The 41,437-nt window shown below is 58.7% G+C and carries 44 protein-coding genes and 1 pseudogene (1 of these 45 cut by a window edge); 30 read left to right on the top strand and 15 right to left on the bottom strand.

Annotated features, from left to right (window positions below; all coding sequences use genetic code 11):
* A pseudogene (locus tag ACYVB2_RS14300) lies at positions 1–205 on the bottom strand (RNA-guided endonuclease InsQ/TnpB family protein); the annotation flags it as partial.
* A 245-nt stretch (positions 206–450) separates the two neighbouring features.
* Between ACYVB2_RS14300 and ACYVB2_RS14295 the strand changes: the two are divergent.
* The gene (locus ACYVB2_RS14295; protein WP_382434381.1) at positions 451–1,290 is read left to right on the top strand and encodes an SPFH domain-containing protein; all 840 of its coding nucleotides are present in this window, start codon (positions 451–453) and stop codon (positions 1,288–1,290) included.
* Between the two features lie 31 nt (positions 1,291–1,321).
* On the opposite strand, the gene ACYVB2_RS14290 is transcribed toward ACYVB2_RS14295, so the two are convergent.
* On the bottom strand, positions 1,322–2,107 hold the full coding sequence (locus tag ACYVB2_RS14290) for a GntR family transcriptional regulator (protein ID WP_382434378.1): 786 nt from the start codon (positions 2,105–2,107) through the stop codon (positions 1,322–1,324).
* Between the two features lie 17 nt (positions 2,108–2,124).
* Positions 2,125–3,822, bottom strand: a complete 1,698-nt coding sequence (locus ACYVB2_RS14285; protein WP_460537074.1) for a sigma 54-interacting transcriptional regulator — start codon at positions 3,820–3,822, stop codon at positions 2,125–2,127.
* A 296-nt stretch (positions 3,823–4,118) separates the two neighbouring features.
* On the opposite strand from ACYVB2_RS14285, the gene ACYVB2_RS14280 reads away from it, so the two are divergent.
* The 10 genes from ACYVB2_RS14280 to ACYVB2_RS14235 all read left to right on the top strand — a co-directional run bounded on the left by ACYVB2_RS14280 (position 4,119) and on the right by ACYVB2_RS14235 (position 12,064).
* Entirely contained in the window at positions 4,119–4,355 is a 237-nt protein-coding gene (locus tag ACYVB2_RS14280) for a phenol hydroxylase subunit (RefSeq protein ID WP_382434374.1), read from the top strand.
* 14 nt (positions 4,356–4,369) lie between these two features.
* The gene (locus tag ACYVB2_RS14275) at positions 4,370–5,365 is read left to right on the top strand and encodes a ferritin family protein (protein WP_382434372.1); all 996 of its coding nucleotides are present in this window, start codon (positions 4,370–4,372) and stop codon (positions 5,363–5,365) included.
* 11 nt (positions 5,366–5,376) lie between these two features.
* Positions 5,377–5,658 (top strand): MmoB/DmpM family protein, encoded by a 282-nt coding sequence (locus ACYVB2_RS14270; RefSeq protein ID WP_382434370.1) that lies wholly within the window; start codon positions 5,377–5,379, stop codon positions 5,656–5,658.
* Between the two features lie 45 nt (positions 5,659–5,703).
* Positions 5,704–7,275 (top strand): aromatic/alkene/methane monooxygenase hydroxylase/oxygenase subunit alpha, encoded by a 1,572-nt coding sequence (locus tag ACYVB2_RS14265; RefSeq protein WP_382434368.1) that lies wholly within the window; start codon positions 5,704–5,706, stop codon positions 7,273–7,275.
* Positions 7,276–7,632 (top strand): phenol hydroxylase subunit P4, encoded by a 357-nt coding sequence (locus ACYVB2_RS14260; protein ID WP_382434366.1) that lies wholly within the window; start codon positions 7,276–7,278, stop codon positions 7,630–7,632. It abuts the gene before it with no gap.
* 59 nt (positions 7,633–7,691) lie between these two features.
* Positions 7,692–8,756 carry an NADH:ubiquinone reductase (Na(+)-transporting) subunit F gene (locus tag ACYVB2_RS14255; RefSeq protein WP_382434364.1) on the top strand — a complete coding sequence of 355 codons (1,065 nt, stop codon included), beginning with the start codon at positions 7,692–7,694 and terminating at the stop codon, positions 8,754–8,756.
* 15 nt (positions 8,757–8,771) lie between these two features.
* Entirely contained in the window at positions 8,772–9,125 is a 354-nt protein-coding gene (locus tag ACYVB2_RS14250; RefSeq protein ID WP_382434362.1) for a 2Fe-2S iron-sulfur cluster binding domain-containing protein, read from the top strand.
* Positions 9,126–9,194: 69 nt separating this feature from the next.
* Positions 9,195–10,139, top strand: coding sequence for a catechol 2,3-dioxygenase (locus tag ACYVB2_RS14245; RefSeq protein WP_382434359.1), 945 nt, complete (start codon positions 9,195–9,197; stop codon positions 10,137–10,139).
* Positions 10,140–10,230: 91 nt separating this feature from the next.
* Positions 10,231–11,121, top strand: coding sequence for a SphA family protein (locus tag ACYVB2_RS14240; protein ID WP_382434357.1), 891 nt, complete (start codon positions 10,231–10,233; stop codon positions 11,119–11,121).
* 91 nt (positions 11,122–11,212) lie between these two features.
* Positions 11,213–12,064, top strand: a complete 852-nt coding sequence (locus ACYVB2_RS14235) for an HpcH/HpaI aldolase family protein (RefSeq protein ID WP_382434356.1) — start codon at positions 11,213–11,215, stop codon at positions 12,062–12,064.
* 45 nt (positions 12,065–12,109) lie between these two features.
* Here ACYVB2_RS14235 and ACYVB2_RS14230 read toward each other — a convergent pair whose 3' ends face one another.
* On the bottom strand, positions 12,110–12,871 hold the full coding sequence (locus ACYVB2_RS14230; RefSeq protein WP_382434354.1) for a GntR family transcriptional regulator: 762 nt from the start codon (positions 12,869–12,871) through the stop codon (positions 12,110–12,112).
* 285 nt (positions 12,872–13,156) lie between these two features.
* Here ACYVB2_RS14230 and ACYVB2_RS14225 point away from each other — a divergent pair, with 285 nt between their 5' ends.
* The 11 genes from ACYVB2_RS14225 to ACYVB2_RS14175 all read left to right on the top strand — a co-directional run bounded on the left by ACYVB2_RS14225 (position 13,157) and on the right by ACYVB2_RS14175 (position 22,142).
* Positions 13,157–13,501: a 2Fe-2S iron-sulfur cluster binding domain-containing protein gene (locus tag ACYVB2_RS14225; protein ID WP_382434352.1), complete on the top strand. Its 345-nt coding sequence runs from the start codon at positions 13,157–13,159 to the stop codon at positions 13,499–13,501.
* Positions 13,502–13,519: 18 nt separating this feature from the next.
* The gene (locus ACYVB2_RS14220) at positions 13,520–14,446 is read left to right on the top strand and encodes a catechol 2,3-dioxygenase (RefSeq protein WP_382434350.1); all 927 of its coding nucleotides are present in this window, start codon (positions 13,520–13,522) and stop codon (positions 14,444–14,446) included.
* Positions 14,447–14,456: 10 nt separating this feature from the next.
* Complete coding sequence (locus tag ACYVB2_RS14215; RefSeq protein ID WP_382434348.1) at positions 14,457–14,897, top strand: GlcG/HbpS family heme-binding protein; 441 nt, start codon at positions 14,457–14,459, stop codon at positions 14,895–14,897.
* A gap of 27 nt (positions 14,898–14,924) precedes the next feature.
* Positions 14,925–16,379: a 2-hydroxymuconic semialdehyde dehydrogenase gene (locus ACYVB2_RS14210; RefSeq protein WP_382434346.1), complete on the top strand. Its 1,455-nt coding sequence runs from the start codon at positions 14,925–14,927 to the stop codon at positions 16,377–16,379.
* 11 nt (positions 16,380–16,390) lie between these two features.
* Entirely contained in the window at positions 16,391–17,242 is an 852-nt protein-coding gene (locus tag ACYVB2_RS14205) for an alpha/beta fold hydrolase (protein WP_382434344.1), read from the top strand.
* A 7-nt stretch (positions 17,243–17,249) separates the two neighbouring features.
* On the top strand, positions 17,250–18,032 hold the full coding sequence (gene dmpE / locus ACYVB2_RS14200) for a 2-oxopent-4-enoate hydratase (RefSeq protein ID WP_382434340.1): 783 nt from the start codon (positions 17,250–17,252) through the stop codon (positions 18,030–18,032).
* A 19-nt stretch (positions 18,033–18,051) separates the two neighbouring features.
* Positions 18,052–18,963, top strand: coding sequence for an acetaldehyde dehydrogenase (acetylating) (locus ACYVB2_RS14195; RefSeq protein WP_382434338.1), 912 nt, complete (start codon positions 18,052–18,054; stop codon positions 18,961–18,963).
* A 12-nt stretch (positions 18,964–18,975) separates the two neighbouring features.
* A complete protein-coding gene (gene dmpG / locus ACYVB2_RS14190) occupies positions 18,976–20,016 on the top strand; it encodes a 4-hydroxy-2-oxovalerate aldolase (RefSeq protein ID WP_382434336.1) in 1,041 nt (346 codons plus the stop codon).
* 9 nt (positions 20,017–20,025) lie between these two features.
* Entirely contained in the window at positions 20,026–20,814 is a 789-nt protein-coding gene (gene dmpH / locus ACYVB2_RS14185) for a 2-oxo-3-hexenedioate decarboxylase (protein WP_382434334.1), read from the top strand.
* A gap of 97 nt (positions 20,815–20,911) precedes the next feature.
* Positions 20,912–21,910 (top strand): Bug family tripartite tricarboxylate transporter substrate binding protein, encoded by a 999-nt coding sequence (locus tag ACYVB2_RS14180; RefSeq protein ID WP_382434332.1) that lies wholly within the window; start codon positions 20,912–20,914, stop codon positions 21,908–21,910.
* 40 nt (positions 21,911–21,950) lie between these two features.
* Positions 21,951–22,142, top strand: coding sequence for a 2-hydroxymuconate tautomerase (locus tag ACYVB2_RS14175; protein WP_382434330.1), 192 nt, complete (start codon positions 21,951–21,953; stop codon positions 22,140–22,142).
* A gap of 30 nt (positions 22,143–22,172) precedes the next feature.
* Here the strand turns inward: ACYVB2_RS14175 and ACYVB2_RS14170 are convergent, their stop codons facing one another.
* Both ACYVB2_RS14170 and ACYVB2_RS14165 read right to left on the bottom strand, forming a co-directional pair.
* The gene (locus ACYVB2_RS14170; protein ID WP_382434329.1) at positions 22,173–24,119 is read right to left on the bottom strand and encodes a GspE/PulE family protein; all 1,947 of its coding nucleotides are present in this window, start codon (positions 24,117–24,119) and stop codon (positions 22,173–22,175) included.
* A gap of 89 nt (positions 24,120–24,208) precedes the next feature.
* A complete protein-coding gene (locus ACYVB2_RS14165) occupies positions 24,209–24,481 on the bottom strand; it encodes a DUF2917 domain-containing protein (protein WP_382434328.1) in 273 nt (90 codons plus the stop codon).
* 186 nt (positions 24,482–24,667) lie between these two features.
* Here ACYVB2_RS14165 and ACYVB2_RS14160 point away from each other — a divergent pair, with 186 nt between their 5' ends.
* Positions 24,668–26,137, top strand: a complete 1,470-nt coding sequence (locus ACYVB2_RS14160; RefSeq protein WP_382434326.1) for an aminotransferase-like domain-containing protein — start codon at positions 24,668–24,670, stop codon at positions 26,135–26,137.
* 45 nt (positions 26,138–26,182) lie between these two features.
* Here the strand turns inward: ACYVB2_RS14160 and ACYVB2_RS14155 are convergent, their stop codons facing one another.
* The 5 genes from ACYVB2_RS14155 to ACYVB2_RS14135 form a co-directional block, all read right to left on the bottom strand.
* Complete coding sequence (locus ACYVB2_RS14155) at positions 26,183–27,088, bottom strand: AEC family transporter (protein WP_382434324.1); 906 nt, start codon at positions 27,086–27,088, stop codon at positions 26,183–26,185.
* Between the two features lie 95 nt (positions 27,089–27,183).
* Positions 27,184–27,762, bottom strand: a complete 579-nt coding sequence (locus tag ACYVB2_RS14150) for a peroxidase-related enzyme (RefSeq protein WP_382434322.1) — start codon at positions 27,760–27,762, stop codon at positions 27,184–27,186.
* A gap of 47 nt (positions 27,763–27,809) precedes the next feature.
* Positions 27,810–28,793: an acrylyl-CoA reductase (NADPH) gene (gene acuI / locus ACYVB2_RS14145; protein ID WP_382434320.1), complete on the bottom strand. Its 984-nt coding sequence runs from the start codon at positions 28,791–28,793 to the stop codon at positions 27,810–27,812.
* 49 nt (positions 28,794–28,842) lie between these two features.
* Entirely contained in the window at positions 28,843–29,481 is a 639-nt protein-coding gene (gene acuR / locus ACYVB2_RS14140; protein ID WP_382434318.1) for an acrylate utilization transcriptional regulator AcuR, read from the bottom strand.
* Between the two features lie 64 nt (positions 29,482–29,545).
* Complete coding sequence (locus ACYVB2_RS14135) at positions 29,546–30,337, bottom strand: exodeoxyribonuclease III (protein ID WP_460537054.1); 792 nt, start codon at positions 30,335–30,337, stop codon at positions 29,546–29,548.
* Between the two features lie 10 nt (positions 30,338–30,347).
* On the opposite strand from ACYVB2_RS14135, the gene pyrE reads away from it, so the two are divergent.
* On the top strand, positions 30,348–31,055 hold the full coding sequence (gene pyrE, locus ACYVB2_RS14130) for an orotate phosphoribosyltransferase (RefSeq protein WP_382434312.1): 708 nt from the start codon (positions 30,348–30,350) through the stop codon (positions 31,053–31,055).
* A gap of 56 nt (positions 31,056–31,111) precedes the next feature.
* Positions 31,112–31,825 carry a DUF4124 domain-containing protein gene (locus ACYVB2_RS14125; RefSeq protein WP_382434387.1) on the top strand — a complete coding sequence of 238 codons (714 nt, stop codon included), beginning with the start codon at positions 31,112–31,114 and terminating at the stop codon, positions 31,823–31,825.
* Positions 31,826–31,855: 30 nt separating this feature from the next.
* Here the strand turns inward: ACYVB2_RS14125 and gatB are convergent, their stop codons facing one another.
* The 3 genes from gatB to gatC are packed head-to-tail and all read right to left on the bottom strand — an operon-like array spanning position 31,856 to position 35,107.
* Positions 31,856–33,301: an Asp-tRNA(Asn)/Glu-tRNA(Gln) amidotransferase subunit GatB gene (gene gatB / locus ACYVB2_RS14120; RefSeq protein ID WP_382434310.1), complete on the bottom strand. Its 1,446-nt coding sequence runs from the start codon at positions 33,299–33,301 to the stop codon at positions 31,856–31,858.
* A 2-nt stretch (positions 33,302–33,303) separates the two neighbouring features.
* Positions 33,304–34,803: an Asp-tRNA(Asn)/Glu-tRNA(Gln) amidotransferase subunit GatA gene (gatA, locus tag ACYVB2_RS14115; protein ID WP_382434308.1), complete on the bottom strand. Its 1,500-nt coding sequence runs from the start codon at positions 34,801–34,803 to the stop codon at positions 33,304–33,306.
* Positions 34,804–34,807: 4 nt separating this feature from the next.
* Positions 34,808–35,107: an Asp-tRNA(Asn)/Glu-tRNA(Gln) amidotransferase subunit GatC gene (gene gatC, locus ACYVB2_RS14110; protein ID WP_382434306.1), complete on the bottom strand. Its 300-nt coding sequence runs from the start codon at positions 35,105–35,107 to the stop codon at positions 34,808–34,810.
* A gap of 218 nt (positions 35,108–35,325) precedes the next feature.
* Between gatC and ACYVB2_RS14105 the strand changes: the two genes are divergently transcribed.
* From ACYVB2_RS14105 to mrdA, 4 genes are all read left to right on the top strand, one after another.
* Positions 35,326–36,369 carry a rod shape-determining protein gene (locus ACYVB2_RS14105; protein ID WP_460537049.1) on the top strand — a complete coding sequence of 348 codons (1,044 nt, stop codon included), beginning with the start codon at positions 35,326–35,328 and terminating at the stop codon, positions 36,367–36,369.
* Positions 36,370–36,487: 118 nt separating this feature from the next.
* Complete coding sequence (gene mreC / locus ACYVB2_RS14100) at positions 36,488–37,405, top strand: rod shape-determining protein MreC (RefSeq protein WP_382434302.1); 918 nt, start codon at positions 36,488–36,490, stop codon at positions 37,403–37,405.
* The gene (gene mreD, locus ACYVB2_RS14095; RefSeq protein ID WP_382434300.1) at positions 37,402–37,920 is read left to right on the top strand and encodes a rod shape-determining protein MreD; all 519 of its coding nucleotides are present in this window, start codon (positions 37,402–37,404) and stop codon (positions 37,918–37,920) included. Before mreC ends, mreD begins: the two co-directional genes overlap by 4 nt.
* A 36-nt stretch (positions 37,921–37,956) precedes the next feature.
* Positions 37,957–39,900 carry a penicillin-binding protein 2 gene (gene mrdA, locus ACYVB2_RS14090; protein ID WP_382434298.1) on the top strand — a complete coding sequence of 648 codons (1,944 nt, stop codon included), beginning with the start codon at positions 37,957–37,959 and terminating at the stop codon, positions 39,898–39,900.
* Between the two features lie 15 nt (positions 39,901–39,915).
* Here mrdA and ACYVB2_RS14085 read toward each other — a convergent pair whose 3' ends face one another.
* On the bottom strand, positions 39,916–40,674 hold the full coding sequence (locus ACYVB2_RS14085) for a sulfite exporter TauE/SafE family protein (protein ID WP_382434296.1): 759 nt from the start codon (positions 40,672–40,674) through the stop codon (positions 39,916–39,918).
* Between the two features lie 375 nt (positions 40,675–41,049).
* Between ACYVB2_RS14085 and ACYVB2_RS14080 the strand changes: the two genes are divergently transcribed.
* Positions 41,050–41,437, top strand: the 5' portion of a protein-coding gene (locus tag ACYVB2_RS14080) for an ammonium transporter (protein WP_382434385.1). Its footprint extends 905 nt past the window's final position; 388 of the gene's 1,293 nt are visible here — the first part of the coding sequence; it begins with the start codon at positions 41,050–41,052; its stop codon lies beyond the right edge, outside the window.

The following is a 41,437-nucleotide window of genomic DNA, read 5'->3' as shown; positions in this document are numbered from 1 at the left end:
CGATGTGTATGCCATCGCACTGGCTGAAACCGTTGGTCAGCTTTTGCAGGTCGTAGCCCGAGAGCCATTGGTGGCGCTCGCGGATGGCGCGGTGGCTGGTTTCGTTGCAAAAATTCCAGACCTGATTGACCTCACGCGCCATCAACACCAGCACTTTGGCGTGCTTGTCTTTGATGCGCAGACGCAGGGTTTTGGTGCAGTCCATGACGTAGATTATGGATTGCTCTCAACCCCGGACTGAACTCCGGGGCTTCCCGCGCACCGGGTGATGAATGTTTTGCAGTGCGGACGTGTTTTTTCTCTAGGGTGAGGACACGGGGCGCGCTAAAGTCTCCAGACCCCAGCGCATAGTGAGCCCACCGGGGTGCGCAGCCACAAGCACCATGCTTGTGGCTGGTGCGCTAGGGGTTTTCTGCCTTGAGGCGGGTGAAAATTTGAAGGAGATCAAACATGCAGCCTACGCAAGCCATCAAATCCATGCGCAACAAAATCATCCCTATTTTGCTTCTGGTTCCTGTGGCGATCTTCGGGTTCAACAGTTTTACGCGCATTAAAACGGGCGAGGTGGGAGTCAGGGTTAATTTTTCTAGAGAGGTGCAACCCGGAGAATTGCTGCCGGGTAGTTGGAATCAAAATCTGATTGGTACGATTTTGACATTTCCGGTGCGTGATATTACGATTTCACTCGACAATAAAACCCCTCTCACGGCAGATAACAGTGCTTTGGCAGATTTTGATATGTCGGTGGTTTATGAGATTAACCCCGGTTCGGTGGCAGAGCTTTATTCAAAAAAAGCCAAATCATTTCACCAAATTAGCGATGGTGATTGGTTGCTGATGTATAACTATGTGGGTACGCTGGTAAATAATGCAGCCTACAAAGCCATACGCCAATACAAAGCGTTAGAAGTGGCTGACAATCGATCTAAGTTGGAACAAGAAATACGCCAGCATGTGGCAGAACAGTTGGCTTCTGAAAAGTTAGAAAACGCTATTCATATTACTGTGGTGCAGATTCGTAATGTGCAGCCCAATGCTGATATTTTGCGATCGGCCACGGAGTATGTACGGGCTCAAAACGAATTGCGTGTCAAAGAGACAGAAGTAGAAATTGCAAAGAAGGAGTCTGAGCGCATGGCTGCGTTGGCTGTGAATAGTGCGCAAAGCATTGCTTATATGCAGGCACAGGCCCAATTGAAAATTGCCGAGGGTATCGCCGCAGGCAAAGTCAACACCATTGTGGTGCCGATGGATTTCCGTGGCATGGTCAATGTGGGGGCTAAAAATTAAGGGGATTGAGGGGCTGGCCCCACGCAGTTGTTCATTCTGCCAGTGGCGGGTGTAGCGGTTCTGGCATAAGAGCCACTTCATCGTGCGCGTTGGGCAGCACCAATCGGCCATCGCGCAAGGCTTGCAGGAGCAGGTGGGGGGTGGTGCAAATATGCGCTTCCAGTGCCAGCGCCGCTCGGGCTTCCTGCCCAGCCAAGGCGAGCTCGTAGATTTCGCGGTGTTCGGCATGAACATCGCGCAGCAAGCCCGGCAGGCCCATCGCGTAGCGTCGGTAGCGTTCGCTGTGGCGTGAGAGCAGGCGCAATACCTTTTGCGTCCAGGCCGATGGGCGGCCATTGAGCAGTGCTTCATGAAAACGCACATTCAGTGCCTCCCAGTGGGGGCGCTGCTCGGCGCGAATGGGGTAATCAACGGCACTCAGGGCGGCATAGCTGCTGTGCAAGGCTTGCCGCCAAGCCTCACCACCATAGCGCATGGACTGGCGCAAGCCCTCGGTTTCAATCAACACGCGCAGGCGTGTCAGTTCTTCCAAGTCTTCCATCGCAATGGGGGTGACGCGAAACCCGCGTTGCCCTTCGGCAGTGACCAAGGCATCGCTGACCAAGCGGGTGACGGCTTCGCGCAGCGTGCCTGCGCCCACGCCATACTGCTGGCGCAGGTGTTCGATGCGCAGTTTGCTGCCGGGGGGCAGTTGGCCCTCGATGATGGCTTGGCGCAGTCGGTTGTAGGTTTGCTCGGTCAGGGTGCGCGAAGGGTCGCTGCCATCGTCGGGCAGTTCGTGGGAGATATCGGGAAGGAAAAATGCACGTTTGGCCATCAGCACATCCAGAAGTATCAGGACGGGGCGCGTTCGTTCAGGCGCGACAGCCGGTAGCTCAGTTGGGGCCGTGTCAGGCCCAAGGTGCGTGCAGCGGCAGACAGGTTGCCCCCGGCGCGGGCCACGGCCTCGCGGATCAGGGTGTCTTCTAGCACTTCTAAAGACAGGCCGCTGTGCAGCAGGGTATCGTAAAGTTGGGCCGATTGGGCCGCTGGTGCTGCCACAGTGCGCTCCAAAGCGCCGCGTGCATTCACGGTGGCCCCGGCTTGCACGGTAATGTGTGGAAACAGCACGTCGGCATCTACGCTTTCGTCTGAGGGCGTGAGAATCACGCCGCGCTCGATCAGGTTTTCGAGCTCGCGTACATTGCCCGGCCAGCGGTGGGCGCGCATAGCCAGTAGCGCCCGGTCGGTAAAACCGGCCAAGCGTTTGCCGTGGCGCACCGCGTATTTTTGCAGCAGGTACAGGGCAATGAGTTCGATGTCGTCGCCCCGTTCACGCAACGATGGGATGCGAATCGGATAGACATTGAGCCGGTAGAGCAAGTCGCGCCGAAAGCGGCCTTCTTCTACCGCTTTTTCCAAATCCACATTGGTCGCGGCCACCACGCGCACATCCACGCGCCGGGCCTCATGGCCGCCCAGGCGTTCTATCTCGCCGGTTTGTAACACGCGCAGCAGTTTGGCTTGCACAGGCAGGGGTATTTCGCCCAGTTCGTCCAGCAGCAGCGTGCCGCCGTGGGCACGTTCAAAGCGGCCAATGCGCAAGGCCGAAGCGCCGGTGTAAGCGCCTTTTTCTGCACCAAACAGTTCGCTCTCTATCAGTTCGGCGGGCAAGGCGGCGCAGTTGACAGCCACAAACGGTTTATCGGCCCGTGCCCCCATCGCGTGCAACGCGCGCGCAAAGCGTTCTTTGCCCACGCCCGTCTCGCCCGTGAGCAGCACCGTCACATCGGTGGCGGCGGCTTTGCGCAGCAGGGCCACGGTTTGCTCAAAAGCGCGCGAACGCCCAATGATGCGCCCCAAGTCGTCGGCGGGTTGCTCTAGTTGTGTGCGCAGGTTGTGGACTTGGGATTGCAATTCGTCCAGTTGCAACAGCACTGAGTCGGGGTTGTAATCGCGCGCCATCACTTCGGCATCGGGCCACTCTTCGGCAAAACGGCCTTCGATGCGGCAATGCGGGTGGCCGCAGGCGGCGCATTGCACCTCTTTGAACAGCACCGAACGCTTAAAAAACGCGCTGGTATAGCCCGAAGCGTAGCCGAGCAGCATCCAACAGGTGGGTTCTTCTTGTGGGCCGAAGTCGCGCAATTGGGCCTCGACCTCCCAACTGTGTTCCCAACGGAATTGACCCAGAAAATGCCCACCGGCCTCGTCGATTTCAAAGGTTTCGGTGGTGACTTGCACCGCCCCTTCCAGCATGTGCAGTTGCAGGCCCACGGCAAACATCTCAAACACACTGGCACCGGTGCGCACTTGATGGGCCAACAGGGCATCGCGCTCGCCCGAGGCGTAACCAGCCCGCAACAGTAGGCGACGGGTTTGCGCTGGCCCCAAGGTGTTGATCAATTCGCGCCGTAGGGCGTGCAGCGCAGCGGCATGCACCAGCACCATGCGTTGGCCCGACAGCCAAATGCGGCCATCCCCCGCCGAAAAATGCACCAACCGACGCAGGTCGGCATCCGAGGGAAGAGCAAGGTTTTGGGGGGCGGGCATGGACAAACTATCGATAAATTGGCAACGAAGCAGAACCGGGTAAACCCTGAAAGAAATGCCAATTCATCAAATAAGCAACCGGAATAAGCTTATTTTCACCAAATCATCATACTGCAGCGCAACATTTTTCATGTGGTGAATAGGGGGCTCGCACCGCCCCCCAACCGTGCCAGAAAACTATCGATTTTTCTAAGGACAAACCCTCGTTTTATCGAGATTTTTTGGTTTTTGGCATGGCGTGGCATGGCTTCTGCAATAGCAAGAGCAGACAGCCCAACACCCCAAGGAGTCCGTACATGACCACCCCCGAGCCAGCCACCTCCGATGCCATCGCTTGCGATGTCTCGCGCCGGTTTGTGCGTGTGCTGCAAACCCGTAGCAACGGTTTGGTGGAGTTTGAGTTTTCTATCGGTTGGCCCGAATTGGCGGTTGAGCTGATGCTGCCCCGGCCGGCCTTTGAGGCTTTTTGCCGTGCCAACCAAGTGCATCGCTTGGACGATGGCGCGGCCACCCCGGTTTCCACCCCTGTTTGAGGAGACAAAGCAAGATGAACATCGACCTGCAAGCGCGAGAGATCAAGCCGCTGCGTAACACCTTTGCCCGCGTGGCCGCCTACACCGGCGACAACAAGCCAGCCTCGCGCTACCAAGAGGCGACGCTGGGGGTGCAACCCACGGCCAACTTCCACTACCGTCCTACGTGGGAGCCAGAGTTTGAGTTGTTTGACAAAGGCCGCACTGCGGTGCAAATGGCTGATTGGGATGCCCTGCGCGACCCGCGCCAGTATTACTACGCCAACTGGACGATGGCCCGCGCACGCCAGCAAGAGGCGATGGAATCGAACTACCAGTTTGTCGAATCGCGCAACCTGATCGCCAAAACGAGCGATGCCCTGCGGGCCAAAACGGTAGAAGTGCTGATGCCCCTGCGCCATGTGGCTTGGGGGGCCAACATGAACAACTGCACCATCTGCTCGCGGGGTTATGGCACGGCCTTTACTGCTCCGGCCATGTTCCAAGCCATGGATCAGTTGGGTGTGGCCCAGTACCTGACCCGCTTGGGGTTGGCGCTGGGCGAGCCCGGTGCGCTAGAGGCAGGCAAAAACGCCTGGCTGCAAGACCCACGCTGGCAAGTGCTGCGCCGCTTGGTCGAAGACACCTTGGTAATTAACGACCCGTTTGAGCTGTTTGTGGCACAAAACTTGGCCCTCGATGGCATGGTGTTCCCGCTGATTTACAGCCATTTTGTCGATGACCACTTGGCCGTGCAAGGTGGCACCGCCGTGGCCATGCTCACTGCCTTTATGCCCGAGTGGCATGCCGAAGCCAACCGTTGGGTGGATGCCGTGGTCAAGGTGGCTGCCGCCGAAAACGCCGACAACCAATCGCTGATCAGTGGCTGGTTCCAACGCTACGCCGACCAAGCCCAAGCCGCACTGGCCCCGGTGGCCGAGATGGCCTTGGGTGCTGCCGGGGCCGAGGCCTTGTTGGCTGTGCGCGAAACCCTCAATGCCCGTGCCCGCAAGGCTGGTCTGACTCTGTAAGAAAGTTTGCGATGACCGAAACCGTTTCTAAAGTCTTTATTGCCTTCCAAGACAACGAAGAGTCGCGCCCGATTGTCGATGCCATCTTGGCCGACAACCCCGAAGCCACCGCCGTGCATTCGCCCGGCTTGGTCAAGATCGATGCTCCCGGCCGCTTGGTGGTGCGCCGCGAGACCATTGAAGAGCAAACTGGCCAGCGTTTTGACCTGCAACAGATTCACGTCAATCTGGTGACGCTGTCGGGCCACATCAACGAAGACGACGATGAGCTGTCGCTGAGCTGGCTGCGCTAAAGCAGCTGCCATCCCCCTATTGCCGCACCCCCAGGAGACAACACCGTGGACGCACCCGTTACCAAAAAGAAACTCGGCCTGAAAGAACGCTATATCGCCATGACGCGCGATTTGGCTTGGGACACCAGCTACCAGCCGATGGACAAAGTGTTCCCCTTCGACAAGTACGAAGGCATCAAAATCCATGATTGGGACAAGTGGGAAGACCCCTTCCGCCTGACCATGGATGCCTACTGGAAGTACCAAGGCGAAAAAGAGAAAAAGCTCTATGCCGTGATTGAGGCTTTTGCCCAAAACAACGGCCAGTTGAGCATCTCGGATGCCCGCTATGTGAACGCGCTCAAGCTGTTCATTCAAGGCGTGGTGCCGCTGGAGTATTACGCGCACCGGGGCTTTGCCCATGTGGGCCGCCACTTTACCGGCGCAGGGGCCCGGGTGGCCTCGCAAATGCAGGCGGTGGACGAGCTGCGCCACTTCCAAACCGAAACCCATGCCCTGTCGCACTACAACAAGTACTTCAACGGCATGCACAAGTCGAACCACTGGTTTGACCGCGTCTGGTACCTGTCAGTGCCCAAGTCGTTCTTTGAAGATGCCCTGAGCGGCGGCCCGTTCGAGTTCCTCACCGCTGTGAGCTTCTCGTTTGAGTATGTGCTGACCAACCTGCTGTTTGTGCCCTTCATGAGCGGTGCAGCGCACAACGGCGATATGTCCACCGTGACTTTTGGTTTCTCGGCCCAGTCGGACGAATCGCGCCACATGACCTTGGGCATTGAGTGCATCAAGTTCATGCTGGAGCAAGACCCCGACAACGTGCCGATTGTGCAGCGTTGGATTGATAAATGGTTCTGGCGCGGCTACCGCGTGCTGACGCTGGTGGCGATGATGCAAGACTACATGCTGCCCAAGCGCGTGATGAGCTGGAAAGAAGCCTGGGAGATGTACGCCGAGCAAAACGGCGGCGCACTGTTCCGCGACTTGGCCCGCTATGGCATCCGTCCACCCAAGGGTTGGGAACAAGCCTGCGAAGGCAAAGACCATATCAGCCACCAAGCGTGGAACACCTTCTACAACTACTGCGCTGCCGCACCCTTCCACACTTGGATTCCCAAGGAAGAGGAAATGCAGTGGCTGTCGGAGAAGTACCCCGACACCTTCGACAAATACTACCGTCCCCGTCTGGAGCACCTGCGCGAGCAGCAAGAGCAAGGCAACCGCTTCTACAACAAGACGCTGCCCATGCTGTGTACCACTTGCCAAATCCCGATGGTGTTTACCGAGCCGGGCGACCCGACCAAGATTTGCTACCGCGAGACCGAGTACCAAGGCGACAAGTACCACTTCTGTAGCGATGGCTGTAAGGATGTGTTTGAGCACGAGCCAGAAAAGTACATCCAGTCGTGGCTGCCAGTACACCAAATCTACCAAGGCAACTGCTTCCCTGAAGGCACCGACCCGACTGCCGAAGGCTTTGACCCGCTGATGGCCGTGTTGCAGTGGTACCAACTGAATGTGGGCCGGGATAACTTCGATTTTGAAGGGTCGGAAGACCAGAAGAACTTTGCAGCGTGGCGCGGTGAAGAACTGCCCGGTGCAGCAGACCAAGGAGCCAAATAAATGAGCGTCGTTGCGGTTAAACCCTACAACTTTCCAGCCAAGGACGTGCGCGAGAACTTTCCTGCGCCCCTGCTCTATATCGGTTGGGAAGACCACCTGTTGATTTGTGCCCCCGTGGCCCTGCCCCTGCCGCCCGAGACCCCGTTTGGTGCGCTGGCCCAAGCGGTGCTGCCCGGTGTTTATGGCTACCACCCTGACTTTGCCAAGATCGACTGGACGCAAGTGCAGTGGTTCAAGTCGGGCCAGCCTTGGACACCCGACCCGGCCAAGTCCTTGCAAGAGAACGGACTGAAACACAAAGACGTGATTCGTTTCCGTACCCCCGGTCTGACCGGTATTGCAGGCACTTGCAGCTGACCTTTGACCCCTGAATGGCTGCCGGGCGCGTTGCTGCGCCCGGCAGCGGAGATACTGTTATGAGCTACCAACTCACCATCGAACCCTTGGGCACCACCATTGAGGTGGAAGAAGGCCAAACCTTGCTCGATGCCGCCCTGCGCCAAGGCATCTACATTCCCCATGCCTGTGGGCATGGCCTGTGTGGCACCTGCAAGGTGCAAGTGACCGATGGCGAGGTAGACCACGGTGCAGCCAACCCCTTTGCACTGATGGAGATGGAGCGCGATGATGGCAAAACGTTGGCCTGTTGCGCCACTTTGCAGTCCGATGCCACCATCGAGGCCGATATTGAAGATGAACCCGATGCCCAAGTGATTCCGGTGCGCGACTTTACCGCCACTGTGGCCCGGATTGAGCAGCTCACCCCCACCATCAAGGCACTGCATTTGCGCCTGAACCAGCCGATTCGCTTTCAGGCCGGGCAGTATGTGCAGGTGCAAATTCCGGGTGTGGAAGGCGGACGCGCCTTCTCGATTGCCAACGCCCCTGATGCGAATGGCCAAAGCAGCGAGATTGAACTCAATGTGCGCTTGGTGCCCGGCGGTGCGGGTACGACGTGGTTGCATCAATCGCTGCACGAAGGCGACAAGGTGCAAATCACCGGCCCCTATGGTCGCTTCTTTGTGCGCCAGTCGGCCCAATTGCCGATGGTGTTTATGGCTGGTGGCTCTGGCTTGTCCAGCCCGCGCTCCATGATTTTGGAATTGCTGGCCCAAGGCTGCACCCAACCCATCACGCTGGTGTATGGACAACGCTCGTTAGAAGAACTCTATTACGACGCAGAGTTTCGGGCGCTGGCGGCACAACACCCCCACTTTACCTATGTGCCCGTGCTGTCGGAAGTGCCCGAAGGCACAGAATGGCCCGGCGCACGCGGCTACGTACACGATGCCGCCAAAGCGCATTTCAATGGCAACTTCTCTGGGCTCAAAGCCTACCTGTGTGGCCCGCCGCCCATGATTGAAGCCTGCATTGGCACGCTGATGCAAGGGCGCTTGTTTGAGCGCGACATTTATACCGAGAAGTTCCTCTCGGCGGCGGATGCGCAAAAAACGCGCAGTCCGCTGTTTCGCAGCATCTAAACAGGCGATGTATCCATGACTGCGCCAGCTTCCCCCTTGCGTATCACGGTCGCGCAAACCGAAGACAGCTTTGACTGTTTTCCACACGAGAACCTGCTCACGGGCATGTTGCGCCTAGGGCGCAAGGGTATTCCGGTGGGTTGTGTCAATGGCGGCTGTGGTGTCTGCAAAGTCCGCATTCTGGAGGGGGCGGTGCGGCCACTGGGGCCGATCAGCCGCGCCCATGTCAGCCAAGCCGAAGAGGCCCAAGGCTACACCTTGGCCTGCCGTGTGGCCCCCCTAGAGCCGGTGCGCCTAGAAGTGACACCGCTACTGCGCAAGCCCTTTTTGCGCCGCGCACTGGGTGCGCCTGCGGCAGCAGCAGCCTGAGTGCCACCGTCTTGATTTCCCCACGATAGATAAGCAACGATTTCATCACTAACCACAAGGAGACATGCAATGGGTGTTCTACGAATTGGGCATATCAGTATTCGCGTCATGGACGTGGATGCCGCCGTCAAGCATTACGAAGAAGTGTTGGGCCTGAAAACCATGATGAAGGACAACGCGGGCAACGTCTATTTGAAGTGCTGGGACGAGTGGGACAAATACTCCCTGATCCTGACCCCGAGCGACCGCGCCGGTATCAACCATGTGGCCTTCAAAGTGCAAGACGATGCCGATCTGGACGCGTTGAAAACCCGCATTGAGGCTTGGGGCACTAAAACCCAATGGCTGGAAGAAGGTGCGTTGCCTTCTACCGGGCGCATGTTGCAGTTCAACCTGCCCAGCGGCCACGAGATGCGCCTGTATGCCATGAAAGAATACGTCGGCACGGATGTGGGTACGCTCAACCCCGACCCGTGGCCCGATGGCATCCGCGGTGCTGGCGCACACTGGCTAGACCACTGCCTGCTGATGTGTGAGATGAACCCCGAAGCGGGCATCAACAAGGTAGAAGAAAACACCCGTTTCATGAAGGAGTGCTTGGACTTCTTCCTGACCGAGCAAATTCTGGTCGGCCCCGAAGGCAATATGCAGGCAGCCACTTGGATGGCGCGCACCAGCACGCCGCACGACATCGCCTTTGTGGGTGGCCCGGTCAATGGCCTGCACCACATCGCCTTCTTCTTGGATTCTTGGCACGATGTGCTCAAGGCGGCGGATGTGATGGCGAAGAAGAAAGTGAAAATTGACGTGGCCCCAACCCGCCACGGCATTACACGCGGCGAGACCATCTACTTCTTTGACCCCAGCGGCAACCGCAACGAAACCTTTGCCGGTTTGGGCTACTTGGCCCAGCCCGACCGCCCCGTGACAACGTGGAGCGAAGACCGCCTTGGGAGCGGGATTTTTTACCACACGGGCGAGTTGGTGGCTTCGTTCACCGACGTCTACACCTGAGCTCTACCGTTCCCCTGCACTTGCCTTGGTGGGGGACGTTTCCTGCGATGCGGGTCGTCCCCCGCATGACTGCTCCAAAGAAAGACAAAGAATGAAGAAGAATGCAATTGCCAGCGCCGCGCTGGTGCTGTTGGCTGGTTTATCGTCTTTGGCCGCACAGGCTGAAGGCCACTATGTGCCTGGCGTGGAAGGCACCCAAGCAGCCAGCGTGCCGCCCCCCGGTTTTTATTATTTGGGCTATCTGGTCAACTACAACATCAATAGCTTTCGCGCTCCTGGCAGCAGCGACAACCTGCCGGGCCACAACGGTGGCACCGTCACGGCGCTGGCCAACCGCTTTGTCTGGATGACCGGCCATAAAGTGCTGGGGGCCGACTATGGCGTAGAAGCCATCGTGCCACTGATGCGCACCTCCCTGACCATCAACGCCGCTGGCATCTCCGACAGCCGTTCGGGTGTGGGTGATATTTATGTGGGGCCGTTGGTGTTGGGCTGGCATGGTGCGCAATGGGATGCCGTGGCCGCTGCTGGGGTTTGGATGGATTCGGCCAGCACAACCTTCCCAGCCTCTCCGGGCAAAGGCTTCAAGAGCACCATGCTCACAGGTGGCCTGACCTACTATTTTGATGCTGCCAAGACGATTTCTGGTGCTGCACTGATGCGTTTTGAGCGCAATGGCAAGAACGATGCGGGCTTCCGCAACGGCAATCAGGTGACGGTGGAGTGGGCACTGGCCAAGGCTTTTGGCCCCATGCAAGCCGGTCTGGTGGGCTATAGCCAGTGGCAAACCAGCAATGACAGTGGCGTGGGGGCCAGCCTGAATAAGTCTTCGCGCCATGCCTTGGGGGGAGAACTGGTATACCCCGTGGCACCGGGGCTGGCGCTCAAAGGGGCCGTGTACAAAGAGTTGAGTGCTGAAGCAGGCAGCACTCCTTTGCCCAAGGGTTCTTTGGTACGTCTGAGCTTGGTCAAGGCGTTCTGAGGCCCATCGGGCGGCGGAATGTGTTCACAGAGTGCACATTCCGCCACTTGGTGTTGGTGTGTGTGTGTGCTTCGTGGATGATGGGCGTGATATGAGCTTACCCGACCTGACTTCTCCCCTTCCCCGCAATGCTTTCAAGCATGCCATTGCGGCAGGTCAGCAGCAGATTGGTCTTTGGCTGGCTACGGCAGACGGTTATTTGGCTGAAATGCTGGCGGGTACCGGCTTTGATTGGCTGCTGATCGATGGCGAACATGCTCCCAATGACCTGCGGGCCGTGCTGGCGCAGTTGCAGGCTATTGCCAGTGCCGCTAGCACGTTACCGGTGGGGGTGGCTTTGCCACACCCGGTGGTGCGTTTGCCCTCGGGCGATCCGGTATTGGTCAAGCAATTCATGGAGTTGGGTGCGCAAACCTTGCTCGTACCAATGGTCGATACGCCCGAGCAAGCCCTGACGCTGGCCCGTGCTATGCGTTACCCGCCCAGCGGTACAAGGGGCATGGGCAGTGGTTTGGCCCGCTCCTCGCGCTGGAACCGTTACCGCGATTACATCCACGAGGCCAACGACCAAGCCTGCTTGCTGGTGCAGGTAGAAACCGTAGAGGGCTTGGGCCATATCGATGCCATTGCGGCCACGCCGGGTGTGGATGGTGTGTTTATCGGCCCGGTGGATTTGTCTACCTCTATGGGTTATCCCGGCCAAGTAGACCACCCCGAAGTGGTGGCCGCCATTGCACATGGTATTGCCCGTGTTCGGCATGCAGGCAAGGCCGCTGGCATTTTGTCCACCCAAGAAGACCAGGCCCAACATTGGCTCGATGCGGGGGCGCTGTTTGTGGCAGTGGGGGTTGATATCAATTTGTTGGCGCTGGCCGCACAGTCTTTGGCAGCGCGTTTTCGGCAGGGCATGGCGGCACCGCGGCCCTCCAGCGGCGGTTACTGAGCCGCGATGGAGTGGGGTGCTGTTCGGACGCTGCTGCCGTGGTGCTCATTCGGGTGCCATGTGGGCATGGTGGCCCGCATCGGTGCCGCTGGGCAGGGTGATTTGGCCGCTGCGCAGTGCCTGAGCCAACAAGTCGGGCGTGGCTCTGATATGGGCTTCCAGCGCCAAGGCGGCACGGGCTTCGTGCCCGGCCATCGCCGACTCAAAAATAGCCGTGTGCTCGCTGTGCACATCGCGCGCAGCACCGGGCAGGCCCATCGTATAGCGGCGGTAGCGTTCGCTGTGGCGCGACAGCAAGCGCAACACCTTTTGCGTCCACGGCGATTGCTGGCCCGACAGCAGTGCCTCATGAAAACGCATGTTCAGGGCTTCCCACTGGGGCCGGTGTTCACGCCGAATGGGCTGCTCCAGGGCCGACATGGCTTCATAACTGTGGCGCAGCGCCTCGCGCCATGCAGCACCACCGTGGCGAATCGATTGGCGCAGCGCCTCCAGCTCAATGTGCAGGCGCAGCCGGGTAATGTCTTCCAGCTCCTCCAGCGTGATGGGCGTGACGCGAAAGCCTCGCTGGCCCTCGGCCGTGACCAGCGCATCGCTCACCAGTCGGGTAATGGCTTCGCGCAGCGTGCCCGCACCCACGCCGTAATGCAGCTTCAGGTGCTCGACGCGCAATTTGTCGCCGGGCAGGTGCCGCCCTTCAATGATGTCATTGCGCAACTGGGCATAGGCACGCTCGATCAAGGTGCGCGACGCACCGGCATCGCTATCGGTAGCGACAGGGCTATCCATCTCTAAGGATGATTTCATGATAATTCTCGATATTTTTGCTGTGAACATACCCCAAAAGAAAGAAAGTCATACCTTGCAAGATGGTACAGACAAGCAAAGCCTCTCTCATTGATGATTTTTAGGGGTATTTCTGGGTTGGTGCAGGGTCATATTATGAAAAATGGCATGAAATTCTTGCTGTTGCCATACTAGGTGTTTTCCCTTAAATCTCGAGATTTTTTCTCCATCCACGCCAGAATCTGGCATATTTCAGGCCTTACCGCTGCATCTTGCATCAAAACCTGTACCCGAAAGCCTGCGCTCATGGCCAGTTACACCATCACCATCGAAGAAACCGGGCAAAGCTACCGCTGCTCCGACGAGTTGTCGTTGCTGGTCGGCATGGAAGCCTTGGGTAAGAAGGGGATTCCGGTGGGCTGCCGCAATGGGGGCTGTGGGGTCTGCAAGGTGCAAATCGTTCAGGGGCAGTATGTGTCGCGTGTCATGAGCCGTGACCATGTGAGCGCCGAAGACGAAGCGCAGGGCCGGGTGTTGTCGTGCCGGGTGCGCCCGGCCAGTGACATCACCTTGCGCGTGCTTGGAACCATGAAAAAGAACGTCTGCCGTCTGGTTGGGGCCGCAGACGCCTCTGTTGTTCCCTCAACCTGAAAAATCTGGAGAAACCCCATGGCAATCACTGGTGTTTTGCGCCCTGGTCACGCTGTTTTGCGTGTGTTGGACTTGGACGAATCGGTTCACTTTTATACCGAAGTGTTGGGTCTGAAAGAAACGGGCCGCGACAAATCGGGCCGTGTCTATTTCAAGTGCTGGGACGAGCGCGACCACAACAGCTTTGTCATTCGTAAGGCCGACCGTGCCGGTATGGACTGCTTTGGCTTCAAGGTGCAAAACGCCGCCGTGCTCAACACCTTGGAAGGCCGTCTGCGTGAGTATGGTGTCGTGACCGAGCGTGTGCTTGCCGGTGAAATGCTGGAAACGGGCGAGCGCGTGCGCTTCCACCTGCCCACCGGCCACCTGATTGAACTGTATGCCGAGAAAACCTCGGTGGGCAATGGCTTGGGCGATATGAACCCCGAAGCCTGGCTGCCCGACCAAAAAGGTATTTCGCCCATCCGCATGGACCACGCCCTGATTTACGGTGGCGATATCGATGGCAACCGCAAGCTGTTTGAAGAGGTGCTGGACTTCACCTTGGTCGAGCGCGTCAAACTCGAAGACGGCGTGACCGATTTGGCCACTTGGCTGACCTGCTCCAACAAGGCGCACGACATTGCCATGGTGCGCCACTCTGAAGACAACAAACTGCACCATGTTTCCTTCTTGCTGGAAACATGGGAGCAAGTGCTGCGCGCCGCTGACATCATGTCGATGAACCGGGTCTCGATTGACATTGGCCCGACCCGCCACGGCATTACCCGCGGCACCACGATTTACTTCTTTGACCCCTCGGGCAACCGCTTGGAAACCTTCAGCGGTGGCTACCAGTGGTATCCCGACCACACCCCCATCACTTGGACATGGGACCAAGTGGGTCGTGGCATTTTCTACCATGACCGCAAACTGAACGAAGCCTTCTTGAGCGTATTGACCTGAGATGAGCAGCATGGCACCCGAACTTGTTGTCAGCGTGGTGCAGCACAACCTGTCTTGGCAAGCAGCGCACGCTGCTGCCGGGGCAGCCGCCGAGGCGGCTGCCGAAATGGGGGTGCTGGTCAACATCGCGGTAGTCGATTGCAGCGGCTTGCCCGCTGCTTTTGTGCGTCTGCCCGGCGCACCTTTGCACTCCATTGATATTGCCAAAGACAAGGCTTACACCGCCGTGGGTTTTGGTCTGCCCACCAGCCGCTGGCATAAGGCGCTGGAGTCGCACTCCGAGGCGGTGCGCCAAGGCATCCCACTGCGTCCGCGCTTTGTGGGTTTTGGCGGCGGTTTGCCCATTGTCATCAACGGCCACCGGGTCGGTGGCATTGGTGTCTCGGGCGGCAGTGAGGAAGAAGACGAAATGATTGCCCGGGCCGGTTTGCGCGCGCTGGGCTTGGCGTAATTGGCCATCAAGACAAAAGGATTTTCTATGAAACAGGTACTGAACTTCATCAATGGCCAGCACGAGGCCAGCGACAAAACTTTTCCTAAGCACTCGCCGTTGAACAACACGGTGATTGCCGATGTGCATGAAGCCAGCCGCACCCAAGTGGACGCTGCGGTGGCTGCTGCCCGTGCTGCTTTGGATGGCCCTTGGGGCAAGATGAGCGTGGCCGAGCGTGTTGAGCGCCTGTACGCTGTGGCCGATGGCATCAACAAGCGGTTTGACGAGTTTTTGGCCGCTGAGTGCGCCGACACCGGCAAGCCCCGCAGCTTGGCCAGCCATATCGACATCCCCCGTGGTGCGGCCAACTTCAAGGTCTTTGCCGATGTGGTGAAGAATGTGGCCACCGAATTTTTCGAGACCGCCACCCCCGATGGCAAGAGCGCCATCAACTACGGCTACCGCACCCCGGTGGGCGTGGTGGGCGTGATTTGCCCTTGGAACCTGCCGTTGCTGCTCATGACTTGGAAGGTCGGCCCGGCGCTGGCTTGTGGCAACACCGTGGTGGTCAAGCCCTCGGAAGAAACCCCCCAAACCGCCGCCCTGCTGGGCGAGGTGATGAACGAAGCGGGTATTCCTCCCGGTGTCTATAACGTGGTGCATGGCTTTGGCCCCGATTCGGCGGGTGAGTTTGTCACCACCCACCCCGGCGTGGATGCCATCACCTTCACTGGTGAAACCCGCACCGGCGAAATCATCATGAAGGCCGCGGCCAAGGGTTCGCGCCCCGTGAGCTTGGAAATGGGTGGCAAGAACGCCGCCATCATTTTTGAAGATGCCGACTTTGACGCTGCTATCGAAGGCACGCTGCGTTCGGCTTTTGTCAACAGCGGCCAAGTGTGCTTGGGCACCGAGCGTGTCTATGTGCAGCGCCCGATTTTTGACAAATTCGTGGCCGAGCTGAAAAAGCAAGTTGAAGGCTGGAAGATTGGTCTGCCCGAAGAGGCCGATACCAAACTCGGCCCCGTCATCAGCAAAGAACACCAAGCCAAGGTGCTGTCGTACTACAAGCTGGCGGTAGAAGAAGGCGCAACCGTGGTCACTGGCGGTGGCGTGCCCAATATGGGCGCTGGCTTTTCGGATGGCGCTTGGGTGCAACCCACCATCTGGACGGGCCTGCCCGAAACCGCCCGCGTGATCAAAGAAGAAATCTTTGGCCCCTGCTGCCACATTGCCCCCTTCGACACCGAAGAGGAAGTGCTGGCCAAAGCCAACGACAACGTCTATGGCTTGGCCACGGCCATCTGGACACGCGATGTCTCGCGCGCCCACCGCGTGGCGCAAAAGATGAAGGTCGGCCTGTCGTGGGTCAATAGCTGGTTCCTGCGCGACCTGCGTACCCCCTTTGGTGGTGCCAAGCAATCCGGCATTGGCCGTGAAGGCGGTGTGCATTCGCTGGAGTTCTACACCGAACTCAAGAACGTCTGTATCAAACTCTAAGGAGCAAGGCCATGAGCAACCCGGAAATTGCCGGTTCTGTCATGGCCGCTGGCATCCGCACCAATGTGCACGATGTTGGCAGCGGCCATCCCGTTTTACTCATCCACGGCTCTGGCCCCGGCGTTTCCGCCTGGGCCAATTGGCGTTTGGTGATGCCCGAATTGGCGCAGCAAGCCCGCGTGATCGCCCCCGACATGGTGGGCTTTGGTTTTACCGAGCGCCCTGAAGGCCAGCCCTACAACATGGATGCCTGGGTTGCGCAGGCGGTGGGGGTATTGGATGCGCTGGGCATAGCAAAAACCGACTTGGTGGGCAACTCCTTTGGTGGTGCGCTGGCGCTGGCCTTGACCATTCGCCACCCCGAGCGCGTGCGCCGTTTGGTGCTCATGGGCAGCGTGGGTGTGCCCTTCCCCATCACCAAGGGGCTGGACGATGTCTGGGGCTATACCCCCTCGTTTGAGAACATGCGCCGCATCATGGACGTGTTTGCCTACGACCGCAATTTGGTCAATGACGAGCTGGCCCGCCTGCGCTATGAGGCCAGCATCCGCCCCGGCTTTCAAGAATCGTTCTCGGCCATGTTCCCGGCCCCGCGCCAGCGTTGGGTCGATGCCATGTGCAGCGCCGAGGCCGACATCCGCGCCTTGCCGCACCAAGTGCTGATTGTGCATGGCCGCGATGACCAAGTGATTCCGCTGTCCACTTCGCTGACGCTGTCGCAGTGGATTCCCCGCTCGCAACTGCATGTTTTTGGCCAGTGCGGCCACTGGACACAAATCGAGCATTCGGCTCGTTTTGCCCGTCTGGTGCGCGACTTCTTGGCCGAGGCCAGCCCTGCCGAGCCCACCCCCCTGAACCCCTGAGGACTGTATGACCCCTGAACTGATCCAAGAGTTGGGCGATGAGCTGTTCGAGGCGCTCCAAGGCCGCAAGACCTTGGCACCGCTCACCAGCCGCCACCCTGAGATCACCATTGCCGATGCCTATGCCGTGCAACAACGCATGACAGCCCGTCGCCTGAGTGCAGGCGAGCGCGTGATTGGCAAAAAAATTGGTGTCACCAGCAAAGCCGTGATGAACATGTTGGGCGTGTACCAGCCCGATTTTGGCTGGCTGACCGACGGCATGGTCTACAACGAAGGCGAAGCCATTCCGGCCGACACCCTGATCCAGCCCAAAGCCGAAGGCGAAATCGCTTTCATGCTGAAAAAGACCCTCAAAGGCCCCGGTATCACCGCGGCCGATGTGCTGGCCGCCACCGATGGCGTGATGGCCTGCTTTGAGATTGTCGACTCGCGCATCCAAGACTGGAAGATCAAGATCCAAGACACCGTGGCCGACAACGCCTCCTGCGGTGTGTTTGTGCTGGGCGACCGTTTGGTCGATCCGCGCGATGTCGATTTGGCCACCTGCGGCATGGTGCTGGAAAAGAACGGCGAAATCGTCGCCACCGGCGCGGGCGCAGCCGCCTTGGGCCACCCGGCCAACGCCGTGGCTTGGTTGGCCAATACCTTGGGCCAGCACGGCATTGCGCTGGAAGCCGGCGAGGTGGTGTTGTCGGGTTCGCTGGGCATCATGGTGCCCGTGACGGCTGGCGACAACCTGCGTGTGACCATTGGCGGCATCGGCGGTTGCTCGGTGCGCTTTGTCTGATTTTTTGGAAAGAACTGCAATGGCAAAAATCAAATGTGCCCTGATTGGGCCTGGCAACATTGGTACGGATTTGCTGGCCAAGCTGCAACGCAGCCCGGTGCTGGAGCCGGTCTGGATGGTTGGTATTGATCCTGAATCCGATGGCCTCAAGCGCGCCAAAGAAATGGGCCTCAAAACCACCGCCGAAGGCGTGGATGGCCTGATTCCCCACATGAAGGCCGACGGCATCCAAATCGTGTTCGATGCCACCAGCGCTTACGTCCATGCGGAAAACAGCCGCAAAGTGAACGAGCAAGGCGCGCTGATGATCGACTTGACTCCTGCCGCCATCGGCCCCTACTGCGTGCCCCCGGTCAACCTGAAAGACCACGTCGGCAAGGGCGAGATGAACGTCAACATGGTCACCTGCGGCGGCCAAGCCACCATCCCGATGGTGGCTGCTGTGTCGCGCGTGCAGCCCGTGGCCTATGGCGAAATCGTGGCCACCGTGTCCAGCCGTTCTGTCGGCCCCGGCACACGCAAAAATATCGATGAATTCACCCGCACCACCGCTGGCGCAGTGGAAAAGGTCGGTGGCGCTAAAAAAGGCAAGGCCATCATCATCATCAACCCCGCCGAGCCACCGCTGATCATGCGCGACACCGTGCATTGCCTGACCGAAGGCGAGCCGGATCAAGCCGCCATCACCCAATCCATCCACGACATGATCAAGGAAGTGCAAAAGTACGTTCCTGGCTACCGTCTGGTCAATGGCCCCGTGTTTGATGGCAACCGCGTCTCGGTCTTCTTGGAAGTGGAAGGCTTGGGCGACTACCTGCCCAAATACGCTGGCAACCTCGACATCATGACCGCTGCGGCTGCCCGCACCGCCGAGATGTTTGCCGAAGAAATGATTGCAGGCCGCCTGACCCTCAACCCCGTGGCCGCCTAAGGAGATACCAAGATGAGCAGTTCCCTCAAAGGCAAAAAAGTCCGTCTGCACGACATGACCCTGCGCGACGGCATGCACCCCAAGCGCCACCTGATGTCGCTGGAGCAAATGAAGTCCATCGCCACCGGCTTGGACGAGGCTGGCATTCCGCTGATTGAAGTTACCCACGGCGACGGCTTGGGCGGCTCTTCCGTCAACTACGGCTTCCCGGCCCACACCGACGAAGAATACCTGGGCACCGTGATTCCATTGATGAAGCAGGCCAAGGTCTCGGCGCTCTTGCTGCCCGGCATTGGCACGGTCGATCACCTGAAAATGGCGCATGAGTTGGGCGTGAGCACCATCCGTGTGGCAACCCACTGCACCGAGGCCGATGTGTCGGAACAGCACATCACCTTGGCGCGCAAGATGGGCATGGACACCGTGGGCTTCTTGATGATGGCACACATGAACAGCGCCGAAGGGCTGGTCAAGCAAGCCAAGCTGATGGAGAGCTATGGCGCTAACTGCATCTACGTCACCGACTCGGCTGGTCACCTGCTGCCCGACGGCGTGAAAGAGCGCCTGAGCGCCGTGCGTGCCGCCCTGAACCCCGAAACTGAATTGGGCTTCCACGGCCACCACAATTTGGCCATGGGCGTGGCCAACAGCTTGGCCGCGATTGAAGTGGGGGCTACCCGCATCGATGCCGCTGCCGCAGGTTTGGGTGCTGGCGCTGGCAACACCCCGATGGAAGTGCTGGTGGCGGTGTGCGACCTGATGGGCATTGAAACCGGTGTGGACGTGTTCAAGATCCAAGACGTGGCCGAAGACTTGGTGTTCCCGATCATGGACTTCCCAATTCGCATCGACCGCGATGCCCTGACGCTGGGCTACGCTGGTGTGTACGGCTCGTTCTTGCTGTTTGCCAAGCGTGCCAGTGCCAAGTACGGCATCTCGGCGCGTGAAATTCTGGTCGAAATGGGCCGCCGTGGCATGGTCGGTGGTCAAGAAGACATGATCGAAGACACCGCCCTGACCTTGGCCAAGGCCCGTGGCTTGAAAGTTTCCTAAGGAATTGACATGGCATTGAACGCCTCTACCCTAGACCAACTGGCCCAGCACTTGGAAAACTGCCAGTTGCAGGCCCAAGATACCCTGAAAATCACCGAAGCCCATCCCGATATGGATTGGGACGATGCCTACGCCATCCAAGACCGCATCTTGGCCAGCAAGCTCTCCAAAGGCGCACGCATCGTGGGCTACAAGGCCGGTTTGACCTCGCACGCCAAAATGAAGCAAATGGGCGTGACCGACCCGGTGTTTGGCTTCTTGGTGGATGAATATGTCGTGCCCGAAGGCGGCGAAGTCAAGGTAAGCGAGCTGATCCACCCCAAGGTGGAGCCAGAAATCTGCTTCATTACCCGCACCGAACTCAAAGGCCCAGGCTGCCATATCGGCGCGGTGCTGGCGGCCAGCGATGTGGTGTTGCCCGGCATTGAAGTGATTGACAGCCGTTACCGCGATTTCAAGTTCGACTTGAAGAGCGTGATTGCCGACAACACCTCGGCCTCGCGCTTTATCGTGGGTGGCCGCATTGCCCCAGCCCGTGATGTCGATTTGCGTACGCTGGGCGTGGTGCTGGAAAAGAATGGCGAACCCGTGGCTTTGGGCGCTGGTGCCGCCGTGCTGGGCCACCCCGCTGCGGCTGTGGCCATGCTGGTGAACCACTTGGGCCGCCGTGGCCAGTCTTTGCCTGCCGGTAGCTTGATTTTGTCGGGCGGCATTACCGAAGCCGTGCCGGTGCAGGCCGGTGACAACGTCACGTTGCGCATTCAAGACCTGGGCAGCGTCTCGGTGCGTTTCGTCTAAGCACAGCGCGATTCCAGCGGCTACACCACAGCCGCACTGCGGGGCTGCGCACTGCGTTGGCCCCGTTTTTTCATGACCTTTGGGAGGAGACAAACCCATGCATTCTGAATTTCAAGTGCGCCGCCGTGCGGCCCTGCGCTGGACAGCTGCCGCCGCAGCAGCTGCCGTGGCACCTGCTTGGGCACAGGCCAGCGATTGGCCCAACAAACCCATCAAATTGATCGTGCCTTTTCCTCCCGGTGGCCCGGCAGATGTGATGGGGCGTTTGGTCGCACAGGTGCTGGGCACCGCCCTGAAGGCCACCGTTGTGGTAGAGAACAAGGCCGGTGCTGGGGGCAATTTGGGCACCGAGCAAATGGCCAAGGCAGCCCCAGACGGCTATACCTTGGGCCTGTCGGCTATTAGCAGTTTGGCCATTGCCCCTACTTTGCAACCCAAGTTGGGCTATAGCGTAGAACGCGACTTGCTGCCGATCTCTTTGGTGGGTGTGGCACGTGGGGCATTGGTGGCACATCCGTCAGCACCGTTCAATGACCTCAAAGGTTTGATTGCCTATGCCAAGGCCAATCCCGGCAAGCTGGCTTATGGCAGCTCGGGTGTCGGCACCTCCAACCATTTGCAGGGTGAATACCTGGCGATGCGTGCGGGCATTGAGTTGTTGCATATCCCCTACAAAGGTACAGCACCGCTGGCACAAGACTTGTTGGGCGGAGCGATCCCGATGGCCTTTGAAAGCTCTTTGGTCACAGCAGGCCCGAATGTGCAAACCGGAAAGCTCAAGGCGATTGCCATCACGGCCCATGGCCGTGCGCCTTTGCTGCCCCAAGTGCCCACTATGGAAGAGCAAGGGGTCACTCCGTTTGATATGCCCACTTGGTTTGGCGTGGTGGCACCGGCCGGTTTGCCCCGTGCCATAGCCACGCAGCTAGAGCGGGTGTTGGGCGAGGGGCTGAAAACCCCAGCCATACAAGAGCGTTTTGCAGCCATTGGGGCCGACCCCCGCCCCGGCACCTCGGCGGCTTTTGCCAGCTATATCCGCGAGGAGACCCAACGCTATGCCAAGATCATTCAGCAAGCCAAAGTCACGCTCGATTGATCTTCTGTGAATTTTTAACCCCCCATTTGGAGATAGAACTATGCCCTTTGCCCAGATTTACATGCTTGAAGGCCGCACCGAAGAACAAAAGCGCGCCGTGATCGAAAAAGTAACCCAAGCCCTGAACGAGGCTGTGGGCGCACCCAAAGAAAACATCCGTGTTTGGATTCAGGACGTGCCCAAAGAAAACTGGGGCATTGCTGGCGTGAGTGCCAAAGACCTGGGCCGCTGAACACTGCTGCCTCTGCCGCCACCAGCCGTTTTATTGGTTGGTGGCCGCCAGCACTTCGGTCATGCTGGTCAGGCCCTGCAGCACTTTTTCAATACCGTCTTGGCGCAGGGTGCGCATGCCCGCGTGTAAAGCGGCTTGGCGGATTTCAATCGCTGGGGCACGATGGCGGATATGTTCGCGGATCGTGTCGTCGCTGACCATCAGCTCATGGATTCCCAACCGCCCCCGATAACCATGGTGGTCGCATTGGCTGCAACCTTGCGCACGCCATAGTCGAATCTCGCCTCGCGTTGACGAACCATACTCCTGGTGCCAGCGTTCAATCAGGCGGCTGCGTGCTTCGGGTGTGTTTTGCAATGGTGAGCCGCTGTGTAAGTATTGCGATGCCAGGCGCTCGAGCGGTTCTGGGCTTAGTACCAAGGGGGTTGCGCATTCAGCGCACAGGCGCCTTACAAGGCGTTGCGCCAAAATGCCCAACAGCGAGTCAGAAAAGTTAAACGGGTCTAGGCCAATTTCCAGCAGGCGGTTAATGCTCTCTGGGGCAGAATTGGTGTGTAAGGTGGACAGCACCAAATGCCCGGTCAAAGAGGCCTCTACCGCAATGCGTGCGGTTTCTTCATCGCGCATTTCCCCAATCATGATGACATCGGGGTCGGCCCGTAAAAAGGTACGCATGGCGGCAGCAAATGTCCAGCCAATGCGTGGATTGATTTGCACTTGGCGCAACCCCGACTGGCTGATTTCAATCGGATCTTCGGCGGTCCAAATCTTCCGGCCTTCGGTGTTGATGTCTCGGATCACCGAATGCAGCGTGGTGGTCTTGCCACAGCCGGTAGGCCCACAGACCAAGAGCAGGCCATAGGTCTTTTTCACTATTTCGCGCAGCACCGTCAGATGCTGTTTGTTCAGCCCAATTTGCTCCAGTGGCAAGGGCTTGGCACTGGCAAGCAAACGCAGCACCACATCCTCTAGGCCGTGGGAGGTAGGCACTGTCACCACGCGCAACTCCAGTGCAGAACCACCGAAGCGGGCAAAATCAATTTTGCCGTCTTGGGGTTTGCGGTGTTCCGAAATGTCCATGTTGGCCATGATCTTGATGCGTGCCACCAGCGCATAACGAAACCGCGCAGGCAGTTCCAAGTAGCTCATCAGTTGGCCGTCTACACGCAGCCGAATGCGCACGTTTTGGGGGGCAGGTTCGGTCTCAATATGGATGTCAGAGGCGCGGTGGGCAATGGCTTCTTCAATCACCGTATTAATCAACCGCACCAAGGTGTTGTCCGATTCACTGACAACATCGGTCTCTACCGTGTCTGCCTCGGCTGATGCACTGGACAGGTTACTGACCAACTCGCGCGAACTGGCCCGTGGGGCGTTGGCTGGGGAGCGGGCCTCACCAGCCGTGGTGGTCAAAGCCGCCTTGGGTGTGGCGGTAGGGTAGGTGCGGTAGGCGTTGGCAATCGCTGGCAGCAGGGTGCCAGGGGCTGCCTGCAAGGCAATGGGGCGGCGTTGGGTTAAAAAGCGCAACTCATCCAGCAAAGCGCGCTCGGACGGGTCAGACACCAGCACCACCAAGGCATCTTCGCGTGCCAACAGCGGCAGCACCGATTCCCGTTCAGCCACATTGCGCGGCACCAAGGCCAGAGCCACCGGATCGGGCTGGAGGTGGCTAGGGTCTACCAAGTGTTTGCCCAACCAAGAGGCAATCACTTCTTGTAGCTGTGCGGCACTGACATGGCCGCATTCGACCAAAATTTGACCGATAGGGCGTTCGTGCCCCTGTTCCCGTTCGGTTTGCTGTAGCTTGAGGCTTTCCGCCAAGGTGTTGGTATCCAACACCTTGGCGTGGATCAGGGCTTCGCCCAGATGCCGTGCCTGCCCTAAGGTGGGATGGGGATTGGTTGCCAAGGCCCACAATTCATCCGCATGGCATGGCGTGAAATAGGGTGCGGCCGCAGCATCAGGGGTCAGAGGCATGATCGGAAAAGGAAAAATCCCAGCAGGCAGCGAAGTGCAACCTCCTTCCCTGAATATATAGTAGCCGCAGTACAGATAGCTACAGACAATCAACGGGTGGCAAGCACCCACGGCGCGGGGTAGCGCCACAGAGTGGGCCGCTGCGGCGGCTCTAGCCGATAGCGGGCGCAGCAGCCCGGTTCTGCTTCCAGCACGACACGACCAGACTTTAAAGGCAGAGATTGCCCCGCCTTGAGCACATGGTCTTGGGCATCGTGGGTTTGCGTTAGCCACAGCGTGCCTTGCTCTACAACCAAGACGGTGTTGCGGGTGGCAGCGAAGGCTTGGATGGCGCCAGACGAGAGGATGGTGGTGGTGTGCATTGCAAAAACTCCTGATAAGTGTTCTGCACTGTCCGCTGTCTGGTGTTGCAACAACAGATACAGCCGCCAAGAATCCGGAGCCACCCAATAGGGATGGCAGGGCCATCTGTGTGGTCACGAACAGCCAGCATCTGTACTGGTTTGTTTGTGCCGAGCAGTATTTGTATCAAGCACAATCATGGGGCCATGGCGTCAGCACCAGAACTCACCCCCTCTTCCACATCACCGTTGTATGCGCAAATTGCGCAGCGCATGGCTTTGTTGATTGATCACCGCGCCTTCAAGCCAGGGCAGCGATTGCCCTCGGTGCGGGACTTGGCCGCCACCAATGGTGTCTCTATTTCCACGGCTGTGCAGGCACTGCGGTGGTTGGAAGAGCGCAACTTGGTCGAGGCACGGCCCAAATCGGGCTACTTTGTGGCCCAGTCCGGGCGTGCGTTGGCCCTGCCTGCTACCAGTCGTCCACCCCGGCGCAGCATGGTGGTGGAGCGGCAAAGCCGGGCCGAAGTGCTGATGGCTTTGGCCGAAACCAGCCATGTCGTCAGCTTTGGTGGTGCCTGCCCCAAAGACCCGCTGTTTTTTGATGAAACACGGGTGCGCACGGCCCTCAATCGGGCCACAAGGGCACACCGATTTTCTTTGGTGGAGTACAGCGATTCCCCAGGTTCTCAGGCGTTGCGGACGGCGGCAGTGCAGCGTGCCTTGCATCTGGGCTGCCAGTTAGAGGCCGACAACATCGTGGTGACGGCCAGTTGTATCCATGCGGTGGGGTTGTGTTTGCGTGCGGTCAGCAAGCCGGGCGACATCGTGGCGTTGGAGTCACCCACCCACTTTGGTTTTTTGGATCTGTTGGAGTCCTTGAACCTGCGGGTGCTGGAGATTCCCACCCATCCCAAAGAAGGCATCTCCTTGGCAGCGTTGCAACTGGCGCTGGATACCCAGCCCGTTAAGGCCGTGCTGACAGTGCCCACGCTGTCCAATCCTTTGGGGGCGGTGATGCGTCACCAAAACAAAAAAGCCTTGGTCAAAATGCTGGCCGACCGGCAGATTCCGCTGATCGAAGATGTGGTGTTCAATGACCTGATGGCCTCCGATGAGCGGCGCAAAGCGGCCAAGGCTTTTGATGTCGATGGTGGCGTGATGGTCTGTGGCTCTTTTTCCAAAACGGTGGCACCGGGCATCCGCTTGGGCTGGGTGGAGGCAGGCCGTTGGCACGATACTGTCAGGCGCCTCAAACGCACCCAAGGCGTGCCCACCAATGCCGTCTTAGAAAACGCGCTGGCCGATTTGGTCACCCAGGTCGGTTATGAATCCCGCCTGCGACGCCTGAGCCAATACATGAAGGAACGCTTGTCTGAGGCCCGGGATTTGATCGCCCAGAGTTTTCCGAAAGGCACACGGGTCAGTGCGCCCCCATCAGGCTACACCCTGTGGCTGGAGTTGCCAGAGCAGTTTGATGCCATGCAACTGTTTCGCCAATGCCAACGGGAAGACATCATCTTTGGCCCAGGTGGCTTGTTTTCTGCCACCGACCGTTTTGACCATTGTTTGCGCCTGAGCTTTGCCGGGCCGTGGACTCACGTGGAAAAGCGGGCGTTGGTGCGGATGGGGGAGTTGGCCCGGCAACAAATGGGCGTGGTGGTGGCCCCAGGGTAGTGGCGTGCATCAGAAGACGTAGCCCTGCGCCGATGGCATCACCCGTTAAACCACCAGCGCCAGCACTAGCAGCAAACTCAACGCAGAAAACAGGGTTTGGAACGTAATGATGCTGGCCATCAAATCACTGTTGCCCCCCATTTGTTGGCTGAGCACATAGGCGGTGGGGGCGGTGGGCAGGGCAAAGAACAGCACCAAAATAGTGGTTTCGATGCTGGGCAGTTGCATAAGCCGTGCAACGATGAACGTGATGAGGGGGGCCATCAGCAGCCTGGCCGAACTGTTGAGCACCAGTGTGGTGAGCTGGCCCCGTATGTGATGGAGCTGGAGGGCGGAGCCCACACTCAAGAGCCCCAACGGCAAGCTGGTGTTGGCCAGCAGCGTTAAAAAACGGTCCGTGCCCCATTGCAACTCTGCACCTGAGAGATTGAAAAAAATGCCCGCTAAGCAAGAAAGAATCAGGGGGTTTTTGGCAATCGGGGCAAGCAGTGCTCGGACGCTGGTGTGTTGTCCTGCGGAAAAGGCCAACACCGAGATGAAATTGACGATAGGCACCAAGATGGCAATCATCAAAAGGGCCATTGATAGGCCTTCTCGGTGGTACAGGCTGCCAATGACGGCAATGCCCAAATAGGTGTTAAATCGCAAAACTCCTTGCAACAAAACCCCAAAGTGCGATGCGGGCCACTTTCTAACGTAGCGTAGCACCACCAAGCCTAGCCCCAAAACCGATAACACCAGAATGATTGCCACCAACAAACGTGGCAGGGCAGGGTTGTTCAACGGTGCAGTGCTAAGACTGCTAAAGAGCAGGGCCGGAAAGAGAATGAAATAATTCAGCCGTTCTGCCCCGTACCAAAACCCGTCGCTCGGAAAGTTCAGGCGCTTCATTCCATAGCCAGCCAAAATCAAAACAAAGATCGGCCAGATGGATGCCAAGATGTGGTGCATCGAAAGAGAGAGGGTGGTTGGGTTTTGAACACTGGCCGGATGGGGCAAAACCGGCCAGTCGGACTGGGCTGTGGATCAGTCAGGGTGTGAGCGGCTCAACGGCCCAAGGCATAAAACTCGGCATTGGGGCGCATGCTGGTGACGTTGGCCAAGCGGTTGGACATGCCAAAAAAGGCAGAAATACCGGCAATGTCCCACATATCCTCTTCGGTAAAGCCGTGGGTCTTGAGGGCGTCAAAGTCTGCCTCACCCACCAAGTGGGCGGTTTGCGACACCTTCATGGCAAAATCAATCATCGCTTTTTGGCGCTCGGTGATGTCTGCCTTGCGGTAGTTGGTCGCTACTTGGTCGGCAATCAGCGGGTTTTTGGCCCGAATGCGAAGAATAGCGCCATGGGCCACCACACAGTATTGGCATTGGTTCACGCTGCTGGTGGCAACCACAATCATTTCCCGCTCGGCCTTGGTCAGGTTGCCAGGCTTTTCCATCAAGGCGTCGTGGTAGGCAAAGAAGGCCCGAAACTCATCGGGGCGATAAGCCAGCGTGAGAAATACATTGGGCACGAAGCCGGACTTTTCTTGCACCGCCACAATGCGTTGCCGAATGTCTTCGGGCATGTCGTGCAGTTCAGGCACTGGGAAGCGGCTGATGGGGGCTGGATGGGATGCGCTCAAGAGGTTCTCCTACGAGGGTGAAAAAATGTGGATGAGGGGGTGGTGGTTTATTGATGAACATCCACCACAATGCGGCCCCGGATTTGGCCGTTCAACAAGTGCTGGGCCAGAGGAATGGCCTCGTCCAGCCCCACGGTGGTGCTGATGTGGCCGAGCTTGTCAAAATCCAGGTCGGTGCTGAGGCGTTGCCAAGCCAACAGCCGATCGGCACGGGGGCACATCACACTGTCTATGCCCACCAACGTGACCCCACGCAGGATGAACGGGGCCACCGTGGCCGGAAAATCCATACCAGCGGCCAAGCCACAGGCTGTGACGACACCCCGGTATTGGGTGGTAGCACAAATATTGGCTAACACATGGCTGCCCACCACATCCACGGCCCCGGCCCAACGTTCTTTGCCCAAGGGCTTGCCGGGAGTGGCAAATTGCGCCCGTTCGAGCACTTCTGTGGCCCCAAGTTGTTGGAGGTAGGGTGCGTCTTGGGGGCGTCCCGTCACGGCCACCACTGAATAGCCAAGCTGGGCCAGCAGCGCCACAGCCACACTGCCCACGCCGCCCGCAGCACCAGTGACCACAATGTCGCCGTCTTGGGGTTGAACGCCATGACGCTCCAGCGCCAAGACGCACAACATGGCGGTATAGCCTGCGGTACCAATGGCCATGGCTTGTTGGGGCGAGAATTGACGCGGCAATGGAATCAGCCAATCGCCATTGAGGCGGGCTTTTTGGGCCAGTCCGCCCCAATGGCCTTCTCCCACCCCCCAGCCATTGAGCAGCACCTGGTCTCCCACTTGGTGTGCAGGGTGGGTGCTGGCCTCTACCGTGCCAACCAAATCAATGCCAGGCACCATCGGAAACTTCCGTACCACTGGCCCTTTGCCAGTGATAGCCAAGGCGTCTTTGTAGTTGAGTGTAGAGTGGCTCACACGCACCGTCACATTGCCTTCGGGCAGTTGGGCCTCGTCTATTGCCTTGACGGTGGCACGGTAGCCTGCATCGTCTTTCTCCACCAAAATTCCCTCGAACATACGGCTCTCCTTTGAATTTAGACCGATCGTCTAATTTAATGCAAAAAAATCAACCCGGTGGCAAACTGGCAAAGAAAAATTCTGCAAATACGTCCAGTGGCGCAGCCGTTTGCTCCAACTTGGCCCGCAGCACGGCGCCCTCCCAACCAATCCAGAAAAAGGCCGCCCATTGTGGCGCACTGGCACCAAGGGCCAACTCACCCATCTGTTGGGCCTCTACCAAACAGGCGCAGAAACGGGCTTGCCAATCTTCCAACGTGCCCTTGAGTTGGGCCCGAAAACTTTCAGGCAACGATCCCATCTCCTGCCCCAGATTGCCGATCAGGCAGCCTCGGCGGTATTGGTGGCGGGCCATTCCTGCCTTGGCATCTTCGACAAAGGAGCGCAAACGAGCCAAGGGCGTCAGCGATAGATTGCGCAGGTGGCGATCGAGTTTGTGGGCAAAGAACGCACCATAACGCTCAATCAGCCGGAGACCGAAGGCCTCTTTGCTCTCAAAGTAGTGGTAGAACGACCCTTTGGGCACACCAACACGGCCCAAAATTTCCTCTATGCCGGTGGCAGAAAAACCCTTCTCGGTCAGGACTTGCAGGCCCGCACGCAACAGCAATTCTCGCGTGTCGGTTAGGTCGTCACGCTGCTTGGGTGGTCTGCCACGACGGCGAGGTGGGGCGAGTGGGGCTTCCATCGCTCGATTTTAGACTGATTGTCTAAGAATAAAAGAAGGCCGCATAAAAAACCACGCACCCTTGTTAGAGGCTCCAGTCATAGTCGATGGTCAGCGGCGCATGGTCACTAAAACGCTGCTCTTTGTAGATGCTGGCGCTGTGTGCCTGTGCTGCTAGTGCAGGCGAGGCCAATTGGTAATCAATGCGCCAACCCACATTGTTGGCCCAAGCCTGTCCTCGATTGCTCCACCAGGTGTAGGCCTCGCCGGTGGTGTCTGGATGCAAGCGACGGTACACATCCACCAGCCCCTCTTGTGACAAGAGTTGGGTCATCCACGCACGTTCTTCGGGCAAAAATCCGCTGTTTTTCAGGTTGCCTTTCCAGTTTTTCAGATCGATGGCTTGGTGGGCAATGTTGATGTCACCGCACAAAATGAACTCGCGTTCGGCCTGCAATTGCATCAGGTGCGGGTGAAAGCTGGCCAGAAAACGGAATTTGGCTTGTTGGCGCTCCTCGCCGCTGGAGCCACTGGGAAAATACACGCTCAGAATAGACAGCTTGCGCGTGGGTGTGTCAAAGCGCAGTTCAATGCAGCGGCCTTCGGCGTCAAACTCTGGGTCGCCGTAGCCCGTGCGCACTTCGCTGGGTTCGTGTCGGGTGTAGATGCCCACGCCAGAGTAGCCTTTTTTCTCGGCATAGTGAAAATAGCCCTGTAATCCGGCCAGAACATCAAGCTCGCCCTGCACATCAGCAGCTTGTGCCTTGAGTTCCTGCACACAAATACAATCAGCGCGTAGTGAAGCCATCCAGGCTTGCAGACCCTTACGGTTGGCCGAACGCAGGCCATTCAGATTGAGGCTGGTTAACTTGAACAAGGAATTTCCCATGGTGGTTGGTAGCGCCCAGGCGCAAGACAAAGGCCTGCTGGCCCAAGATTTTGTGGGCTTTGCAGTGGAGTCGGGCGTTTTACGCTTTGGCGAGTTCAAGACCAAGGCTGGACGCCTAAGCCCGTACTTCTTTAATGCCGGGTTGTTTGACGATGGCGCCAAAATGGGCCGTCTGGCTGAATTTTATGCAAAGGCCATTTTGGCCAGCGGTATCGAGTTCGACATGGTGTTTGGCCCCGCCTACAAGGGCATTCCACTGGCTGCTACTGTGGCGGTAGAGTTAGCCCGCCAAGGCCGTAACGTGCCTTTTGCTTACAACCGCAAAGAAGCCAAAGACCACGGCGAGGGAGGCACTTTGGTGGGAGCACCCTTGCGCGGCAGGGTGTTGATTGTGGATGATGTGATGTCGGCAGGCACGGCGGTGCGTGAGTCCATCGCCCTGATCCAATCCGCTGGCGCCATTCCCTATGCGGTGGCCATTGCCTTGGATCGCCAAGAAAAAGCCACAGAGAATGGGCATGATGTAGATCACAGTGCAGTGCAGTATGTGCGCGATCAGCTCGGTTTGCAGGTCTGTGCCATTGCCCAGTTGGCCGACTTGCTGCAATATCTGCAAGCTGCTGGTGGCTCCGAGTTGGGCAGCCATCATGAGCGGGTGCTGGCTTACCGTCAGCGTTATGGCGTCAACGAAGGAGCGTCCGATTGAATTTGCGCACACACTTGCCCAGAGGTACCCCTGTGTTGCGTGTAGCACTATGGGCGATGTTGGCAAGTGGCTGCGTCCAATGGGCATGGGCGCAAGCGCCTGCGCCCACGGCTGCTGGTATTTATACCTGTGTGGATGCCCAGGGGCGGCGTCTCACAGCCGACCGGCCCATTCCCCAATGTGTAGATCGTGAGCAGCGTGAATTAAGCCCCCAAGGCACTGTGCGCCGGGTGATTGGCCCCACCTTGACTGAGCACGAGCGGACAGCATTGGAGGCCCAGCGGCGCAAAGAGCAGGAAGAGCGTGCCCAACAGGCTGAGGAGCGCCGCAGAGAGCGCGCCCTGTTGGCCCGCTATCCTAACCAACTGGCCCACGATGCCGAGCGAGCCGAGGCCATTGTGCAGATTGATTTGGTCAGTGGTGCCGCCGTCAAGCGCATTGAGGAGTTGCAAGAGCAGCGCAAGACCTTGGATCTGGAAATGGAGTTCTATCGCAAAGATCCAGCCAAGGCACCGATGTCACTGCGCCGTATGTTGGCAGAGAACGAAGCCAACGTGCTGGAGCAGCAACGTTTTATTGCTAACCAAGACCGAGAAAAGCGCCGTGTTCACCAACGCTTTGATCTGGAGTTGGCCCAGTTGCGCCAACTATGGGCCACCCAACGCGCGCCGTTGGTGCCCCTGCCTACCCAAGCAGGCGTGTTGCCACTGGTGCCCACGGTGCCCGCAGGCACTTACATGACGCCCCGCCCCCCAGCGGGCGCACCGTAGTAGCCTTGGCGCACAGGCCAAGGCTTGGGGTTAGGCCAGTTTGGCCTTGAGCAAATCGTTTACCTGCTGCGGATTGGCCTTGCCTTTGCTGGCCTTCATCACTTGACCAACCAAGGCATTAAAGGCTTTGTCTTTGCCAGCACGGTATTGCTCCACATTGGCGGCATTGGCAGCAATCACCTCATCAATGATTTTTTCTAATGCGCCAGAGTCATTCATTTGCTTGAGACCTTTGGCCTCAATCACCGCATCCACCTCGGTGGCTTCACCGTTCCACAGAGCATCGAACACTTGTTTGGCGGCATTGTTGCTGATGGTGCCGTCGCTGATGCGGCCAATCAGTGCAGCCAATTGGGCGCTGCTGACCTTGGTTGCATCGATACCAATTTCTTCCAGATTCAGGCGGCGCGAGAGCTCGCCCATCACCCAGTTGGAAACCAGCTTGGGCTGGCCACAGGCTTGGGCCGCAGCTTCAAAGTAGGCCGCCATGCCTTGGCTTTGCGTCAGCGTGGTGGCGTCGTACTCGGGCAGGCCATAGTCAGCCACAAAGCGGGCTGCCATCACGCGGGGCAGTTCGGCCATGTCGGCACGCACTTGTTCTACCCATTCCGGGGCCACCACCAGCGGTGGCAGATCGGGGTCGGGGAAGTAGCGGTAATCGGCCGCATCTTCTTTGGTGCGCATGGCACGGGTTTCGCCCGTGTCGGGGTTGAACAGCACCGTGGCTTGCTGGATGGCGTGACCGTCTTCAATCTGTTCAATTTGCCAGCGGATTTCGTAATCGATGGCCTGCTGCATGAACTTGAACGAGTTCAGGTTCTTGATCTCGCGGCGCGTGCCAAGGGGCTGGCCCGGTTTGCGCACCGAGACATTGGCATCACAGCGGAACGAGCCCTCTTGCATGTTGCCATCGCAAATGCCAATCCAGGTGACGATTTTGTGCAGCTCTTTGGCGTAGGCCACGGCTTCTTCGGTGCTGCGGATGTCGGGTTCGGTCACGATTTCCAGCAGCGGCGTACCGGCGCGGTTGAGGTCAATGCCCGACTGGCCGATAAAGTCTTCGTGTAGTGATTTGCCCGCATCTTCTTCCAAGTGGGCGCGCACCAGCCGTACGGTTTTTTTCTCGTCGCCCAAGAAGAACGACACTTCGCCCCCTTGCACCACCGGAATCTCAAACTGGCTGATTTGGTAGCCCTTGGGCAGATCCGGGTAGAAATAGTTTTTGCGCGCAAAAATGCTGCGTGGCGCAATCGTGGAGCCTAGCGCCAAGCCCAGCTGGATGGCGCATTCCACGGCCTTGCGGTTCATCACCGGCAGTGTGCCGGGCAAGGCCAAATCGACGGCGCAGGCTTGGGTGTTGGCTTCAGCGCCAAAGGCGGTGCTGGCGCGGCTGAAAATCTTGCTCTGGGTGGCAAGTTGGGCATGGGTCTCGAAGCCGATCACGACTTCGTAGCCTTGGATGAGTTTGGCAGTCACGGTCAGAAACCCTCGGGCTGGCGCAGATGGAAATCAGTGGCTTGTTGCAGGCGGTGCGCCGCATTGAGCAGGCGTGCCTCTTGGAAGTAGTTGCCAATCAGTTGCAGGCCCACCGGCATACCCTGTGCGCCAAAACCAGCTGGCACGCTCATGCCGGGCAGCCCAGCCAGTGAGGCAGGCAGGGTAAAGATGTCGGCCAGATAGTCGGCCAACGGGTCGCTGCTGTGTTCGCCCAGCTTCCAGGCCACGCTAGGGGCCACCGGCCCGGCAATCAGATCGCACTGTTGGAAGGCTTGCTGAAAGTCGTCCGCAATCATGCGGCGGATTTTTTGCGCTTGCAGGTAGTAGGCATCGTAATAGCCGTGGCTGAGCACATAAGCCCCGGTCATGATGCGGCGCTTGACCTCATCGCCAAAGCCTTCGGCGCGGGTCTTTTTGTACATATCTTCCAAGTCGGTGAAGTTTTGTGCGCGGTGGCCAAACTTCACCCCATCAAAGCGGCTCAGATTCGAGCTGGCCTCTGCCGGGGCAATGATGTAATAAACCGGAATGGATAACTCAGTGCGCGGCAGGCTGATAGGCACCAGTTTGGCCCCGAGTTTTTCATATTCTTGCAGCGCGGCATCCACAGCCGCACGCACATCAGCGGCCAAGCCTTCGCCAAAGAATTCTTTGGGAATGCCAATGCGCAGGCCTTCGAGGCTGTCATTCAGGCGGGCGCTAAAGTCTTCGGCTGGCACATCCAAGCTGGTGGAGTCGCGGTCGGGGTCAGGGCCGCACATGGCCGAGAGCAGCAGGGCGCAGTCTTCGGCGCTGCGCGCCATCGGGCCGGCTTGGTCTAAGCTGGAGGCATAGGCAATCATGCCGTAGCGGCTGGCGCGACCATAGGTGGGTTTGATGCCAGTAATGCCACAGAACGAAGCCGGTTGGCGAATCGAGCCACCGGTATCCGTGCCGGTCACGGCCGGGGCCAGCCGTGCGGCCACGGCCACGGCACTACCGCCGGAGGAGCCACCGGGCACGCGCGTGGTGTCCCAAGGGTTGCGTACTGGAGCCGGGGCATCAAAGCCTACCGGGGCCACGGCAGAGTTCTCGTTGGCCGAACCCATCGCAAACTCATCGCAGTTGAGCTTACCCAGCGTCACAGCCCCAGCTTGGGCCAAACGGCTCACCACCGTGGCATCAAAAGGCGATTGGTAGCCCACCAGCATTTTGGAGCCAGCGGTGGTAGGAAAGTCCCGCGTGACAAAGATATCTTTGTGCGCGATGGGCACGCCCTCCAAGGGGCCAGCCGTGCCAACGGCCAAACGGGCATCGGCAGCGCGGGCTTGGGCCAGTGTGGCTTCTTCATTCAGCGCCACATAGGCACCCAAATGCTGATGTGCGCGTGCACGGGCCAGAAAATGTTGTGCCACTTCTGTGGCACTGACGCGCTGCTGGCGCAGTTCGGCAGCCAGTGCCGTGACACTCAGGTCGTGCAAGGGAGTATGGGAGAGGGACATGGGCTTACTCAATCACTTTGGGCACCAAGAACAGGCCGTTTTCTACTGCGGGGGCGCTGCGCTGGTTGGCTTGGCGCTGGTTGCTCTCAGACACTACATCGGCCCGCAGGCGCAGGGCGATGTCTTGCACCACGGCCACCGGGTGGGCCAGCGGCTCAATGCCAGTGGTGTCCACAGAACGCATTTGCTCGACAATGTCAAAAAAGCCGTTGAGCCGGGTGAGCATGCGCTCGCTCTCTTGCGGGCTGAGTTCCAGCCGGGCCAGATGGGCGATGCGGCCGATGTCTTGGGGGGTCAGTGCCATAGCGAAGACGTGATCAGAAACCGGATGTAAAGCTGTGCTTGCTACCGTGTGGGTAACAGGGTATTCACAGGGGATGCGGTATTATCCCGCCTTTGCCGCAATACCCTGCCCATCACCGGTCATTGTGCGAAAAAGAGCCACTTTAGACCCCATATACACCCCGTAAACACCCGGCGACTGCAAGCCGAAGCGCATGCCGTGCCCGAGAGGATTTTTGAATGTTCGGAGCTTTCCGTCGGTATTTCTCCACCGACTTGGCCATTGATCTTGGCACTGCCAACACCCTGATTTTTGCCCGCGACAAGGGCATCGTGCTCGATGAGCCTTCTGTCGTTGCTATTCGCCACGAAGGTGGCCCCCACGGCAAGAAGGTCATTCAGGCCGTTGGCCGTGAGGCCAAGGCCATGCTGGGCAAGGTGCCCGGCAACATTGAAGCCATCCGCCCGATGAAAGACGGCGTGATTGCCGACTTCGTGATCACCGAGCAGATGATCAAGCAGTTCATCAAGATGGTGCATCCGCGCACGCTGCTCACGCCCAGCCCGCGCATCATCATCTGTGTGCCCTGTGGTTCTACCCAAGTGGAGCGCCGTGCCATTAAGGATGCTGCCGAGGCTGCTGGAGCCACAGCGGTCTATCTGATTGAAGAGCCGATGGCCGCTGGCATTGGTGCTGGTCTGCCGGTGTCTGAGGCTTCAGGCTCGATGGTGGTGGATACTGGTGGCGGCACCACCGAAGTGGGCGTAATCAGCTTGGGCGGCATGGTCTACAAGGGCAGCGTGCGCGTCGGTGGTGATAAGTTTGACGAAGCCATCATCAGTTACATCCGGCGCAACTACGGCATGTTGATTGGTGAGCCTACGGCAGAATCCATCAAAAAAACCATCGGTTCTGCCTTCCCCGGCTCCGAAGTCAAAGAGATGGAAGTGCGTGGGCGCAATCTGTCCGAAGGTGTGCCGCGCAGCTTCACCATCTCTAGCAACGAGGTACTCGAAGCCTTGACTGAGCCCCTCAACCAGATTGTTTCTGCCGTCAAAAATGCGCTGGAGCAAACCCCGCCAGAGCTGGGTGCCGACATAGCCGAGCGCGGCATGATGCTCACGGGCGGTGGTGCGTTGCTGCGCGATTTGGATCGCCTGCTGGCCGAAGAGACGGGTCTACCGGTGCTGGTGGCCGAAGATCCGCTGACTTGTGTGGTGCGCGGCTGTGGCATTGCGCTGGAGCGCATGGGCCGCACCGGCAGCATTTTCACCAGCGAGTGAAAGCCCGGTCTGCGTTGCGGGCCAAGCCCTTTGCAGTAGCATGATGGCCATTGTCCTGGCCTCTTTGGTGCATGTGTTTGCCCGCAACGGCAGGCCCGGCACCTGAACGGATGTCCCCATGCCCCTTGGCACCCTGGATCGCCGCGCGCCCTCCTTGATGCGGCAGGGCCCATCGGCCTTTTCGCAGATTATTCTCTATAGCGCCTTGGCACTGTTTCTGATGGTGGCTGATGCGCGCTGGCGCATTACCGATCCTCTGCGCCAATCGGTAGCGGTGGTGCTCTACCCCATTCAATGGTTGCTGTTGCAGCCCAAAGATTGGGCCAGCCGTGGAGAAGGGTATTTTGAGACCCTAGAGCAAGCACAAGCGGCTGCGGATGCAGCACGGCAGGAGCTGGTGCGTTTGTCGGTGCGTGCCAATCAGGCGCAAGAACTCCTAGAGGAAAATGAGCGCCTGCGCAAGTTGCTCGACTTACAAGAGCGTCTAGACCTTCCGGCCCATGCGGCCCAGATTCTTTACGACACTACCGACCCCTATACCCGCCGTGTGGTGGTCAATCGGGGCCAGATGCAGGGTGTGGTGCAGGGCTCGCCGGTGGTCGATGCCGCAGGTGTTTTGGGGCAGGTCACCCGTGTCTATCCTTTTTTGAGCGAAGTGACCCTGTTGGTCGATCGTGAACAGGCTATTCCGGTGCTCAATACCCGCACTGGTGCCCGTGGCGTTGCCTATGGCGACCCAGTAGCCAGCCATGGTGGTGGGTTGGAGTTGCGTTTTGTAGCGGCCAATGCCGATGTGCAAGAGGGCGATCTGCTTTCAACCAGTGGTATGGACGGTGTTTACCCAGCAGGGCTGCCGGTGGCTAAGGTGGTGCGCGTAGAGCGCCGAGCCGATTCGGCCTTTGCCCGCATCTACTGCAAACCCCAGGCCCAGGTAGAGGGGGCGCGCCATGTCATGTTGATCACGCCAGTCGATGATGTGCCGCCCCGTCCGCAGCCCGAACCAGCGGCTGCCCCCAAATTGGGAGCCCACCGATGATCATGCCGCGTGGGCAGCCATTGCTGCTGCCAGCCAATCCCGTATTCATGACCGTCAGTTTGCTGGTGGGCTTGGTGTTAAACATGCTGCCATTGGGGCAAGTGCTCTGGGTGCCAGATGTGCTGCTGATTTTGTTGGCCTTTTGGGGCATCCACCAACCCGACCGCATTGGCATGGGGGTGGCCTTCATGCTGGGGTTGTGCATGGATGTCCAGCAGTCTTCCCTGTTGGGCCAACATGCCTTGGCGTATGCCGCGTTGATGTTTGGCACCAGTCTGGGGCATCGGCGTTTGTTGTGGTTCAAGCCTTGGGTGCAGGCACCACAAATGTTGGGTTTATTTGCCGGAGTGCATGCGCTGCAACTGCTGATTCGTCTGCTCTCTGGTGGTGGTTTTCCGGGGGTAGAGGTGGCAATCGCTCCTTTGCTAGAGGCGCTGCTGTGGCCTCTGGCCAGTTGGGTGCTACAGGCGCCACAGCGCCGCCCCCCCGACAGGGATGCGAACCGCCCTTTATGACCCGGGTTGTCTGTCTGTGTACCAAGGCGGGTCGTCATGACTGAATTGCGCAATGCCCAGATGGATACTGCGCGTTTCCGTGCGCGGGTGGTGGTGGTGGGGCTGACGGTATTGTTGGCCTTTGCCTTGGTGGTTGCCCGTCTGGTGTTTTTGCAGGTGGTGCGCCATGCGGATCTGGCCGAGCAGGCCGAAAGCAATCGCACCGCGGTGCTGCCAGTGGTGCCCAATCGGGGTTTGATTCTGGATCGCAATGGCGTGGTGTTGGCTACCAACTATGCCGCCTATACCCTGGAAATCACCCCATCCAAGGCAGGTAATTTGGACAAGACCATTGAGGCGCTGTCTGAAGTGGTGGAAATCCATCCGCGCGATAAGCGCCGCTTTAAGCGGCTGCGCGAGGAGTCACGCAGTTTTGACTCTTTGCCTATCCGCACCCGATTGACCGATGAGGAGGTGGCCCGTTTTGTGGCCCAACGTTACCGTTTTCCGGGCGTGGATGTGAAGGCGCGGTTGTTTCGCAACTACCCGTTGGGGGATGTGGCCAGCCACGCCATTGGCTACATTGGCCGTATCAACCAAAAAGAAAAAGAACGCATTGAAGAGTCTGAGGAACAGTCTAATTACCGGGGCACCGAATACATTGGTAAGTTGGGCATAGAACAGAGTTTTGAGCCCCAACTGCATGGGGTGACGGGCGTGGATCAAATGGAGACTTCTGCTGGGGGGCGGGCAGTGCGCCGACTCAACAGCTTTCCGGCCACACCGGGCCACACCGTGGCGCTGACACTGGACATCAAGTTGCAGATGATGATCGAAGAGTTGTTTGGCGAACGCCGTGGTGCCTTGGTGGCGATAGATCCGCGCAATGGTGAGGTGCTGGCCTTGGTAAGCAAGCCGACCTTCGACCCCAATCTGTTTGTAGAGGGGATTGACCAAGAAAACTGGACGGCATTGAATGAATCGATTGACCGGCCCTTGCTCAACCGCGCCCTGCGTGGCACCTATCCACCGGGGTCTACCTACAAGCCCTTTATGGGCTTGGCGGCCCTAGAGACGGGCAAGCGCACACCGGGCACCATTGTTCATGACGGTGGTTCTTGGACTTTTGGGGGGCACACCTTCCGTAGCCACGGCGACCACGGGTTAGGGGCCGTAGATCTGCACCGCAGCATTGTGCAGTCCAGTAACGTCTACTACTACCAATTGGCCAATGACATGGGGGTCGATGCCATGCACGACTTCATGAAGCCCTTGGGTTTTGGGCAGCTCACTGGCATTGATTTGAATGGCGAGTTGCGCGGGGTGCTGCCCAGCCAAGAGTGGAAGCGCAAAACCTACCGCCGCCCCGAGCATAAAAAATGGTATGCCGGTGAGACCATCTCCTTAGGTATTGGGCAGGGGTATAACAATTTCACCATGCTGCAACTGGCCCACGCTACAGCCACACTGGCCAATGGGGGCACCCAGCACCGACCGCATCTGGGCATGGCCACCATTGATGCAGTAACCCGTGAGCGTCGCCCACTGCCGCAGCCGCCCTCGGTGCCATTGGGCTACAAGCCTGCCCATATCGATGTGATCCGACGGGCTATGGTGGGCGTTACGCAGGGTGGCACCTCTACCAAGGTCTTTGCTGGAGCCCGTTATTTGTCGGCAGGCAAAACGGGCACAGCACAGGCCGTGACGATTGGTCAGAAAGACAAATACAACGCGGCCCGTTTGCAGGAGCGCCAGCGTGACCATGCCCTCTATATTGCTTTTGCGCCTGCCGACAACCCTCAGATTGCCTTGGCCGTGATTGTGGAGAATGCTGGCTTTGGTGGTGCCCAGGCAGCGCCCATTGCCCGCCGGGTGTTCGATTACTGGCTGCTGGGCGAATACCCCAGTGAGCAAGATATTGCTGCTGTGCGCAAAGGGCAAGCAATGGCACCACTGGGTGAGCCTCGTTCTGTGGCGGACATCAGCCTGCCCGAGCGTTGAGCCGCCAAGCCCACCTTAGCGTATGAAGGCGTCGTAGCCTGTCTTGAGGATGAGGGCGCTGACCACGGCCATGAAAATGCCGCGCACAAACCCTGCACCGTGGCGCAAAGCCATCCAAGTGCCTAGCAGGCTGCCCAGCACATTGGCCACGGCCAGTGGCACGGCCAGATGCCACCAGACATGGCCTTTGACTGAGAACAGGATCAACGCGGCCACATTGGTCGCCACGTTGAGCACCTTGGCCGAGACCGAGGCATTCAAAAAGTCATAACCCAGCACACGCACAAACAAAAAAACAAAGAAGCTGCCAGTGCCTGGCCCAAAAAAGCCATCGTAGAAGCCTATGCCCGCACCAATCAGACTGGCAGCCCAGCATTCACGCTGGGCTGCTAGCCGAGGTGCATGGTGGCGGCCCAAATCTTTCTTCATCAGGGTGTATGCCAGCACAGCCAGCAAGATCAGTGGCAGCAACTTGCGCAGAAAATCGGGCGATAGCACCGTGACCGCCCAAGCACCAGCAAAGGCACCGACAAATCCGGCCAATGAGGCTGGCAGCAGGGCTGACCAGCGCACCTGTACCCGTCGGCTGTATTGCCAGCTGGCAATCGCCGTCCCCCAGACAGCCGCCGCCTTGTTGGTGCCCATCAGCGTGGCTGGTGCAGTGGTGGCAAAGGTGGCAAACAGGGCAGGCAGCAACACCAAGCCGCCACCCCCCACGATGGCATCTACAAACCCAGCCAGTAACGAGGCCAGCGTAACAACAAACCATTCCATGCCCAGATTGTCCCACCAGGACAAAAAAAAGGCGCTGACATGGAGTCAGCGCCTCGGAAGGGGGGTGCATCTCATAACGGATGCTTGAAAAATATGGTTGTGGCTTTGTGGTTTGTCTCCTCAGCCCCTCGTTGGGCGCATTGCAATGCGCCGTCGAGTGCCGTTAATGTAGCCGCCCGCACCGCTGCGGTGCATTGGGGGTTTCCCTGCCCCTGTTCTGGGGCGCAAGAGCGCCCATTTTCTTGGATACCCCCCTGCTTGGGCCTGGCATGGCTTGTGCAGTACCCACGGTACTACTACATCCACACAGGGAGAACGATGGTCATGCAAACAAGACGATACAAGGCCGGGTCGATCATGCTGTGGGCGCTGGGGATGCTGCTGGCCTGGGAGCCTGCCAGCGCACAAATGGCCTCTGCCCCAGTCCGCCCGATGTTGGTGGTGCAAGATACTTTGCACGATGCCGATACGGTTTGGGTACTGGTTTCGACGGCACTGGTGTTGTTGATGGCTTTGCCTGGGATTGCCTTGTTCTATGCGGGCATGGTGCGGCGCAAAAATGTGCTGAACACAATGGCCAGTGTGCTGGGCATTGCTTGTTTGGTGAGCCTGCTCTGGTTTGCGGTGGGCTATTCTTGGGCCTTTACACCCGGTTCCCCTTGGCTGGGGGGTGATGCACGCTTATGGTTTGCTGGTCTGGATTACCAGATGGGGACGGGCCAAGTGGCCGTCAGTCATGTGGCCCCCCATATTCCAGAGTCGG

This window comes from Giesbergeria giesbergeri (assembly GCF_054779375.1).
This window is presented reverse-complemented; position numbering and strand designations above follow the sequence as displayed.

What these genes read in the sequence shown, in the direction of transcription:
- ACYVB2_RS14250 (WP_382434362.1), top strand. Translation starts at nt 8,772, where the DNA reads ATGACTGCGCCAGCTTCCCCCTTGCGTATCACGGTCGCGCAAACCGAA.
- ACYVB2_RS14175 (WP_382434330.1), top strand. Translation starts at nt 21,951, where the DNA reads ATGCCCTTTGCCCAGATTTACATGCTTGAAGGCCGCACCGAAGAACAA.
- ACYVB2_RS14240 (WP_382434357.1), top strand. Translation starts at nt 10,231, where the DNA reads ATGAAGAAGAATGCAATTGCCAGCGCCGCGCTGGTGCTGTTGGCTGGT.
- acuI (WP_382434320.1), bottom strand. Translation starts at nt 28,793, where the DNA reads ATGTTCGAGGGAATTTTGGTGGAGAAAGACGATGCAGGCTACCGTGCC.
- mreC (WP_382434302.1), top strand. Translation starts at nt 36,488, where the DNA reads ATGCCCCTTGGCACCCTGGATCGCCGCGCGCCCTCCTTGATGCGGCAG.
- ACYVB2_RS14170 (WP_382434329.1), bottom strand. Translation starts at nt 24,119, where the DNA reads ATGCCTCTGACCCCTGATGCTGCGGCCGCACCCTATTTCACGCCATGC.
- ACYVB2_RS14290 (WP_382434378.1), bottom strand. Translation starts at nt 2,107, where the DNA reads ATGGCCAAACGTGCATTTTTCCTTCCCGATATCTCCCACGAACTGCCC.
- ACYVB2_RS14155 (WP_382434324.1), bottom strand. Translation starts at nt 27,088, where the DNA reads ATGCACCACATCTTGGCATCCATCTGGCCGATCTTTGTTTTGATTTTG.
- ACYVB2_RS14270 (WP_382434370.1), top strand. Translation starts at nt 5,377, where the DNA reads ATGACCGAAACCGTTTCTAAAGTCTTTATTGCCTTCCAAGACAACGAA.
- mrdA (WP_382434298.1), top strand. Translation starts at nt 37,957, where the DNA reads ATGACTGAATTGCGCAATGCCCAGATGGATACTGCGCGTTTCCGTGCG.
- ACYVB2_RS14230 (WP_382434354.1), bottom strand. Translation starts at nt 12,871, where the DNA reads ATGAAATCATCCTTAGAGATGGATAGCCCTGTCGCTACCGATAGCGAT.
- ACYVB2_RS14260 (WP_382434366.1), top strand. Translation starts at nt 7,276, where the DNA reads ATGAGCGTCGTTGCGGTTAAACCCTACAACTTTCCAGCCAAGGACGTG.
- dmpG (WP_382434336.1), top strand. Translation starts at nt 18,976, where the DNA reads ATGAGCAGTTCCCTCAAAGGCAAAAAAGTCCGTCTGCACGACATGACC.
- ACYVB2_RS14165 (WP_382434328.1), bottom strand. Translation starts at nt 24,481, where the DNA reads ATGCACACCACCACCATCCTCTCGTCTGGCGCCATCCAAGCCTTCGCT.
- ACYVB2_RS14275 (WP_382434372.1), top strand. Translation starts at nt 4,370, where the DNA reads ATGAACATCGACCTGCAAGCGCGAGAGATCAAGCCGCTGCGTAACACC.
- dmpH (WP_382434334.1), top strand. Translation starts at nt 20,026, where the DNA reads ATGGCATTGAACGCCTCTACCCTAGACCAACTGGCCCAGCACTTGGAA.
- ACYVB2_RS14295 (WP_382434381.1), top strand. Translation starts at nt 451, where the DNA reads ATGCAGCCTACGCAAGCCATCAAATCCATGCGCAACAAAATCATCCCT.
- gatC (WP_382434306.1), bottom strand. Translation starts at nt 35,107, where the DNA reads ATGGCACTGACCCCCCAAGACATCGGCCGCATCGCCCATCTGGCCCGG.
- gatA (WP_382434308.1), bottom strand. Translation starts at nt 34,803, where the DNA reads ATGTCCCTCTCCCATACTCCCTTGCACGACCTGAGTGTCACGGCACTG.
- ACYVB2_RS14220 (WP_382434350.1), top strand. Translation starts at nt 13,520, where the DNA reads ATGGCAATCACTGGTGTTTTGCGCCCTGGTCACGCTGTTTTGCGTGTG.
- ACYVB2_RS14285 (WP_460537074.1), bottom strand. Translation starts at nt 3,822, where the DNA reads ATGCCCGCCCCCCAAAACCTTGCTCTTCCCTCGGATGCCGACCTGCGT.
- ACYVB2_RS14205 (WP_382434344.1), top strand. Translation starts at nt 16,391, where the DNA reads ATGAGCAACCCGGAAATTGCCGGTTCTGTCATGGCCGCTGGCATCCGC.
- ACYVB2_RS14160 (WP_382434326.1), top strand. Translation starts at nt 24,668, where the DNA reads ATGGCGTCAGCACCAGAACTCACCCCCTCTTCCACATCACCGTTGTAT.
- ACYVB2_RS14195 (WP_382434338.1), top strand. Translation starts at nt 18,052, where the DNA reads ATGGCAAAAATCAAATGTGCCCTGATTGGGCCTGGCAACATTGGTACG.
- ACYVB2_RS14180 (WP_382434332.1), top strand. Translation starts at nt 20,912, where the DNA reads ATGCATTCTGAATTTCAAGTGCGCCGCCGTGCGGCCCTGCGCTGGACA.
- mreD (WP_382434300.1), top strand. Translation starts at nt 37,402, where the DNA reads ATGATCATGCCGCGTGGGCAGCCATTGCTGCTGCCAGCCAATCCCGTA.
- ACYVB2_RS14210 (WP_382434346.1), top strand. Translation starts at nt 14,925, where the DNA reads ATGAAACAGGTACTGAACTTCATCAATGGCCAGCACGAGGCCAGCGAC.
- dmpE (WP_382434340.1), top strand. Translation starts at nt 17,250, where the DNA reads ATGACCCCTGAACTGATCCAAGAGTTGGGCGATGAGCTGTTCGAGGCG.
- pyrE (WP_382434312.1), top strand. Translation starts at nt 30,348, where the DNA reads ATGGTGGTTGGTAGCGCCCAGGCGCAAGACAAAGGCCTGCTGGCCCAA.
- ACYVB2_RS14225 (WP_382434352.1), top strand. Translation starts at nt 13,157, where the DNA reads ATGGCCAGTTACACCATCACCATCGAAGAAACCGGGCAAAGCTACCGC.
- acuR (WP_382434318.1), bottom strand. Translation starts at nt 29,481, where the DNA reads ATGGAAGCCCCACTCGCCCCACCTCGCCGTCGTGGCAGACCACCCAAG.
- ACYVB2_RS14280 (WP_382434374.1), top strand. Translation starts at nt 4,119, where the DNA reads ATGACCACCCCCGAGCCAGCCACCTCCGATGCCATCGCTTGCGATGTC.
- ACYVB2_RS14255 (WP_382434364.1), top strand. Translation starts at nt 7,692, where the DNA reads ATGAGCTACCAACTCACCATCGAACCCTTGGGCACCACCATTGAGGTG.
- ACYVB2_RS14125 (WP_382434387.1), top strand. Translation starts at nt 31,112, where the DNA reads ATGTTGGCAAGTGGCTGCGTCCAATGGGCATGGGCGCAAGCGCCTGCG.
- ACYVB2_RS14245 (WP_382434359.1), top strand. Translation starts at nt 9,195, where the DNA reads ATGGGTGTTCTACGAATTGGGCATATCAGTATTCGCGTCATGGACGTG.
- ACYVB2_RS14235 (WP_382434356.1), top strand. Translation starts at nt 11,213, where the DNA reads ATGAGCTTACCCGACCTGACTTCTCCCCTTCCCCGCAATGCTTTCAAG.
- ACYVB2_RS14105 (WP_460537049.1), top strand. Translation starts at nt 35,326, where the DNA reads ATGTTCGGAGCTTTCCGTCGGTATTTCTCCACCGACTTGGCCATTGAT.
- ACYVB2_RS14215 (WP_382434348.1), top strand. Translation starts at nt 14,457, where the DNA reads ATGGCACCCGAACTTGTTGTCAGCGTGGTGCAGCACAACCTGTCTTGG.
- ACYVB2_RS14085 (WP_382434296.1), bottom strand. Translation starts at nt 40,674, where the DNA reads ATGGAATGGTTTGTTGTTACGCTGGCCTCGTTACTGGCTGGGTTTGTA.